This is a genomic window from Staphylococcus sp. EG-SA-14 (assembly GCF_017151935.1).
Classification (GTDB): Bacteria; Bacillota; Bacilli; order Staphylococcales; family Staphylococcaceae; genus Staphylococcus; species Staphylococcus aureus.
In genome coordinates this window covers 1-41,491 of the sequence record NZ_JACVZM010000023.1, presented here as the reverse complement: position 1 = coordinate 41,491, position 41,491 = coordinate 1, and the positions used below count along the sequence as shown (strand labels likewise).

The following is a 41,491-nucleotide window of genomic DNA, read 5'->3' as shown; positions in this document are numbered from 1 at the left end:
TTATCACTGTAGCCGTTGGCTACTATCTAAGATATACATTGAGTTATCGTGATATATCTGAAATATTAAGGGAACGTGGTGTAAACGTTCATCATTCAACGGTCTACCGTTGGGTTCAAGAATATGCCCCAATTTTGTATCAAATTTGGAAGAAAAAGCATAAAAAAGCTTATTACAAATGGCGTATTGATGAGACGTACATCAAAATAAAAGGAAAATGGAGCTATTTATATCGTGCCATTGATGCAGAGGGACATACATTAGATATTTGGTTGCGTAAGCAACGAGATAATCATTCAGCATATGCGTTTATCAAACGTCTCATTAAACAATTTGGTAAACCTCAAAAGGTAATTACAGATCAGGCACCTTCAACGAAGGTAGCAATGGCTAAAGTAATTAAAGCTTTTAAACTTAAACCTGACTGTCATTGTACATCGAAATATCTGAATAACCTCATTGAGCAAGATCACCGTCATATTAAAGTAAGAAAGACAAGGTATCAAAGTATCAATACAGCAAAGAATACTTTAAAAGGTATTGAATGTATTTACGCTCTATATAAAAAGAACCGCAGGTCTCTTCAGATCTACGGATTTTCGCCATGCCACGAAATTAGCATCATGCTAGCAAGTTAAGCGAACACTGACATGATAAATTAGTGGTTAGCTATATTTTTTTACTTTGCAACAGAACCAAATAATATATCTTTTAATCATATTGTAGATTAAAAGATATATATGAAATTCAATTATTTTCATGGATAGTGAATAAACATTTTAGTTGCTATACTTTTAATATCCATTTTTGACGTGCTTTCGAATTAAGGGGATGCATGATTTCATTGGTTTCTGGATTCATGAGTCGTTTTACTTTCTTTTTATGTGGTTTCAACATCTCTAATACTTCATTAACACGTGCTTCAACACCGGGCTTTTTAGCGTAAGCGCCCCAAGCTAATATCACTTCATCTGACTCTTTCACTGCCTTCATAATTTGAATATCTGTATGCTTATCATACGCATTTTCTAAATGTTTGAGATTGATAGGGGTTGTAATATTAGAGTATAGATTCACAAAATTGATTGAACCAAATGCATCCATTTCTGAAACTTTGTTCATGATGAGTTGGGTCGTTAGGTCAATATTGAGAATGCCATCATAATGCGGATACATTGTAATGATTGTGATTGATTGTTTTTCACTATTCCATGTTTTCTTAAGTAGATAGCGATGTTGTTTGTCATCACTGAATATGGCTTCTGTTTTTAATGTACTTTTGATTGTTTCCATATAATTTTCACTCCTCTAGTATTCTTCAGGTAATAACATGACATAATAAGAAAGGTCTACATCATCTTCTCGAATAATGTAGACCTTATTGATATTGATTGCTTTTGAATAATTAGCTTTATGGATTTTCGCATATTCAGGTCGTTCTTGTTTGTGTTTGATATATAATTGATTGCGATGCTTATTGAACTGGAATATATGAAAATAATCTACTGAAGTATTATCTTTGGTTTGTTCTTGTTCTCGCTCAGATACGAGTTGCCATAATTGGTGTTGTAAGATATTAGGTAAGTTGTTGGCGATACCCCGGGTGATATATCTATTCATAAGAGACTTCCTTTCGTTCTGACTCTTTCATCCAAATGATGATTTCACTTAGTATTGTAATGACTAATTGTGTAATTTTGATGTATTTATGCATTTTATTGTCCTCCTGTTAGTAAGTATCGTTGATCCAAAAGAGGCATGATAGTGTTGTGTAGGTATAAGAAATCCATATCGTGATTTTCGTCGATATAACCGATGGCTATGAGTTGTTTCTGATAGTAGAGAATGAAAGGATAGATATTACTTTCATGAAGTGTGTCAGAGTAGTAGGTATTAGTCTGAAGTGTTTTATTACTGAGTGGGCCAAGTCTTACATATTGATTGGGTAAGATATCATCAGCGATTTCCTCGATAGATTCGCAGTGCCACACTTCGTCCCTTGGCAGATTGAATAAGTTGGTTATATAGTGCTTGAGTTGTTGTTCTAGTGTCATGGTTATGACCTCCTAATGTATTTGATTGATGTATGCATGTGATACATCATTTTGATAATATATATTTGATTTTTATTTCATTTCGCTCACTTTTGTCACTAATAACTAAGTGGTAAAAGTGGTAATTTGGTCGATGAAATAATCATTTTGACCATATATTTCAAATTGGAATTTGGGCATAAAAAAAGACCCCCAATCTTTTTTCAAAGATTGAGGGATAAGACTTTCGTCAATTTTATACCTTACAAGTTTTACTTGTTTATCTGTCGTAATTTCAATTGAATCAATTAACATTTTCATAAGTTGATTTTTAGCTTCGGGTGTAGCCTTTCTTAAGTACACGCTGAATCGTGTTATCATCAAAATGAGTCGTCCTTTTAATTTATCAAAATTAGGTATTTCATCCTGTGATTGATTTGCTTGTTGCGCTTCTTTAATTTGTTGATCTAATACTTCTAACTGTTGATTCATTTGACTTTGTTTAGCTTTTAACATTTCGCTATCCATCTGATCATCTAAGAACAATTCTAACAATCGTTCTTGTTGTGTTTTAAGCTTAGCTTTTTGTTTTTCTAAACTATCAATGTCATATTTAATTTCTGTTTGGTTACTATGCTTTTGTTTCAGTTCTTCTATCACATTTGACGCAATCTGCTTGATAATATCTGGTTGAGACAGAATACGATTCAAATGAACATTAATTACACGCTCGACGACTTCAGCATTGATGGAATTACTGTGACATGCAGAACTCCCTGAACGATTGAATAAGGAACAAATGTAATAACGCTTGATTGTCCGTTCTTTGGACTTTTTCGTTTTATAATACGTCCGTCGACATACCATATTATTTCCGCATTCTGGGCATTTAATAAGGCCACGTAAGTAGAAATCTCCACCAATAGGTCTGCCCGGTTTAAAACTTTTAGAAGCTAATTTTTCATGAACTTTATCAAATACCTCTTCACTTATAATGGCTTCATGTTTACCTTTGACCAATATCACATCATTTTTATCACTTTTGCCACTTCTTCGCTGTACAGCCCAGTTTTGATGGTTATTGAATCTGACATAGCCTTTATAGACTGGATTATTCAAAATGTATTTAACACCATACACTGAAAATGGCTTTTGATTAATAGTACGATACCCCTTTTGATTAAGTACGGTTGTAATGGCTTTGAGGCCTTTATTATGATTCAAATATAAATCGAAAATTTCACGTACAATATTAGCTTCATTTTCATCGATAACCAAATCATTTTTCTGTGTAAGTGGATTAAGTGATAATTTGTAGCCTAAAACACGACCGGTGATTGCCTCTCCGCTCCTTGCCTTAGCATTCATAGAAAGTTTCACATTCGAAATCAAAGTCTGGCGTTCTATAGATCCTATTAACCCAAACATTGTAACGAGTACTTCTCCAGAAGCATTGGATGTATCAATATTCTCAGAAATCGATTTATACCCTACATCATGTTCTTTGAATTCATGAATAATATTAAACACGTCTCTCATTGATCGTGAGATACGATTCAATTTCCAACTTAACACCATTTCGATTTTATTATCCTTAACATCTTGTAATAGACGTTTCATTGCCGGACGACCTTCAATATTTTTACCTGAAATGCCTGAGTCAGTATATGTCTCATAGTCATAACCTGGGAAATTTTTCACAACTTCTTTGATGAGTACTTGTTCCTGCTCATGGATTGAGTACCCATGCTCCGACTGCTCTGACGTACTAACGCGTGAATAAAGTGCAATTTTACCCTTCATATCATACCGCTCCTTTTATTAGATTATTGCTACAGACTATCGGTCTTGTAACAACATATAGATAATATATATTTATAATTTCGTTTCATTTTTATCACTTTTACCACTTAATCATATGAGTACTACAGGCAACTGCCTGTAGTACGTAATTAGCCTTAATTACCTTTATTGATACGTTCTTCTATGATAGGTACAAGCACTTCTACAAATGCTTCAATTTGTTCATTATTCATCGTCAAAGTCCTCCCAACCTAAGTTCAAATCATCTTCGTATAAGAACTCATCATCTGTTACATTCTCATTTTCATCGAATGAAATCATGTCATCTTTTTTATCAGTTTCTTTCCATCCTAAATCGATCCAATACTTATAACCATTATTTAGTCTACTTTGTACATTAAAGTTAGCTTGAACCAAATCATTAATAACTTGAGAGCTTACTTTAATTTCATCTCTAATAACCTCATTTAGCCTAGACACTTTGATACGTGACCCTGGTTTAATTGCTGTAAGTTTTCGGAGTAAATTAATACATGCTTTCTGATTTGGAATACTTACGGACCTGCTAGAAACAAATTCATATCCAAAATTTAACCAATCGTGAGTAATTTCAGTGACACGGCTATTTTCAAGGTACTCGATATCTGCTTTTACAATCTGTTGATACACATACATCAAGTAAAGAAAGATTTCTTTCTTTTCATCCTGTAACTTTTCAATTAAGTCGGGATCAGCTTTTTCAACATAATATTCACATGGAATAACAGCAATTCTACGCTCTAATGCTTTTGCGTGCTCAGATGGAAAGTTTAGTACAGCATTAGTATTAAAAATCAGTTTTAAATCTAATGTGACTTCTACTTGTGTCTGTCCCTTTCTATCAACATGGATAGGTTCAACTGAAAGTAACTTCTTAAAGTCATTTACTACCTTCTCATTGATTCTTGCCTCACCAATTTCATCACTTGCCATTAATCGTTTCCCAATTAAGCTTTCTTTATCAAAACGTCCACCAAGTTCGTTTAGCGTTTTTGATATAACGTCATTTTGATGAAAGAATGATTTCAACAACTTTATATATACTGATTTTCCATTATTAGCAGCGCCATGCAGAATCAAACCTCTTCGTAGTTTGGTATTAGCAGTAAGCAGTATTGCTGTATGCTGTATCAGAAAGTGCTTTAAATCGGTATCAAAGTTAGCAAGCTCTAGCATGTATTTACTGAAGTGGTCAGGTATATTTTCATTTATAACATCACCTTTATCTATTTCTATATTCAAGCGTGTTTTAGGGAATATATCTATACAGTTTTTAACAACTTCAAATGTATTTAGATTAAACATGCTAGGACCGCAACCAATATACTGCTTATCCTCAATAAGCTCTTCTACATCTGTTGATTTTTGTAAGCCATTCACTATGTTTGTCAGAGTACTTAGTGAAGGTTTATAATCTATTAACAACACTTGTATCATTTTAGATATCAACCCTTGTAATTCATCTTCATTTACCTTTTGCCAACCTATATCTTTGAAAATAAACAACTCTGAATCAAAACGCTTGATATGAAAAATACTTATCATCATTTCCACTAATATTGTGTCATTTGGCTTTTTTTGAATGCCAAAATAACTGTATATGTTAGGTCTATAGTCGACATCTTTAGGAATGTTAAGCTGTAGCTTATCGATAAGCTCGTTATACACCGTTATAGCTTGTTCAGACTTGTCTATTTCATCATCATTTCCAACACTAATGGTTAGGATAGCAATCAGACCTTGACGGTCGATTGCCTCCTTAGCCACACTTAATAGCTTAGATAACATTTGTAATATATGATTCATTATAATAATCCTCCATCTTCATTTAATGATGCTACATCTTGTACATAGTAATTACCGTTAAAGCAACCTACATGGATTAAATGCTTTCTATCAATATAAGGGTCATAATTCTCATGAGTGGAGCTATAATTACTGTGACGTTTAAGCCAATCATTGATTGACAACTGCTTAGCTGTCTTTTGTGTTGAGATATTACGATTCACATATACGATCTGATTATTCACTTCAATTTCATATGTGAATTGATGTTTCACATCACCTGAGAAATTTGTTTCTCTCACAGAATATAACGTAGCTACATATATATAATTTTCTTTGAGTGGTGTACTACTTGGTATTTGTAAACTTTGTCCTCTATCATTATTCATGGCCCTCACCTCCCAGTTCTTCCACTGTCACATGTGCAAATTCATCATTGAACAACTGGTTAGCTGTACTTTTCATTAGCTGAGCAACATCACGTGCAGTTACTTCATCATCACATTCAATCATAATCGCATCGTGTATCGGCACTATAATCTTGAACGTTTTTTGTTCGCATTGTGCTTTGTACACTTCCAACAGAATATGCTTGAAAACATAACTCGCTACAGTTTGTACATAAAATGCCATAATACTGCTACCTTGAAATGCGCTCATATCATGTTCAATGCCATAAGGCATAGGAATGGTTTTATGCTCTTCGATTTGTTTCTTAAGTTCAATGACTTTTGTAAATTGGCTGACCGCATCCAACCATTGCACTTCACTTACATATTGTTTCAACTTGAATTTAGGGCTATCGAAGTTGCCACCAAATAGAAACGAACCAATAAATGCACGTTTAACAAATACTCGTAGCTCATATGATAAGCCTAATTCACTTAGCAATGCGTCATACAATCCGTCTTTCTGATTTAAAAAGTCAATCAGTTTTGAATCTTGAGTCATGTACGCAACAACCGAAGGTTCAAATGATTTAAAATCGACAGTATATACCTTCTTATATTTTGAAGGTAAAATCGTGCATTGGACTGCTTTAGGTAAGCCCTGAATATTAAAATTTTTAGTTGTGATTCGATGTGTTCGTGTACCAATCAACGATAATTGTGTATATAATCGATTCGTACCATTTAATGACTGATCTAATCTATCAAATAACTGTTCGATTTTATCAGAATGTTCATTGTTCTTAGCCTTTTCAAGCATTATCGCTTTGATATCGGGTAATTTATCAATATTAAGTGTAATAGGTTCTGCTTCAATTTCTTCCTTTAATGCTTCCAATTCATGATGGACTTCCACATATTGATCTAATTTAGCTTGTTCATCAGCTAAAAGTGCATTATATTGTTGGTCAAGCTGCTGACTGAATTGTTGCTGCAATTGTTGAACATCAGTTTGGTTAGATGATTTGTCCATTAACCATTGTTGGGTTTTGTCACTTTGAGTCAATGACATCAGTTTGTCTCTTGTCTCCATATAAATCTGCTCCTTTATGGCAGAAAGTTGCGCGCTAACTTTTGCTTTAATTTTTTATTTGTCTTGGCCTCGACAATGTATAATTTAGCAATATTATACTAAGGTGTAATTGAGTTATTAAAAAATCACCAAAAAAAATAAACCCAACAAACGTTGATATAACAAGGTTTGTTGGGTTTGTTTTTTTATTTAAATTTATTCTTATGTTTAACTCTAAAAAACAATCTTAATCTGTTTTAGAACCAAATCTACGATTTTTAATTGCTTTTTTAAAGTCTTCTACGAAAGGTCCTACCATGAAATTATCAAAGCTGTAGCCAGACTCTTCTACCTTTGACAGTGTATTCAATGCCTGGTTTACAAAGTAGCTTCCTTGTTCTGTTATTTCGTTTCTCACTACCATTTGGGCATTTGAATAGTTTAACTTCACTTTATCGTTACTTATATATCTGTCAATTTTAATAATTGCATTATGTACATCTTCAATAGCATATCTTACGTAATCACTATTTATCTTATTAAAATATTTCGGATTAATGCTATATTTCATTAATTCACTTTCTAACCTCTCTAAGTCAAACTTAGCTTGTAAAAAGAAATCTAAATAGCTCGGCTGTTTATTTGCACTCTCTATATTAGCCTCGATAATTTTTATTTTTTTAATAATATTACTTTGGTTCATTGTATGTAACCTATTTTTTTTGTAATATAAAATCCCAAAATTTTGAGAGCTACGTCTTAATGTACTATTGTTCCAAAATTGTTGATTTTTATAAAATTCTGCTACGTCCCACTTTCTATTATTTTTAACCAATTCATGATCAATCAACTTAGATATACTTTTAATAGATTCTTTATGAATATTTTTTCTCAATTTGTTTTTCTTATCTAAACTTTCGATAAAATTACTATCAGCTCTTTGTGAACGTTTTAGCATATCTGCAATTAACCAATCAAGCTCCATATACTCTGTTTCATCATAGTCCCATACATCTTTAATTAAGCTATCTAATGGCATTTCATTTTTCTCGTATAATAGGTGGTTTAATTCGTAATCCTTTTTGGGATACTTACCTTCTTTTATTGCATTTGTGTATTCTTCTAATTCATTATTTTCTTTTATTTGGGTGTTTCTACGTTCTTTTGCCATAAATTGAAAAATCGTTTCATCTATAGATTTTAATACTTCATTTTGTAGCTCAATTCTTTTATGTATGGGCAAAGGTGTCATATATTGGTATAATTCTTGTTCCTTTTTATTAATTGATTCACCAATACTTAACCATGCTTTAGTATTTTGATATACGTCTTTCGTATGTATGTCTGCAATTAATCTTTTGTATTTAATTTCATTGATAGATTTCATTAACTGATAAGTATATTCCATGTAACTAGATGCTTTTATATTTTCAATCATCTCTTTTTTAGATTTTCCGTTTTGTTTAAAAGCTTTGGAATTTATATCCACTGGGTAATAGTCAATACTTTTTAGTAGCACCTTTATTAATTCTTTTGCGACGCCATTAAATGTGTATTGATTATTTTTATCTTGGCCTTTGTAATTGTGAAAAATTTTCATATCAATTTTAAAAAGCTTAGTAATGGTTTCCATTCTTTTTTTAAACTTATGTGGAGTGAGCTCTAATTCTATGCGAATATCTTCCTTTGAATATAATTTTTTTACTATCTCATTCGATGACATCATACTCTGCCTCCTAGTTTATGTCTAATTCTTTTTTGTTTTTCACTTATACATTCAGATATGAAATCTTCAAAATCTAATTCAGGTTATTTTGGATTTCTAACATTTTCTTCGTGTCCAATAACACTTACTAACTTTCCTAGACTACTTCTTTTCTCACTCTCATAATACTTATTATTCACGCCACATTCAGTAAAATAATTTATAATATTTTGAATATCCTTAATACTAGCTTCAATATTTAATATCTTCTTACATCCACTTATTATTCAAAATTATTTTGTATCTCGTGTTTTTTAATTACATCAGTGAGTAATGAAAAATCAAATTTTCTAATTTCCTGATTTCCATTAATTTCAGATATTTTCTCAACTAATTTCTTATCAAACAAATTACCGATAATAGTATTTACTGCTTTAATTTTACGATCATATGGTTTACTATAATAATATTTATCGGTTTCGTGTTTTATTGTTGAAAGTGGTTCTTTAATATTACCCTCATAACAAAATATGATTAAATTTATAGCATTTGAAAGCTGTAAAGCTACTTCATTATACTGTTTTCTTTGCCTATTAATATCTAAATTACCTTTATTCGCTACTTCCTGCAATTGATTACCTTCATTAATTACTTTAAACGGGTTAAATAAAGGTAATTTGTCTTGATTTGATAATTTTAGTAAGTCTTCAGCAATATGATAACCACAATTAAACGTACCTAAAACTTTTTTAGAATTACCTTTTAAGCTGTATGAAAAACAGTAATAGCTATCTGTCAGTATGCCACCTTCACCGTCTTTCTTTTGATCTTCTAATAATTTTAAATGTGATATAGGTGTCACATCATATTTCTCAAGAAATTTAAGCCTATTTTCATGACCTCTTAAATTCATACTTAAAGACCCCTTTGTTTAAATTTGATACATTATTATTAATTACTCTGATTTACACTCTTCATCTACTTACCAATTTTTTAGTTTTATTTGTGATAAGCTTCAGCGTATCGATTAAGAGTGAGGTACAAAATATAACAACCCTGATCATTAGTTCTAAAGATCAGGGCTGTTTGAATCTATTTTATTTTAACAATAAATTCGTAAAGATTATTTATATCATCTAGGTTCTGATTACATTTAAAACTGTCATAACAAATGTAATCTCCTTTTTTAGTATATGTTCCACTACTCTTATTATGTTTAGTTTTATTGAGAAAGAGTGATGTATCGGATTCCTGATTACAAATTTTACAGAATCCTTTTACTTTATTTGGTGAAATTTCGCCATATATACCTTCGAATTTATCATCTAAATTTTTATAAACGATATATTTTCGGTTAGAAGAATTATCATTCCATCCTAAATATGAAATTTCTTTTGTATCAATTAAATTTATATCTGGTCTCTTTAATTTTTTTACTTTACGAAAAATTTTCTCCAGTTGACTTGATGAAGGTATTTCAAAATCTTGGATGTACACTTTTAATTCATTTAAAAGATGTTCTGCTTTTTTCTTAGTTAATTTTACATCGTCAATCGATGTAATAAAGTCCGAGATATCAATATCTTTTTCTTTAAAGATATCATTAATTTCATTTAGTAAAAAATCTTTTTGTGTTTTATGGGAATTCATATCGTTTGTACGATATAACTTAATCAATTGATATACTAACTGCTTTACTTTAACAAACTTATACACTTCTATTTTATTCATTTCATATTCCTCCATTTTTGTTGAAGTACTTTGTGAAATGAATGCTATTCATAACTAAGTACTTCTTATCTTTGAGTTAGAGTACTATAGCGTATGATGTATGACATATTTATATGTCGCATTATAATCAGCTCCTATAAAAATCTTCCACACTATCTTAGCAGATGATTTTATAAAAGTGAATAAATACCCCTTAAAATATCTAGTGGCATATTTATACTTATATTATATTCAGTAACTGCTCTTTTACTTATTTCAGCATCCGAATCAAGATTTATCACTTCAAACTCTAGTATCTAACTGGATATAAATGGAATTCAACAGTTACTCCCGCTTCTGTTAATGCTCATTGTCTTATCTCGAAACCGATCAAGTGATCCGACTGTCGTATGTGTAGATGGTAAATCACTAAAGTCTGTTTCAAGAATTGGTACTGCATACTTCGGTGTATCTCCTTCAACACCTTTAAGATACATAGACCATGCAAACTAATTCAATTCTTTACTCCATACTCCCTTATCATTAATTTCATTACTTGATTATGTTATACATACATTATTGCATTATAGCTTCATTCACTATTTATCATTCCCAATCTTTATTACATAATTCTTTAGCGATTTGTTCGGTGGTTAAGCAATCCCTATTCAAAATTTCATTCACATTAAAATACTTAACTCCCATCGATCCACCTTTAGATGTTTTCTTGTAGTCTGTCTCTATAAAATCTTCAATTAAGTAATAATAATGGGGTTCGTTCAATAGATTAGTCCACTTTTCTTTCCCAAGCACCATTATTTTATTTTTAACTATTTCATACTCATCAATCGATAACTCAGTACCTACAGGATAAACTGTCTTCAAGGATAATGAGCTCTCATTTATTTCCGTCACTATTACTTTGTCTACTTTTCCGATAGCTTTTATTGCTTTGTCTTTATATAGCCCAATGTATTCTATCGGCTTGAAACTGTAACCTCTTTTTTCAGCAGGATGAAAGTAAATATTATGTTTAAGGTTATCATCAAATGAGCTACCTAAAAGACACATTCTCATCCTTCCCTCAATATCATCTTGAATCGTCTACACTTAATTGGACATATTATAAGAGAATCAACTAGAAAATATTGGATAACTATTACTACTTACTTTAAATGTTATTAAGGAAATCTTTGACTTCATCTTTATGAATCATATTTTTAATTGGTAATGCATCTAATACTGCTTCTTTATGCTTATAAATGGGTTTATTCATTCTTGAATCTAATAACACTAATAAACCTTTATCCTGCTTTGTTCTTACTAATCTTCCTACACCTTGTTTCAGTTTAATTATCATTTCAGGAACTATAACTGCTTCATTACTATCATTTAATTTAGTAATCTTATATTTTGTAATTGGATCAATCGTAGGAAAAGGTAATCTGACAATAACTAATAATGTTAATAATTCATTTTTTAAGTCTATTCCTTCCCAAAATACTCCCGTACCCAATATTACACCTTTAGTTTTTTTAAATGATTCAATAATTTCATTTTGACTTTTACTACCATCATCTACATAGATAGTTTTATTAAATTTCCTTTTTGATAAATCATTATATACACCGTCAATGTCATCTTTAGCAGTAAACAATATCAAAGTGCCTCCCTTATTTTGGCTTGCCAATTCAAAAATATGTTTACCTATTTCTTCATAATATTTAACATCACGTTTATCAAATTTTGGTAAGTTTGGAGGTATGTAGAGCCTGCTTTCCTTGTACGGAAAATCATTATACTTAATATCTTCCTCATAGCCTTTAAAACCAATTATTTCTTTAATGTACTCATAGCTATTTTCATTATTAGTTTTATTAGTAATTGTTGCAGAAAGACATACAACTGGGTAACTTGTACTAAAAACTGTTTTTCTAAGTGTTTCAGCAATATTATTGGGACAAAATGAAATATCAATTTGGTCTTGCTTAGTTATTTCAGTCCAAAATATATATTTGTCGCTGTTATTTTGAAGATTTTTAAATAATGTTAACAGATTATTAGCTATTTCTAATTGTTCATTACTAACTAACGAAGATTGTTTAAATACAACAATATTATTAACATCGAATTCTTCAACTATTTCCTTTGTCATACTAATTAATTTGGCCATTTGATGATGACTAACAGGTTTTATATCAACTCGTCCAGTAGATAAACAATTACCATTTTTGTATATCTCACTTTTGGCACTATCCTTTTGAAGATTAAACCAATCTTCAATCATTTTTATATTTTTTAAATACCGAGATCTACTACCAACTCGGTTTGCGCCTTCTTTTATTTTATTTATCACAGTTTTAGAGTTAATAGTTTTAGTCATGTTAGCACGTTGTTTCTCTTCTAAGTTGTGAACTTCATCTACGATTAGCATACAAGGATCATCATAGATTAAACTCTCTTTTCCAAAGGTTAACTTTTTAAAATTCATCATTAACATATCTTGATTAACGATTATGACTTTCGGCTTATATTCATTGAGTCTAATATATCTATTTCCCTCTTTTAACTTATTTCTCATTTTAAAATAAGCGCATTCATTTTTATAGTGACATTTACTCATAATACAATTATTGGTAGATATTTGATTCCATTTTAAATTAGTCTCACGTACAGTTTGTTTTGTTAAACCATTATTTGCTATATCTAAAGCCTCCATTAAATTTAATTTACTTAAATTTTTACGATGAATTTCTTTAAAACAAGGATAGTTAGTTACACCTTTACCTACTATACAATCAACAGATATATGTAAAATTTCTTCAACTTGCTGTATATCATTGACTAGTTGCTCAGTTAATTGAATTGAGGAAGTCGTTACAATTAAAGGTTTTTTAGTACTTTTTGAAATCAATATACCAGGAATTAAATATCCAAATGATTTTCCTATACCTACTTGCGCTTCTACTATTAAATTTTCTCTTGAATCATAAGCATCAAATACATCATACATTAAAGTTTCTTGCCCATACCTTGTTTCCCAGCCTTTATTTTTCATATTTTCAATAGCCTTTGTTATATGATCGAATATAATTTGATTACTCTCATTCATTACATCACCCCATAATCAATTTAAACTAATTATACACTAATTAAGAACACATGTTCTTTTTACAAGTTTTTACTTGTAGATAATGTGTTTAAGTTAGTTATTGTATCCAATAAGATTAAGAGGTTCTGTTGCAAAGTTGAATTTATAGTATAATTTTAACAAAAAGGAGTCTTCTGTATGAACTATTTCAGATATAAACAATTTAACAAGGATGTTATCACTGTAGCCGTTGGCTACTATCTAAGATATGCATTGAGTTATCGTGATATATCTGAAATATTAAGGGAACGTGGTGTAAACGTTCATCATTCAACGGTCTACCGTTGGGTTCAAGAATATGCCCCAATTTTATATCAAATTTGGAAGAAAAAGCATAAAAAAGCTAATTACAAATGGCGTATTGATGAGACGTACATCAAAATAAAAGGAAAATGGAGCTATTTATATCGTGCCATTGATGCAGAGGGACATACATTAGATATTTGGTTGCGTAAGCAACGAGATAATCATTCAGCATATGCGTTTATCAAACGTCTCATTAAACAATTTGGTAAACCTCAAAAGGTAATTACAGATCAGGCACCTTCAACGAAGGTAGCAATGGCTAAAGTAATTAAAGCTTTTAAACTTAAACCTGACTGTCATTGTACATCGAAATATCTGAATAACCTCATTGAGCAAGATCACCGTCATATTAAAGTAAGAAAGACAAGGTATCAAAGTATCAATACAGAAAAGAATACTTTAAAAGGTATTGAATGTATTTACGCTCTATATAAAAAGAACCGCAGATCTCTTCAGATCTACGGATTTTCGCCATGCCACGAAATTAGCATCATGCTAGCAAGTTAAGCAAACATTGACATGATAAATTAGTGGTTAGCTATATTTTTTTACTTTGCAACAGAACCCTTTTTTTAATATGTCATTTTAGACTATTACAGAGTTTTAAAATGATGAACAAACTTTACTAAAACTCCCTTCTATTAAGAACGTTGGACTACTCAATGTGAGTTATTGTAATGCACTATTTTTAATTTTCACTTTCTCACCATTTTTAATTTCATCGTATTGCTTTTTCGGGACAACAACTAAACGTTTGCCTTTATTAGTTTGAACGGTAATGGTATATAATTTCTCATGCGCTTTCATTTGTTGTTTCAACATGTTTTTTTGGTATTCAACATGATTGGTTTTATTTTTATACATACCGGATGTAATAAAATAAAAATATAACCAATTATTATAATATGAAGTAGCCATAAATTGTGACGCATATGAGGCCCCTGGTCTATATCGATGTCTTGTAGAAACCATTGATCGTGCTTGTTGAGATTGAATTTTACCAGTGTCTTGTTTAAATTTTGATGCCTTATTATTATATGTAATACTGTTTGTTCGACTAGCTTGTTGAGCTGCACGCTGACTTGATTGTTTTGCAACTCGTGAAGCATTCATCGTACTTGAACGACTCATTGACGAACTTGAAGACGTTGAACTTCTAACCGCAGAAGATGACGAACTACTACTCGAACTTGAGCTACTAGTGCTTGAGGTTACAGCTTCTAAGTTTGTAGACAATATACAAAGCGAGGTCACATTAAAGATTATCATTATACTTATCATTTTTAATACTTTATGCTTCACCAACTCACCTCTTACTCTTTAGACACTTCATCTTTAGCAGTAACTTGTCCTTCAATATCGTCATCGCCATAAATCATATATGGTGGACGATAGACATGAATCTTTTTGCCATCTTTAATTATATAAGGCTTTTTATTTCCATCATTTAAAATATGTTCATAAACGTGTTCTAAATCCGTCTTTTGTAAATGTGATTTACCATTTTTATCTTTATATTTTATTTCCACATTGGGTGTATCTTCTGAACCATTATTTAGCACTTCATAATACTCATATGTATATTTCTCTGACTTTTGACTATCTTTAGAAGGTTCTTTCTGTTCTCCCGATGTTCCACAAGCTACTAACATAAAAGACAAACCCAATAGACTAGCTAATAATATTATCTTTTTCATAAACACTCTCCTCTACTCATTTGCATTATAACATTCTTAGTCAATTCATTTCCAAGTGAGTGATATATAACTTACTTTATCTTTAAACCTTTTATACAAATTTTAATATATCAATTGTGAGTTATTTCATTTTAAATTATTTTTGTTAAACTGTATTTAAAATCATCTAGCACTTTTAATCATATGTTTAGATTTTAAATAAAAAACATGGTGAGTAAGGAGAGAGATGTATGTCAATATGGTTTGTTTTGTTGCCTTCACTATCTTTTTTAGCAGTTATGATAATAGGGTATATTTGTACTAAAATCTTTATTCGTTAATGGTTAAATCAATTATTATTTTGATTCATTTATACTACACCTATACTTCATTTATTGTGTTTGCTTGTTTATCATGCATTGTAAGTAAATGGCTATTAATATTTCTTTCTCTACTCTAGTACTGTGAATGTGTATATTGTGTTTTTCCCCACGTTTTTTAGTCAGTTTACTTTTTGAAATATCTAAAAAACTACGCTTTGCGGTTAATAATACTTCATTCTCAAATGTAATTTTGGTTTCATTACTAAAAAACGGATTGCTTACATCAAATAACTCAGATTTGTAATTAAACGTATAAGGAATTTGTTGCTTTCCCCCACTTTTGAAGAACTGTTTCATCTCAAGTATGCCTACTTCTTCATCATTCAAATACATCGTATATTGATGTTTATTCGCTACCACATGTTTACGAATTACTTTTACATTGTTCTCACTAGAATTCATATATACACTATATTTTGTTTGAACACCAAAGAGACTCAATAATTTATGAAATATATTAACAAAAACAGGTTTATACGTTATTGTCTCGTTACCGTATATAACATTGCTTTGATTCTCAATGATGTATAAAGGGATTTGTACAAAGAACTCACCGTCTTTAAACTTTTTATCGGAATTTATATTAGTTAGAGAATACGTTTTTTGTAGATATTTTCTAAAGAATAAAATACCTAGTATAATGATCGTAATAATTCCCCATAATAGCCAAGTACTCCATAGTGGAACTTTAAATAATTGTGTTTTCCCTATAATCACTAAGAACGTGTTTATTAAATTAAATACTAGGAGTACTAGCCATATTAATGCCTCACGAAACATGGTCATTAACAATTTCTCCTTTATCTAATGAATTATTTCATAATATGTACTACGCAACCTATTTTTTAGTTTTATTTATGGTACGCTTCTCCACGCATAATCTTAAACGCTCTATACACTTGCTCAATTAACACAACCCGCATCATTTGATGTGGAAATGTCATTTTGCTGAATGATAGTGCGTAGTTACTGCGTTGTAAGACGTCTTTGTGTAGGCCGTTTGATCCGCCAATGACGAATACAAAGTCGCTTTGGCCTTGGGTCATGCGTTGATTCAACTCTTGGGCCAATCCTTCGGAAGATAGCATCTTTCCTTGTATTTCTAATGTAATGACTGTTGATTGTGGTTTAATTTTGGCTAGTATTCGTTGGCCTTCTTTTTCTTTTACTTGCTCGATTTCTTTGTCGCTCATATTTTCTGGTGCTTTTTCGTCTGGAACTTCTATGATGTCTATCTTGGTGTATGGGCCTAAACGTTTTTCATATTCTGCTATGGCTTGCTTCCAGTATTTCTCTTTTAGTTTCCCTACAGCTAAAATGGTGATTTTCATGTCGTTTGGTCCTCCAAATTGTTATCAACTTTCCAGTTATCCACAAGTTATTAACTTGTTCACACTGTTCCCTCTTATTATACCAAGTTTTTTTGCAGTTTTTGATATTTTTCTGATATTCATGCCCAATTTTCAGTGTATAACTTGTGTATTTGTGGATAACTCTGTGGGCATTGTGGGTATTTCTCTTTAAATTGTACACAATTCTGGATAACTATCCCCATTTCTGTGGATAAATACCTTGATGTCTTATTACTTATTCCCATTTTTATATCCCATATTTATCAATGGTTATAGCTTTTTTCCATAAAAAAACACTACCGTACCTCTTATTTAAGAAATACAGTAGTATTGTTTTCAATATATTTTAGCTAGCTTTTCTATGTTGTACAGTCGCGATTAAACCTATACTTGCTACTAATACAAACATCGCTGCTGGGCTTGAACTTTGATTAGTTCCAGTTTTTGGTAACTGTTTCTCATGCGCGCTACCTTTAGGCACTGACATGCTAGCCAATTGTTTCCCACTCTTACTTGATACAGCAGTTCCTTCTAATGTGCGATCAGAACCTTCTCTACCACTACTAACAGTTCCTCTATGCGTTGGTAACAACACAACTTTACTTGGCGCTGGTTGTTTCGCTGGATTCATCACTTTGTCTTTACCAATTGGTTGTGTATCTTTACCAGACTCACTACCTTTGCTACCTTGTTGTCCTTTAGCTGGTTGTTCACTTACTGCTGGTTTACCTAATAACATACGTTGTGGTTCTGTCGTATCATACTTAGCTAAGTTAGTTGTTTTTAAATAACTTGCTAGTACTTGATCTAATGAAATACCTTCTTCTCTAGGTCCGCCGAACATACTATATCCGTCTCCACCTGATGCTGTGAAGTCATTCATCGTTACGTGATATACACGTTTTAAATCAATATTTTCAAACTTACCTGTCTCTTTATTTAAAATTTGAATAGCATTAATTCGTTTGCCAGACGGTTTATTCATATCATAGTAAACACGAATTGAATCAGAGATATGTAATAAACCGCCATTCGCTGTTAACACTGTCTTACCGTCTTTTTGTGTTGTTGGTGCACCTAAACTATGTTCGAAAGCCGTCCAGACGTCTGAACCTTTTACATCAATTTGCGCAATCGTATTTCCAAATGGTAATACTGAGATTAAATCATAGCGTGTCACCTTACCTTTTGCGATAGAGGCACGAATACCTCCACCATTTGTCACGGCAAAGTCAGTCTTTTTAGAGAAATTCTTAACGCCATATGCTTCCATAGCATCTGCAATCGCGTTTCCTAAATTTGTTTCACGCGTTCTAACGTCATCTCTTTCTCCTTTGAAATCAATCGTATTATTTGGAATAATAACCTCTGCTGTTTGTGCTCTAAATGTTTGATCAGCTTGATTAATTTGTTCAGCTAATGCTTTGTTCGGTGTTACATTTTCAACGTCTTTAACATTAATCAATGATGGCTTAATATTCGATACCTCTCCATTGCGGTAATTAAATGTAATCTTACCGATATTCGCAAGTGCTGTACCTGTTTGTGCTAATGCATCATTGTTATAAATTTGACCATTTTGAAGTACGGTATGTGAATGACCATCAATGACTGTAATACGTTTCTTCAATTGTTGATTTTGACTTAATTGTTTCACTAAGTAATCACCACGCCATGTTTCTTGTGTTGATGGATCAATCCCTAAATGTGATATAACAACAAATGTATCTACGTCTTTATAAATACGCATCATTTCTGCTGTCACACTTTGTAATGGATCTCTAAATTCAACACCTTTAATGCCTTCAGGTCTTGTTTTCGTCTTTGTTTCTGGTGTCGTTACGCCAATAATTCCATAACGAATACCATTTTTCTTTACAATCGTTGAAGGCTTAAATGCGCGTTTTCCATCTTTATAAACGTTAGTACTTAGCATCGGGAAGTCTAACATACCCTCTAACTTTTTCAACTGGTCGTATCCAAAGTCAAATTCGTGGTTACCGACTGCCATAGCATCATAACCTACTGCATTCATCGCTTTAGCCATTTCTTCACCTTTAGACTGGTTTGAAAGTGGTAAACCTTGGAAGGCGTCTCCTGCGTCTAACATTAAATCAGGCTTTTCTTGTTCTTTTACTGTTTTTAATTTAGCCATACCGATGACACGCCCTTTTTCTTCGGCTAGTCGGCCATGGATATCATTTGTATGTAATATTTTATGTGTTGTTGTTTGTGGTGCATTGGCAGCAAACATTCGTGGTGAAAGTGATGCTGTTTCAGCATTTGATAATTTGAATGTTGCTGTGTGAGTTGGATTTTGTGTTGAGGCTTGTTGTGTATCTACGTCGCGTGTTTCGTTTACTTTTGTTGAAACTGCTGTAGATGGTTTGTTAGATGGTGCGTTGGATGTTACTTTGTTGTTTGTATCATCAGCTGTTCCCTGCGCTGATGCTGATACGTGGGTTGCCGCTTCTTCACCATAATGATGAGCCGCTTCCTTTGTTGGCGGTACTTGTTGCTTATCTGTTGTTGCTTTGTCTATCGTTGTTACTGCATGTGCTTTCATTGGTGTATGCTGCTCAGCCGCGTTCGAGACATGCCATAATCCCATTACACTAAAAAGCAAAACGAGCCATACACTTGTTTTAAGTAATAAAGCTTTCATTTCGTTCCCTCCATTAACTGTCATACACCAATATATTATCATAATCCTTATATTAAAATGTTTGATTTTATGTAAATTATTTATAAATTACATTTAATATCGAATTATTTTACACATTTCAACTAGAACCTTAATTTCAACAACAGCCATTTCCCACCAACAACATAAAAAAGCACCCGATAAAGTCGTCTCACAGCAATGCGGAACTTTATAGGGTGACTCTCATTTATATTGTATATATTGGCGTTGGAATAGCTTTATCCGTATCACATAGCAATACTTCTTTTTCCGTATCAATATCGTGTTCGTTCAATACTTGACCAACACTCATACGCGCCAAATCTTTCATGTTATTATCTTGTGATAAATGCGATAAGTAAATACGTTTCGTGTTACCTGTAATCACGTCTGTCATCGCATGACCCGCATCCTCATTAGATACATGTCCCATATCACCTAAAATACGTTGTTTCGTCTTCCATGGATAACGACACATTCTCAACATATCGACGTCATGATTACTCTCAAAAATAAACGCATCGCTGCCACGTATCATACCTTTCATACGATCAGACACGTAACCCGTATCCGTTAAAATCGTAAACTTCTTATAGTTATTATGGAAAATATAAAATTGCGGATCTATTGCATCATGTGACACGTTAAACGATTCAACATCGAAACCTGCAATAGATTTTGTTTCATAAGGATTAAAAATGAATTTCTGATCCATAGGGATGCGACTATCTTTCTTTTCAATTGCCTGCCAAGTCTTTTCATTCGCATAAATTGGCAATTGATATTTACGCGCCAAAACACCTAATCCTTTAATATGATCAATATGTTCATGGGTTACTAAAATACCATTTAAATCTTGAATATTACGGTCAATTTGACTAAACAATTCTTCCATTTTCTTGCCAGTCAAACCAACATCAACTAATAGACTACCTTTTTCATTTTCTACAAAAGTGGCGTTACCTGTACTACCACTTGCTAATACACTCATGCGTATCAAGCGGCTCATCCTTTCTCTTTAAACAGTCAATCTCTCTATATGACTGCAATATACATCAGTGCAAATATACGATTTTCCCTACAGAAACTATCAGTATATTAGCTGTTTTGTATACCTTTCCTATTATGTAACTTTAGTTCATCGACCGGTTTCTTATATTTAAATTTTGATAATCACGTGCAATGAATTTCTTAATTATTATAACAATGATTAGACAAATACTAAAGTTTTTAAAATAGCAGTTACGTTAATTTTAAAATGCGGTTCTACTTAAAATATGAATAAATGCGCACATTAGAGACGCAGAAATGTCGCCTGTCAGCCATAATAAACCGTACCAGCAAAAAGCTAGCACTGCTTCTCACATATGATGAGCTTGCAATGCTAGCTTATTACGATTCATATTAATGATTAATAATTTTAGGGTTATTATTTGTCGCTTCGACATAGTAAGTATTCGTTTTGTCCTTACCGTCATGCTTCACTTTAATTTCCCAGTTTGGTTGTAACAATTGAACATTCGTTTCATTCACGACTGAATAGTAACCAAGTCTAGCATTAATGACTTCATCACCTTTTTTCAAGTAACGATTATAATATAATGCCTCGATTGCTTTTCTCACACTAATAACTTGATGCTTCTTATCTGCACCATCAGTGGGCTTAATGTCATCCATCATTGATTGTTTATAACTAGCCGCTTTGTTATCTTCTATATTAAAGTTCAACATCGCTTTACTATTGTTCAAAATCGGGAAATTATCATACGTTTGTTCGTATTTTACAGAACCCGAACTAATTTCACTTAATTGATATTCTGAACCTTTGAACACACGTTTGTTAACATAATCTTTCAAATCTTTTAAGTTATTGTCACTGACCTTTACCGATTGACTAATGTTCGCATTCAATAATTTTCCACCATCTGATGTGGTCAAATCCGAATCGCCCTTAGCTTTAGAACTAAAGTCTTTTGATCGCCCTGTAATTTGCTCTAATTTTATACCTTTAACTGATTTATTCAATATACTAGCCGGTACTTTAATTTCTTCTTGCTGAAAATTAACTTCATTGTTACTCTCGACTTCATTAATGTGTGAGCGATTGACTTTATTAACATAAATCGATACTAACACGATGTTGACAAGAATAAACACGAAAATGAAAAGTGTCTTTGTCAGTTTCCAGTTCATTTATTCAAGCCTCCCATCGTTATAAACATACCATTCGCCATCATATTCTACATACCAACGCGGTACGAGTTCACTGTTAATCTGCACTTCAATGTGATTATGATCTGAGTTATCCTGCATTTCGTAACCGATAGCGATGTTTGTTACTTTTTCAAAATTAATATCACTATTGTTCGCTAAGCTTGAACGTACAGACTCTAATTTCGGCAACGTTTTATTATCCTCACTATTTAACACAACGTCGGTGCGCAATAACGAACGACGATAATCAAAGACGCCTTTTTCACCCCAAGTGACTTGAATTTGATTAGATCCTTCTTTATTAAACGTTGGATAACCGTTAAGGAAACGTTGATATGTTAACTCGCCTGACTGATTATTCGTACTAAACAATCTGAAGTCTTCGTTTAAGAAACCACCATGACCATTAATAAAATCAAAGGTTCCTGGAATCGTTTCTTCCATTTTGCTGGAACTTGCTTCATCTTCGGACAGGTTTTTATAATGATATTTTTCATTTTTATCGTTATAGTTTGCGACACCTGTATTATTGTTGTAGGTTGTAACACCACTCTTTGAACTACGAACGATGGTTGAATCGTCAAATAGTATAGCATTCATTTTCTCAACACTAATCGTGTTAAATACCATGCGATATGTTTTTAACTTTTCAGGTTTACTTGGTGCAAAAACATGCGTCGTACGATCAATCGTATCTTTGTTTGTGATGATATCTGTGTATGGTTGCATATCTTTTTTCACTGCTGCTAATGCATCTAAAAAATGATCATTTTTCGTTGTAGTTGTTAATTTTACGTAATCGTGGCGATCTTTGCTTATAGCATAAAGCACGATATTATCATCAGCATCATGATCTATGACCAAACGATTGAAATTGAAATGATTTGGTACTTTCGCATTCATGTTCAGTACTTGACCAAGATATGTTGATAACGGTAAATCATACGTAAAATCGAATAATGTAAAATCACTGCTCAAATCAGGAATCATCAAGTTATGATCACGACGAACATGTTCCACGGACTTCACTTCTTTATTTTTTAAAGGTTTCGTCAGCTTATTCACATTAGAAACCGTCGCGATCGTACCTTCTGGATGATCATTTTTCGAATGAATAATCTGAAATGGCGTAATAGTTGTATCCATTTTGGCTGTCATAGGTGTCGTTAAAGGTTTCGTTTCACTCTTCTTACTATCTGTATTGTCGACATTTGCAATATCAGGAGAAAAGTTCCATACCATATATGTCAATACGACACTCATCAAGACAAGTAGCGCTAAAATGACAGATTTAATATGCTCCTTATTATTCATCCCAATCACCGTCTTCAATGACTTCACATGGAAGTGTGATAAAGATAGATGTACCTTGACCTTCTACACTGTTTGCCCAAATACGACCATTGTGCGCTTCCACAATCTCTTTCGAAATGGCTAGTCCTAATCCAGTACCACCCATTTTACGCGTACGCGCCTTATCTACACGATAGAATCGGTCGAATATCTTATCGACTTTATTGATAGGAATACCGATGCCATTATCTTTAATACGAATCGTCATTCGATTATAAAGTGGATTTTGTTTCACGTGGAACTCGACACGTTTATCGCCTCTAGAATATTTCATCGCATTTGTAATGACATTATCAAATACTTGCGTCATTTTATCAGGATCAAATTCTGTGAAAATCGTCTTTTTCGGAATATCTCGAATAAATGTTGTATCTTTCGCAGACATTTCATGTCGATTAATAATTTTATTAATGAACATGTTAAAGTCGATAATTTCTTTGTTGATTTGATCAGACTCATTATCCATTTTAGATAACTGTAGCAAGTCATTGACCAGTCGAATCATTCGTTCTGTTTCTTCACGGGTAACAGATAAAAATTGTGGCGCAAGTTCCTCATCTTTCCATGCACCTTCTTCAAGTGCTTCAATGTAACTATTCATAGAAGTTAAAGGTGTACGTAACTCATGTGATACATTGGCAACAAATTCACGACGTTCACGTTCAACTTGTTGTTGTTCAGTAACGTCATGTAACACAGCGATATAACCAGTTACAAATCCTGTTTCCTGCACAATCGTACTAAAGTTAACACGTGCGATTAGACCTTCTTCTTCATTTAAATCTAATAAGAAACTATCATTATTCTCTTGAATTTCTTCAAGTTTAAATTCATCTTCAAGACTTAATACACTTAACATGTAATATCCAATGATGTCTTCTTTCGCCATACCAAGCATCTTAAGTGCCATATCATTGACGATACGAATACGTCCACGGCGGTCTGTTGCAATAATACCATCACTCATATGGGTGATAACTGAGTCCAGTCTACGTTTCTCACTTTCAGTATTAGCCTGCGCTTCTTGTACACGTTTAGACAAGTTATTAAATGCTAAAGCTAATTCGCCAATTTCATCATTACCATAAATCTTCACACGTTGCGTATAGTTACCTCTGGACATTTCAACCGTCTGGTTACGCATATCGGTGATTGGTTTGGTAATCGTTCGCGCTATAAAGAATCCTAGGATGACTGTGATTAATAATGAAATAGCTGTACCAACAATGAATATTTGATTTATATTATTTAATTGGTTATAAACGTCATTAATTTTTGATTCGATATAAATATTACCAATTACCTTTTTATCGACTTTAACTGGGATATTATATACCCAGACACGGTCCTTACCACCGCCATAATCTTTTAAAATTAAATGATCGTTTGATTGTCCTAGTGATAGTGCTTTTTGGACAGAACTATCATTCGCTTTTTGATTGATTAGACTCCGGTTAGACTGCTTCGTCGTCGCAATAATAATTTGGTCTTTATCTATAAAACGAATTTCTCCAATTTCTTGACGGTTGGCATACTCACTTAATAAATTTTGAATATCTTTTTGTGCATTTACGGAGCCCTTTTCGTCATATACTTTTTCAATACTAATTTCTAATTGTTTCGCGTACTGCGTAATATTCTTCTTAAAATTATCAAGCAGCTCTTTTTCAAGGTTATTTGTAAAATACAGCCCGATAATTTGCATACCAATGATAATCAGTAATACATAAACAATTACAAGTTTAGTATGAAGGGATTGTAGTTGTTTTAGCCACTTCATTCGTTTCGACCTCTACTCATGTTGTTGGAGGAAATATCCAACGCCTCTACGCGTCACAATATATTCAGGGTGTGACGGATCATCTTCAATCTTTTCACGTAAACGACGAATCGTTACATCGACCGTACGTACATCGCCAAAGTAATCATAGCCCCATACTGTTTGTAATAAATGTTCACGTGTCATTACTTGTCCCATATGTTTTGATAAATAATGGAACAATTCAAATTCACGATGTGTTAATTCAATATCTTCGCCACGTTTTTTAATAGAATATGCGTCTGGATAAATCACAATATCTTTAATTGTGATTTCATTCGTTACATTTCCAGTGTCTTGTGCTGGTTGTGAGTAATGACGACGTAAGTTCGCTTTCACACGTGCGATTAATTCACGCGTACTAAACGGTTTCGTTACATAGTCATCTGCACCTAGTTCTAAACCAAGCACTTTATCAATTTCTGAATCTTTAGCAGTAAGCATTATAATTGGCATTTCGTATTTTTTGCGCACTTCACGACATACTTCCATACCATCACGACCAGGTAACATGATATCTAATAATACGATGTCTGGTTCTTCTTCATAAATTAAGTCGACTGCATCATTACCATCGTATGCACAGTACACATCGTATCCTTCTTTTTTTAAGTTAAATTCTAAAATATCAGCAATCGGTTTTTCATCATCAACTACAACAACTTTTCTAGCCATTTGCATAAACCTCTTTTCTTAAATCATTAATATTATTTTATCATTTTTTGTTCTTTATCGTTTATGTTTGTGTAAAAAATCACAGGATGTCGCTTACTATTTTTGTTATTGTGCGCATTTTCCGTCTTATAACGTATAGTAACCTATTATATAATTTACCATTTATAAGCTATTAATTCTATTTTCCAATATAAACTTATATATTAATATTTTTTATTAGTTTCTCACGGCGGATTGTGACAATGATATTTAACACAATGATGAGGTCTCTATTCCAATAATAAAATTAGGGTAATGGCAACTTCTAGTTGCACGTCATTGCTCAGAAAATAAATATCATTATTCGTTACTTTAACAATTGATGTTATGGAGGATTGGTGGCATATCACAACGAAGAAATATGTTGACAGTAGCATATGTTTGTACGTCTAATAAAGATTTTATTGTCTACGTTTATCTTTCATATCCAACCACTAAGTTACTTGAGGTTCATACATTATAAAGAAAATGGACGAACAGATAAATCAATATGATTATCATTCGTCCATATATCTTTTATTAATATAATATTAAACGCAAAAAAATGCCTATCCTCTTGGATAGGCATTTGTACGGTCTCGACGGGAATCGAACCCGCGATCTCCTGCGTGACAGGCAGGCGTGTTAACCGCTACACTACGAGACCTAAAAAATGGTGACTCCTACGGGACTCGAACCCGTGTTACCGCCGTGAAAGGGCGGTGTCTTAACCGCTTGACCAAGGAGCCGTTCTTAAGCACAAGATAGATTATAGCACAGCCAATCTTGCCATGACAAGATATTTTTTACATAATTTTGCTATTATTTTTTGAAGAATGTTATAAGTGAAAAATTGCATTTTATTGGCAGTCTATTTATTATAATAATTACGCTATTTTTGAAATTTTTCTATTTTAGGTACTTTCATTTACACTTACGTCTACTCTATTTTAATAGCTATTTTCGACATCAGACTTATTACATTCAAGTATTTCTTCTTAATTTCGTTAAATATCATCTAATCTTTTAAATTATGACTAGCAAATATCACCTTTACGTTAGTAATTTTTATCTAAATAATCGAATCGATACAGAAGCAAACAAAGCAAAAGCCTCCTACCAATAAAGATAGAAGGCTCATGTATTTATAATCATTGCGTATGACTTATATAAAGTTCTACCACAATTCTTTTAATAGGTTTGTTTGTTCTCTATCTGGACCAACTGAGAAGATAGAAATTTGTACATTACATAATTCTGAAATACGCTCTAAATATTTACGTGCATTTTCAGGTAATTCTTCTAAAGTACGCACACTTGTTACGTCTTCTGTCCAACCTGGTAACTCTTCAAAGATTGGTTTACAACGTTTTAATTGATCTAAGTTTGCTGGGTACTCAGTAATTTCTTTACCGTCTAATTCATAAGCTGTACAGATTTTCACTGTGTCTAGGCCTGTTAAAACATCGATTGAGTTAATAGATAAATCTGTAATACCACTTACACGACGAGAGTGACGTAATACAACTGAATCAAACCAACCTACACGACGTGGACGTCCTGTTGTTGTACCGTATTCACGACCAACCTCTCTAATATGATGTCCATCTTCATCGAATAATTCAGTAGGGAATGGACCATCACCAACACGTGATGTATAAGCTTTACATACACCAATTACCTTTGAAACGAATGTAGGACCTACACCTGTACCAACAGTAACGTTACCTGCAATTGGATTACTTGATGTAACGAATGGGTATGTACCATGGTCGATATCTAACATTACACCTTGCGCACCTTCGAAAAGTACCTTTTCATCTGCTACAAATGCATCGTCTAAGATTTTTGATGTGTCTGTTACAAATTCTTTTAAACGTTGACCTGCAGCATAGTATTCTTCAAAGATATCATCAAATGATGGACATGTTTCGTTAAACATACCTTTGAAATATGCTTGTTTATATTCAATGTTTGATTTTAATAATCTTTCGAATGTTTCTTTTTCAAGTAAATCTGCCATACGAATACCGATACGTTGAACTTTGTCTACATATGCTGGACCGATACCTTTTTTAGTTGTACCAATCTTATTGTCACCGCGTAAACGTTCTTCATATTCATCTTGTGCTAAGTGATATGGTAAAATCACTTGTGCACGATTAGATATACGTAAATTACTTGTAGGAATGCCACGTTCATTTAATCCGTCTAATTCTTTCAATAGTGCAACTGGATCAACAACGACACCGTTACCGATTACCGCTAATTTGTCTTTGTAAAAGATACCAGATGGTACTAAATGTAATTTATATGTTTCTCCGCCAAATTGAATGGTATGGCCTGCATTATTACCACCTGAAAAACGCGCGATAACATCTGACTGTTCTGCCAAGAAATCCGTTATTTTTCCTTTTCCTTCGTCTCCCCATTGTGTCCCAACTACTACGATTGATGACATGTGAGCACCTCCAAGTTTTTCTCATTTAACCATTTGATATTCTACCAATATCGAGACCATAATGCAAATAAAAATCGAACATTGATTTTCGACCTTTTTAAAAGAAAAATCATTTTAACAAATCGTCTTCAACGTCCTAAAAACCCTTTAACAGAGGCGTTGACAGTACTAATTTATCACTTTCAATACACAAACTTAACATATATCAACCCGTTCAGAATAAAATAAAAACCGTACAATTTTATCATCATAATGATTATTGTACGGAAAAACTTTTTTACATCATATCTGCATGTGCATAATCGATATCGGTAAATTTATTATATTGTTTCATAAAGTGTAACTTAACTGTGCCTGTTGGACCGTTACGTTGCTTAGCAATGATAATTTCAATTTCACCGTTTTCATCATTCGTTTGTGGCTCGAAACCACCATCATCGTCATCATCTTCATCGCCACCACGGTTATAGTAATCATCACGGTATAAGAACGCAACGATATCAGCATCTTGCTCAATCGAACCAGATTCACGAATATCACTCATCATTGGACGTTTATCTTGTCGTTGTTCAACACCACGAGATAACTGACTTAATGCGATAACTGGACATTCTAATTCACGGGCTAATGCTTTTAATGTACGAGAGATTTCAGAAACTTCCTGTTGTCTGTTATCGGACGCACGTGAACCACTACCTTGAATCAACTGTAAGTAGTCAATCACAATCATGTCTAAGCCATGTTCTTGCTTTAATCGACGACATTTAGAACGTAAATCATTAATTCGAATACCCGGTGTATCATCAATAAAAATCTTCGTACGTGATAATTTACCTACCGCTATAGTAAAACGACTCCAATCTTCCTCAGTCATAGTACCCGTTCTTAAGCGGTTTGAGTCAACATTACCAGAACTACAAATCATACGTGTGGCTAACTGATCAGCACCCATCTCTAGTGAGAAAATACCAACTGTATACATATCTTCATGCGTTGCAACTTTTTGTGCAATATTAAGTGCGAACGCAGTCTTACCTACAGATGGACGCGCTGCAAGGATAATTAAATCATTTCGGTTGAACCCTGCTGTCATTTGGTCTAAATCTCGATACCCTGTAGGTATACCTGGTGTTTGACCACTATTTTGATCAAGCTCTTCAGCTGTTTCATACACTTGTCCTAAGACGTCTCGAATGTCTTTAAAGCCATCGCTTTCACGAGAAGATGACAGCTCTAAAATTCGACGTTCTGCATCACTTAAAATCGCATCTAGTTCAAGTTCATCATTATATCCATCATTGGCAATACTATCTGCAGTTTGAATCAATCTACGTTTTAATGCATGCTTAGAAACGATATCAGTATAATACTGAACATTTCGCGTCGTTGGTACATTTGTAGATAACTCTGCAAGATATTGCGGGCCACCCGCTTCATTCAACGTACCTTCACTTGATAACTGATCCATCAATGTTACAACATCAATTTCTTTATTATCTTCATTTAAGTGCATCATTGCACGGAAAATATGTTGATGGGCACCCCTATAAAACGACTCAGGAAGCAAAACTTCCTGAGTAGTATTAATCAATTCTGGATCTATAATAATTGAACCTAAGACAGACTGTTCAGCTTCATTGTTATGTGGCATTTGATTTTGCTCATACATTCTATCCATGAATGGTTACACCTCTTATTTCAATCCAACTTTATTGTTCAACTGTGTGTACGCGAATTGTACCTTCAACTTCTTTATCTAATTTAACAGGTACATTCGTATATCCTAGGGAATGAATTCCATTTGGTAAATCCATTTTACGTTTATCAATTTTAATATCATGTTGTGCTTTTAGTGCTTCGGCAATTTGTTTTGTACTTACTGATCCAAACAATTTACCACCTTCACCAGTTTTTGCTGATACTTCAACTTCAATGTTTGATAACGTTTCTTTTAATGCTTTAGCATCTTCAATTTCTTGTTGGCGTTCTTGTTTTGCACGTTTTTTCTGTAACTCTAATTGTTTAAGGTTACCTGGTGTTGCTTCTACAGCATAATTCTTTTTCAATAAGAAGTTATTTGCATAACCTACTGGTACTTCTTTAACTTCACCTTTTTTACCTTTACCTTTAACATCTTGTGTAAAAATTACTTTCATGCATCTTCACTCCTACTTAATTGTTCTGTAATTGCTTGTTGTAATTGTGCTATCGCCTCTTCGACTGTCACACCTTTAAGTTGTGTTGCCGCATTGGTTAAATGTCCACCGCCACCAAGTGCTTCCATTGTTAACTGGACATTTACTGAACCGAGTGAACGCGCAGATATACCAATCAGATTATCTTCACGTCTAGCAACAACATATGATGCTTCAATACCTTCTAAACTTAACAGTTCATCTGCTGCTTGTGCAACTGTTACTGGATGATAAATTTTATCGTCTGAACCATGCGCAATGGCTATGCCATTATCTTCAACTTTTACAGTTCGAATTAATTCAGATCGATTAATGTAAGTATCCACATCATCTTTTAAGAAATGTTGCGTTAAAATCGTATCTGCACCATGTGCACGTAAATAACTCGCTGCATCGAATGTTCTTGATCCTGTTCGTAATGTAAAGTTTCTTGTATCTACAATAATACCTGCATACATCACTGTTGATTCAAGACGTGTTAAACGTTGTTCTGTTGGTTGATATTCCAGTAACTCTGTTACCAATTCAGCTGTCGAACTTGCGTATGGTTCCATATATATCAACAATGGATTAGAGATGAAGCTTTCACCACGTCTATGATGATCGATAACAACTTTACGGTTTGCTTTATTTAAGACATTTTCATCTAAAACCAGTTCCGGTTTATGCGTATCAACAATCACTACGGTTGTCTTAGATGTCATCATATCCCAAGCATCATCTGATGTAATAAATCGCTCTCTTAGCTCTGGCTTTTTATCTATTTCGTTCATCACGCGTCGTAATGTTGGATCAATGTCAGTCTCATTTAATACGATGTATGCTTCTAAATTATTCATCATTGCAAATCTAGACACACCGATTGCTGCACCAATTGCATCTAAGTCAGGACGTTTATGTCCCATGATAATGACTTTGTCACCCTCTGCAAGGATATCTTTTAACGCATGTGAGATCACACGTGCTCTTACACGAGTACGTTTCTCCATCGGGTCAGTCTTACCGCCATAGAAGCGCACATTACCATTAATACTTTTAATTGCAACTTGGTCGCCACCGCGTCCTAATGCTAAGTCTAGGCCTGATTGTGATAATTCACCTAAGTCGATTAAATTTTCAGTGCCTTCACCAACACCGATACTTAATGTTAATTGGGCACGATAACCAACACTTTTTTCACGTAATTGACTCAAGATATCAAATTTAGATTCTTCTAAGTCAGCTAATATTTTTTGATTTAAATAGGCTACGAATTGATCAGAACTATACCTTTTAAAGAATATATTATACTCAGTTGCCCATCGACTAATAACACGCGTTACCATTGAATTGATTTCCGAACGCTGCGTATCATTCATATTTTGAGTAATCTCATCGTAGTTATCTAAAAATAATGTCGCAATGATTGGTTTAGAATTTTCATATAGTTCATTTGTTTGTACTTGTTCAGTTATATCAAAGAAATAGAGGCAGTGATCATTCTCAGAATAACGTACTTGGAAATGATACTGATTATATTCTATTTCAACGGATTTCACTCTATCTAATTGCTTTAAAATGTTTGGAAATACTTCATTTACAGATTCAGAAATGACATTTGCTTCCATATGATCTGTCATAAATTGGTTAACCCATTCGATGTGATCATTTTCATCTAAAACAATGATACCAATTGGTAAATGTTTGATTGCTTTATTATTTGTTGTTGAAATTTGAGCACTCAAACCATCTACATAACTATCCATTTTCATTAAAGCTTGTCTGAATAAAATGATGCTAACAATAATCATCACGACAAGAACGATAGATGCAATTAGTGCTATAAGACTATTAAAGATAAACCATACACCCATTAAAACAATTGCTGTGATGATCATGATGACAAATGGTATTAGTAAAGCTTTCTTAGTGGACTGCCGATTCATTATTCCACCTCTATTCACTTTTTAGAATTATTTTTCATGATTCGCTTCAAATTCAAACTTAAATCGATAACACCAAGTAGTCCTACAATATGTGTCGTAGGTGTCAGTATTGTACCGATAACCAATAGTAAAATCGTTACTGCATTCGGCAAACCTTTCGCTTTACCAAAGAAATGAATAACACTTAAACCTTGAATATACATTACTAATGATAACACAAGTTGGAAGTTTAAAAGAATGCTCTGGAACACACTCGGTTGACCTGTAAATAATAAACATATGATAACAATAATGTATATCCATAATAAAATACCGCTCATTTGCCACGCGAAAAGTGGCTTAAATACAGGTGTAGCGATTTTAAATTTTCGTAAAATCGGAAATGTAACGATTAAGTTAATTAAGACGATTAAAAATGTAATGATAATGATGAAACCTGGTAATTGAACGGTCGCTTGTCTAAACCCTTCTTCTAATATTTGGGTCATATTCGCATCGGCACCGCTCATCGTAATCGCTTCATGTAATGTTTGCTTGAAAGGTTTTACTATGCTCGCTGATGGTGGAATCCTTCCGAATGTTTGTAGTAACATAAAAGCGATTAATGAAATTAAGCTCATCGCTACTGTTGTTACGTATAATATTCTTTCTTTAGACGTTCTTTCTTTGAGCAATTGACCAATAATTAAACTTGCAATTAAGACTAATATGATGGCACTTAAAACGAAAGTATTACCTAAAACAGTTGTTATAATTACTGTAATAAGTGCACTAATCCCGAAAGATTGTATTGATTTATTCCATAAAACGATACCTGGTATGGTTGCAAATAATGCAAATATTAGTCCTAAACCAGGCACTAGATATAAAGCTAAAGCGACAAATACCAACGCAATCGTTGCAATTATTGTTGCTTTAGGTTGTATTTTTGAAAACACATAAGCCACTCCCATATTTTTAACTATAGCTATTATTTTAACCTCTTTAATGGAATTTAACAATTTATAGATTGTATGCTTCTATTTCATTTAATTGAATAATAACTTTCATGTTTTATAAGTAATTAACATACTCATTTGAATCGCTTTTGTGTGCTTTCATTTTCAACATGATTATTTAATCCCACTACATAGCAATCAAGCTTGATTTAGATTTACAATTCATTTCCACTCTCATGTACTCTAGATGTCTTTGAATATGATAACTGTGATTTAGTGGCTTCATTTTTTGAAAATATATACATATTATTACTTACGCTTAAAATGCTTTAAATTTAAGAAATGATATAAGTTAGGTGCCCAGGTACTAAAGTTTAGTAGGAATCCATCATGCCCAACATTATCAGGCACGAAGAAATGACGATGATATTTAAAACGTTCACCTAATGCACGAACTTGATCATCCGGATATAGCAAATCATCTATGAACCCCATCGTTAACACTTTTGTTTCTAAATTTTTAAAAACATGCGTTACGTCTGTGCGACCTCGGTCAATGTTGTGACTATCCAATACATCTAGCAGTGTCAGATAACAATTCAAATCAAAATGTTCTTTAAATTTATTACCTTGATGTTGTTGGTATGCGACTACTTCATCCGGCGTGAAACGTTCATCATAACTTTTTGATGATCGATATGTCAAAAAACCTAATTGGCGTGCAATACTTAGACCTTCCTTACCACCAAGATGAATGGCTTGCCTTGCAATTTCATTGAAAGCTCTACTATAAGATGATGTTCGACTTGTTGCAGCAAGGATAATGGCTTTATCTACTTCAAACTGTTGATTGTAAAGTAGTTCCATTGCTTGCATACCTCCAAGACTTCCCCCTATTAAAATATTAATCTTATCATAACCAAGGGCTTGTATACCTCGTTCATTCGCTCTGACTATATCTCTTAATGTTAATTTTTTAGGAAAATGAGGGTCGTTTAAAGGTGAACTTGAACCGAAAGGACTACCAATAACATCAAATGTTAAAAATTGATAATCGTGAATGGGTATATATCCCCCATCAATAATTTCTCGCCACCAACCCGGATAATCATCTGTTCCATATGTTAAATGATTGCCAGTTAATGCATGACAAACTACAACTAATGGTTGTCCATGATAACCGACATGCTCATATCTCAAACGCAAGTTATCTATGACTTCCCCAGATTCTGTAATAAATTTCCCTAAATTTAAAGTATCTACTGTGTAATTTGTCATTGTTCTTTCCTCCTTAAACAAAAAAACTTCTCACCCTATTGAAAAGTAAGAAGTCTTTATACTTATCATTCGAGTAACTCGTTGGTTTTAGCACCGTGCTATAAAGTCGGTTGCTGAAGTATCACAGGGCCAAGTCCCTCAACTTCTCACAATAAGAAATATGAAATTGTTATGTGTTAGTTGAGATTCAGTGATGAATTACTTTATCATTTAAAATGTTGTTATCATTGTCATGCGTTAGCCAAATCGCTTACGTATACACGATTCCCAATCTTAACATAGACGATTTGTATATCAGAATTTTCTGATTACTAACAGTTTACCTAAGTTTAAATATCTGTTCAATGATTTTCAGTTATTTTTAAAAGAAAAATCGTAATGCTGCCATGATAACAATCCCACTAATAATTGTAATAGTTAAACTACGCGTGATTATAGATAAAATAACCGTCGGAATGAGCGCGATAATGTAAGGGATGTTTAATGTATACCCCTCACCATGAGGCGTCTGTTGAATAATGCTGTCTATGACAAGTGCCGTAAATAGTGTGATTGGGATAAATGATAGCCATCGAACCACGACATCAGGCAATTGCACTTTTGAAATCATGATAAAAGGTATAATTCGAATTAATAGCGTTACGATACCACACAATAAAATAAGTATTAACATGTTCATATGAGTTATCATCGTTCCATCATCACTCCTAACGCTGCTGAAATTGTGGCTGCAATTAATATTGATAGATATGAAGGCATAAACATACTTAGCGATAACATCATTACTATGACGGCAATAATGAGTACTATGTAAATTCTTAATCGCGATTTAGTAATTGATTCAAATTGCGCAATGGCCAAAAAGATAAACATAGCCGTGATAGCAAAATCTAACCCTAGCGTTTGCGGATTTGAGATATATTCGCCAAATAAAGCCCCAGCTACACATGAAATTGCCCAAAATAAATATGCTGTAATGTTAAGACCATGCATCCAACGATCATTGATAGCTTCTCCTTTTAAATAAGGTGTAATGGCGACGCCAAACGTTTCGTCAGTTACTAATGAACCTAATCCAACACGGTTCCAAAACCCATATGTCTTGAAGTTTGGTGCAAGCGACATACTTAAAAGGAACATTCTTGAATTTACGATAAATACAGTTAGTACAATCGCTGATATCGGTGTACCTGCTATAAACAACGCGCACATAATAAATTGCGCAGCACCGGCATATATAACAAGACATAACAAGACAATTTCTAAAATACTAAAGTTTTGAGACGAAGCCACAATACCAAATGAAATACCAACACCGGCATAACCCAATAATGTTGGGACACACTCTCGCACGCCTTGTCTAAAACTTAAATGTGTTGTCATCTCAACTACCTCCTTTGCCACTTTATATTTATATAATTACGAAAAAAATAATATACCTAGTCTAATACAGTTCTATATCACAAGCAATAACATTAGACACCGGTTTGTCTGAAGTTAGACATACCGGAGTCTTTAATCAGCTTCATATTAACTTTTTATTTTTTAGAATTTTCAATTTTTTATTTAAGACTACCTCCATATTTTCTATGGATTGTAGTTGTTTTTAAATACTAATTTTATAAATTTTTATATCTAATGATGAGTCTGGGATATTGATTCATGTTCCACTCCCTTATAATCATCATCCCCTCCCCCTACCCTACTCCATCGATATTACTCATACTACATCAACGAAATCAGTATTTTATCGCTTAATTTCCTATAATAGTGATGCTCAAAATTGTTACGTTTTAGATTGTTTTAGTTCATCATAATTATCCCGTATTGTTGCTATAATGAAATGCGTTCACCCCATTAAACCACAAACTTAATTTATTGTTGTTATGTGCATTGGCTCACTATTATACTTTTACAGCACAAAAAAAGTGGCGACAGCTTCGTCACCACTTTTTAAAATATTATTTAAAGTATCTTGCCCTTGCTTTAAGTATACGTAGATATATACTTTTTAAAGCTTGTAGCTAAAGCCTTTATTTAACTGGTTTTGAAATTTGTGTTTTACCACCCATAAATGGTACTAATGCTTCTGGAATTGTTACTGTTCCATCTTCATTTTGGTAATTTTCAACAATAGCAGCAAATGTACGTCCAACTGCTAAACCACTACCATTTAATGTATGTGCTAATTCTGGTTTAGCTGCTTTGTCACGCTTGAAGCGGATGTTAGCACGACGCGCTTGGAAATCCGTACAGTTTGAGCATGAACTAATTTCTTTATAATCATTGTAGCTTGGTAACCAAACTTCTAAATCATATGTTTTGCTTGCACTAAATCCAATATCACCTGTACATAAAATAACACGACGGTATGGTAAACCTAACTCTTCTAGAATTGCTTCTGCGTTTGTTGTCATTTCTTCTAAAGCATTCCATGAATCTTCAGGTTGTTCAAAACGTACCATTTCCACTTTATCGAATTGATGTAAACGAATTAATCCTCTTGTATCTCTACCTGCTGATCCTGCTTCACTACGGAAACATGCAGATTGACCAGTGAATTTTTCAGGAAGTACACCTGGTTGAATAATTTCATTACGGTAGAAATTCGTTAATGGTACTTCAGCAGTTGGAATTGTATATAATCCTTCTTTTTCTACTTTAAATAAATCTTCTTCAAATTTAGGTAATTGACCTGTACCATACATTGTATCTGCGTTCACAAGCTGTGGTACCATCATTTCTGTATAACCATGTTGTGTTGTATGTTTTGTAATCATATAGTTCATTAAAGCACGCTCTAATTGCGCACCTTCATTTGTTAAATATACAAAACGCGCACCTGAAACTTTTGCTGCACGATCAAAATCAGCCATTTTCAATTCTTCTACAATATCCCAATGTGCTTTTGGTTCAAATGAAAACTCACGTGGTGTACCCCACTTTTTAACTTCAACGTTATCTTCATCAGATTCACCTTGAGGTACATCATCACTTATTAAATTTGGAATACGACAAAGGATACCTGTCATTTTATTATCAATTTCATTTAATTGACTATCTTTTTCTTTAATATCGTCACCTAATGTGCGCATTTCAGCAATCACATCATCAGCATTTTCTTTATTACGTTTTTTTAATGCGATTTCTTCGCTTACTTTATTACGACGTGCTTTCATTTCTTCTGTTGCACTAATTAATTTACGTCGTTGCTCATCCAATTCTAAAATTTCATCTACAACTTTTGGATCATCTCCACGTAATTCAATTTTGCTCTTAACTGTGTCAGGCTCATTTCTGAATAATCTAATGTCTAACATTAACCTTCATCCTTTCCCAAATAATTATCATTTATTATGGAATGACGTACGTCTTTATTTTTTAGAAAATAAAAAAAGACCACATCCCTACAAGGGACGTGGTCTACGCGTTGCCACCCTATTTAACAATTTAAGTTATAAAGATACACTAAACCTAAATTGCACTTCACTAAAATAACGGTTATCACCGATTGTTCTTTTAAATTAAGTAGGTAGATTCATATATATGTTGATTCTTGTTCACACTAACCACAAGCTCTCTGATATCGAACACTATATATTACTTGTCCTACGAACAATGTCTTATTAAGTTAATTTTAATATAGCAAACTATATTTGCTTTTTCAAGTAACGATTTCAAACATCACTCATGTCGATTTAGTGACATGCAGTCGTTTGATAAATTGATTGCTTTAAATACTGTGCAACCGCTTCAATATCTTTATGAAATTGACGGTCATGTGTAATGGATGGCACGATACTTCGAAACTCCTCATATTTACGACGTGTTTTTGGTGATAAACCTTCAACACCTTTTAACTCTGCTGCTTGTAATGCAATAACACATTCGATTGCCAGCACACGTCTTGCATTTTCAATAATTTGATAACCATGTCTAGCAGCTGTAGTTCCCATAGATACGTGATCTTCTTGGTTCGCAGATGAAGTGATAGAATCAACACTCGCTGGATGCGCTAAAGTTTTATTTTCAGAAACGAGACTTGCAGCAGCATATTGCATAATCATCGCGCCACTTTGCAATCCTGGCTCTGGACTAAGAAATGCTGGTAAATCACCATTTAATTGAGGATTTACTAGTCGCTCTAGACGACGTTCCGATACGTTTGCTAATTCACTTACACCTAATTTAAGATGATCTAATGCAAAAGCAATAGGTTGTCCATGGAAGTTACCACCTGAAATAACAAACGTTTCATTTGCTTCCTCAAATATAAGTGGATTATCATTAGCCGCATTCATTTCAAATTCTAATTGCTGTTTAACATAATTGAATACTTGAAAACTCGCGCCATGGATTTGTGGTATACAACGCAACGTATATGCATCTTGTACACGTATTTCTGCTTGTCGCGTCGTTAATGTTGATCCTTCTAACCAATCACGCATACGCGCTGCCACATTAATCTGTTCTTGAAAATTACGAACTGCGTGCACATCATGTCGATATGCATCTATAATGCCATTAAGAGACTGATGCGTTAATGCAGCAATCCATTCAGATTGGTAACCTAAATCTTCTGCTTCTATATAACTAATGACACCTTGAGCTGTCATAGCTTGCGTACCATTAATCAATGCTAAACCTTCTTTAGCCTGAAGGTTCAAAGGTTGTCTATTTAATTCTCTTAATACATCGTCACTATCCTTTTCTTCCCCTCTGTACAATACTTTCCCTTCACCAATTAATGCTAATGCTAAGTGTGATAATGGCGCTAAATCTCCTGATGCACCGAGAGAGCCTTGCTGTGGGATTATCGGTATAATACGTTCATTTATAAAAAATTGTAATTGTCTCACTAATTCTAAAGTGGCACCTGAATGACCTTTTAATAATGTATTCAATCGTAAAATCATCATGACTAATGCTACTTCTTTTGAGAATGGCTCACCTAGCCCACAGGCATGTGAGCGTATCAGATTCACTTGTAATTCATTATATTGCGTCGGGTCTATACGTACATCACTAAATAACCCAAAACCTGTAGTAATACCGTAAACCGTTTCCTCATTTTCAATAATACGTTCAACTACCGCTCTACTTTTTTTGACACGTTCTAACGCATCATCAATAATTTCAATCTTTGATTGTTGTTGTAAAAATGATTTAATATCCTCAATTGTTAGTGTTTCACCATCTAAATATAAAGTCATATATGTTACCCCCTTGTTTATATTAAGTAACCCATCCTTCTTGAAGTATACGTTTTCATTTTTATTGAAACAATGGTTTTACGTACATTTATAACCTATTATCAGAGCACTATTGTAGTGCGTTAAAGGATATTAAGATTGTTGTAAGCATATTTACTAATTTATCTATTGACGAATTGCATATACAGGTATAGTATTTTCTATTGTATTTAACGACAAATAATAATGAATTCAGAAATTTATAATACATTTTGTTAAAAGTTACTATATATTTTTAAAATTGAATAAATTCGGAAAAGGCTTTTACATGGGAGGTTATATCACTATGGAAACGTTAAATTCTATTAACATTCCTAAGCGTAAAGAAGATTCACATAAAGGTGATTATGGCAAAATTTTATTAATTGGTGGATCTGCTAACTTAGGTGGTGCCATTATGTTAGCGGCTCGTGCATGTGTATTTAGCGGTAGTGGTTTAATCACTGTAGCTACACATCCAACAAATCATTCAGCATTACATTCTCGTTGCCCAGAAGCGATGGTTATTGATATTAATGATACGAAAATGTTGACGAAAATGATTGAAATGACTGACAGTATACTAATTGGTCCAGGTCTTGGCGTTGATTTCAAAGGAAATAATGCCATTACATTCCTACTACAAAATATACAACCGCATCAAAATTTAATCGTAGACGGCGATGCGATTACAATCTTTAGTAAACTGAAACCGCAATTACCTACATGTCGTGTGATCTTTACACCACACCTCAAAGAATGGGAACGATTAAGTGGTATTCCTATTGAGGAACAGACATATGAGCGTAATCGTGAAGCAGTTGATCGTTTAGGCGCAACTGTTGTACTTAAAAAACATGGTACTGAAATTTTCTTTAAAGATGAAGACTTTAAATTGACAATCGGTAGCCCAGCAATGGCGACTGGTGGTATGGGCGATACACTTGCTGGTATGATTACAAGTTTTGTTGGTCAATTTGATAACTTAAAAGAAGCGGTTATGAGTGCCACATATACACATAGTTTTATTGGCGAAAATCTTGCAAAAGATATGTATGTGGTGCCACCATCAAGACTTATCAATGAAATACCTTACGCAATGAAACAATTAGAAAGTTAGTCATTACTAATCATTGAATATAGTAAAGCATTACTTTCTAGCACAAAAATAAGGGCTTGGGACATTAAGTTCTTAGGCAATGTAAAAAAGCTGATTTCTATTAATTATTTGATAGAAATCAGCTTTTTTGATATGTATTTTATAATGTACAGCTCGTTGAGCTGCTATTTTCCTTAT

The 41,491-nt window shown here is 33.1% G+C and carries 36 protein-coding genes, 2 tRNA genes, 1 riboswitch and 1 other annotated feature; of the genes, 3 read left to right on the top strand and 35 right to left on the bottom strand.

What is annotated here, in order from left to right; all coding sequences use genetic code 11:
* Positions 1-2: 2 nt before the first annotated feature.
* Complete coding sequence (locus IDG63_RS12140) at positions 3-638, top strand: IS6 family transposase (protein ID WP_048522621.1); 636 nt, start codon at positions 3-5, stop codon at positions 636-638.
* 148 nt (positions 639-786) lie between these two features.
* Here the strand turns inward: IDG63_RS12140 and IDG63_RS12135 are convergent, their stop codons facing one another.
* The 13 genes from IDG63_RS12135 to IDG63_RS12075 form a co-directional block, all read right to left on the bottom strand.
* Positions 787-1,293, bottom strand: coding sequence for a DUF1643 domain-containing protein (locus tag IDG63_RS12135; protein WP_000447786.1), 507 nt, complete (start codon positions 1,291-1,293; stop codon positions 787-789).
* A gap of 15 nt (positions 1,294-1,308) precedes the next feature.
* On the bottom strand, positions 1,309-1,620 hold the full coding sequence (locus IDG63_RS12130) for a DUF960 family protein (protein WP_001083109.1): 312 nt from the start codon (positions 1,618-1,620) through the stop codon (positions 1,309-1,311).
* A gap of 95 nt (positions 1,621-1,715) precedes the next feature.
* Complete coding sequence (locus IDG63_RS12125) at positions 1,716-2,054, bottom strand: SAUGI family uracil-DNA glycosylase inhibitor (protein WP_000171559.1); 339 nt, start codon at positions 2,052-2,054, stop codon at positions 1,716-1,718.
* A gap of 105 nt (positions 2,055-2,159) precedes the next feature.
* Positions 2,160-3,836: a cassette chromosome recombinase CcrC gene (gene ccrC, locus IDG63_RS12120; RefSeq protein ID WP_000676596.1), complete on the bottom strand. Its 1,677-nt coding sequence runs from the start codon at positions 3,834-3,836 to the stop codon at positions 2,160-2,162.
* A gap of 225 nt (positions 3,837-4,061) precedes the next feature.
* The gene (locus IDG63_RS12115) at positions 4,062-5,681 is read right to left on the bottom strand and encodes a DUF5906 domain-containing protein (RefSeq protein ID WP_031864396.1); all 1,620 of its coding nucleotides are present in this window, start codon (positions 5,679-5,681) and stop codon (positions 4,062-4,064) included.
* Entirely contained in the window at positions 5,681-6,049 is a 369-nt protein-coding gene (locus tag IDG63_RS12110; RefSeq protein ID WP_031864395.1) for a hypothetical protein, read from the bottom strand. The genes IDG63_RS12115 and IDG63_RS12110 overlap by 1 nt, the downstream gene beginning before the upstream one ends.
* The gene (locus IDG63_RS12105) at positions 6,042-7,142 is read right to left on the bottom strand and encodes a DNA polymerase (RefSeq protein ID WP_031864394.1); all 1,101 of its coding nucleotides are present in this window, start codon (positions 7,140-7,142) and stop codon (positions 6,042-6,044) included. Before IDG63_RS12105 ends, IDG63_RS12110 begins: the two co-directional genes overlap by 8 nt.
* Positions 7,143-7,368: 226 nt before the next feature.
* Positions 7,369-8,844 carry a DUF6038 family protein gene (locus IDG63_RS12100; RefSeq protein WP_031864393.1) on the bottom strand — a complete coding sequence of 492 codons (1,476 nt, stop codon included), beginning with the start codon at positions 8,842-8,844 and terminating at the stop codon, positions 7,369-7,371.
* A gap of 265 nt (positions 8,845-9,109) precedes the next feature.
* The gene (locus tag IDG63_RS12095) at positions 9,110-9,739 is read right to left on the bottom strand and encodes a hypothetical protein (RefSeq protein WP_031864392.1); all 630 of its coding nucleotides are present in this window, start codon (positions 9,737-9,739) and stop codon (positions 9,110-9,112) included.
* 179 nt (positions 9,740-9,918) lie between these two features.
* Positions 9,919-10,557, bottom strand: a complete 639-nt coding sequence (locus IDG63_RS12090; protein WP_001033157.1) for a fusidic acid resistance EF-G-binding protein FusC — start codon at positions 10,555-10,557, stop codon at positions 9,919-9,921.
* Between the two features lie 317 nt (positions 10,558-10,874).
* Positions 10,875-11,033: a hypothetical protein gene (locus IDG63_RS12085; protein ID WP_023604766.1), complete on the bottom strand. Its 159-nt coding sequence runs from the start codon at positions 11,031-11,033 to the stop codon at positions 10,875-10,877.
* A 109-nt stretch (positions 11,034-11,142) separates the two neighbouring features.
* Positions 11,143-11,607, bottom strand: a complete 465-nt coding sequence (locus IDG63_RS12080; RefSeq protein ID WP_223289624.1) for a hypothetical protein — start codon at positions 11,605-11,607, stop codon at positions 11,143-11,145.
* A 100-nt stretch (positions 11,608-11,707) separates the two neighbouring features.
* Positions 11,708-13,648 carry an ATP-dependent DNA helicase gene (locus IDG63_RS12075; protein WP_031864390.1) on the bottom strand — a complete coding sequence of 647 codons (1,941 nt, stop codon included), beginning with the start codon at positions 13,646-13,648 and terminating at the stop codon, positions 11,708-11,710.
* Positions 13,649-13,825: 177 nt separating this feature from the next.
* Here IDG63_RS12075 and IDG63_RS12070 point away from each other — a divergent pair, with 177 nt between their 5' ends.
* Positions 13,826-14,500 carry an IS6-like element IS257 family transposase gene (locus IDG63_RS12070; protein WP_053019966.1) on the top strand — a complete coding sequence of 225 codons (675 nt, stop codon included), beginning with the start codon at positions 13,826-13,828 and terminating at the stop codon, positions 14,498-14,500.
* Between the two features lie 162 nt (positions 14,501-14,662).
* On the opposite strand, the gene IDG63_RS12065 is transcribed toward IDG63_RS12070, so the two are convergent.
* The 22 genes from IDG63_RS12065 to hutH all read right to left on the bottom strand — a co-directional run bounded on the left by IDG63_RS12065 (position 14,663) and on the right by hutH (position 40,176).
* Positions 14,663-15,295 (bottom strand): hypothetical protein, encoded by a 633-nt coding sequence (locus IDG63_RS12065; RefSeq protein WP_031864345.1) that lies wholly within the window; start codon positions 15,293-15,295, stop codon positions 14,663-14,665.
* Between the two features lie 11 nt (positions 15,296-15,306).
* On the bottom strand, positions 15,307-15,690 hold the full coding sequence (locus tag IDG63_RS12060) for a hypothetical protein (protein ID WP_031864346.1): 384 nt from the start codon (positions 15,688-15,690) through the stop codon (positions 15,307-15,309).
* Between the two features lie 371 nt (positions 15,691-16,061).
* On the bottom strand, positions 16,062-16,838 hold the full coding sequence (locus IDG63_RS12055; RefSeq protein ID WP_031864347.1) for a hypothetical protein: 777 nt from the start codon (positions 16,836-16,838) through the stop codon (positions 16,062-16,064).
* A gap of 65 nt (positions 16,839-16,903) precedes the next feature.
* Positions 16,904-17,383, bottom strand: a complete 480-nt coding sequence (rlmH, locus tag IDG63_RS12050) for a 23S rRNA (pseudouridine(1915)-N(3))-methyltransferase RlmH (RefSeq protein ID WP_000704775.1) — start codon at positions 17,381-17,383, stop codon at positions 16,904-16,906.
* 367 nt (positions 17,384-17,750) lie between these two features.
* Positions 17,751-20,069: an LPXTG-anchored adenosine synthase AdsA gene (gene adsA / locus IDG63_RS12045; RefSeq protein WP_086095897.1), complete on the bottom strand. Its 2,319-nt coding sequence runs from the start codon at positions 20,067-20,069 to the stop codon at positions 17,751-17,753.
* 226 nt (positions 20,070-20,295) lie between these two features.
* The gene (locus IDG63_RS12040; RefSeq protein ID WP_000088649.1) at positions 20,296-21,096 is read right to left on the bottom strand and encodes an MBL fold metallo-hydrolase; all 801 of its coding nucleotides are present in this window, start codon (positions 21,094-21,096) and stop codon (positions 20,296-20,298) included.
* A gap of 395 nt (positions 21,097-21,491) precedes the next feature.
* The gene (locus tag IDG63_RS12035; RefSeq protein ID WP_001104166.1) at positions 21,492-22,280 is read right to left on the bottom strand and encodes a two-component system regulatory protein YycI; all 789 of its coding nucleotides are present in this window, start codon (positions 22,278-22,280) and stop codon (positions 21,492-21,494) included.
* On the bottom strand, positions 22,281-23,615 hold the full coding sequence (yycH, locus tag IDG63_RS12030) for a two-component system activity regulator YycH (protein WP_001060140.1): 1,335 nt from the start codon (positions 23,613-23,615) through the stop codon (positions 22,281-22,283).
* Positions 23,608-25,434 carry a cell wall metabolism sensor histidine kinase WalK gene (gene walK / locus IDG63_RS12025; protein WP_000871607.1) on the bottom strand — a complete coding sequence of 609 codons (1,827 nt, stop codon included), beginning with the start codon at positions 25,432-25,434 and terminating at the stop codon, positions 23,608-23,610. Before walK ends, yycH begins: the two co-directional genes overlap by 8 nt.
* Positions 25,435-25,446: 12 nt before the next feature.
* Positions 25,447-26,148, bottom strand: coding sequence for a response regulator YycF (gene yycF / locus IDG63_RS12020; protein WP_000101976.1), 702 nt, complete (start codon positions 26,146-26,148; stop codon positions 25,447-25,449).
* A 612-nt stretch (positions 26,149-26,760) separates the two neighbouring features.
* Positions 26,761-26,833, bottom strand: a tRNA-Asp gene (locus IDG63_RS12015).
* Between the two features lie 7 nt (positions 26,834-26,840).
* A tRNA-Glu gene (locus tag IDG63_RS12010) sits at positions 26,841-26,915 on the bottom strand.
* 428 nt (positions 26,916-27,343) lie between these two features.
* Positions 27,344-28,627, bottom strand: a complete 1,284-nt coding sequence (locus IDG63_RS12005) for an adenylosuccinate synthase (RefSeq protein WP_000095328.1) — start codon at positions 28,625-28,627, stop codon at positions 27,344-27,346.
* A 277-nt stretch (positions 28,628-28,904) separates the two neighbouring features.
* Positions 28,905-30,305, bottom strand: coding sequence for a replicative DNA helicase (gene dnaB, locus IDG63_RS12000; protein WP_000375644.1), 1,401 nt, complete (start codon positions 30,303-30,305; stop codon positions 28,905-28,907).
* Between the two features lie 31 nt (positions 30,306-30,336).
* Positions 30,337-30,783, bottom strand: a complete 447-nt coding sequence (gene rplI, locus IDG63_RS11995) for a 50S ribosomal protein L9 (protein ID WP_000864305.1) — start codon at positions 30,781-30,783, stop codon at positions 30,337-30,339.
* Positions 30,780-32,747 carry a cyclic-di-AMP phosphodiesterase GdpP gene (gene gdpP / locus IDG63_RS11990; RefSeq protein WP_001081634.1) on the bottom strand — a complete coding sequence of 656 codons (1,968 nt, stop codon included), beginning with the start codon at positions 32,745-32,747 and terminating at the stop codon, positions 30,780-30,782. The genes rplI and gdpP overlap by 4 nt, the downstream gene beginning before the upstream one ends.
* Positions 32,748-32,761: 14 nt before the next feature.
* The gene (locus IDG63_RS11985) at positions 32,762-33,700 is read right to left on the bottom strand and encodes a YybS family protein (protein WP_001791710.1); all 939 of its coding nucleotides are present in this window, start codon (positions 33,698-33,700) and stop codon (positions 32,762-32,764) included.
* A gap of 294 nt (positions 33,701-33,994) precedes the next feature.
* A complete protein-coding gene (gene metX / locus IDG63_RS11980) occupies positions 33,995-34,963 on the bottom strand; it encodes a homoserine O-acetyltransferase MetX (protein WP_000186492.1) in 969 nt (322 codons plus the stop codon).
* A 59-nt stretch (positions 34,964-35,022) separates the two neighbouring features.
* Positions 35,023-35,121: riboswitch (SAM riboswitch) on the bottom strand.
* Between the two features lie 203 nt (positions 35,122-35,324).
* Complete coding sequence (locus IDG63_RS11975) at positions 35,325-35,654, bottom strand: AzlD domain-containing protein (protein WP_000628050.1); 330 nt, start codon at positions 35,652-35,654, stop codon at positions 35,325-35,327.
* Entirely contained in the window at positions 35,651-36,346 is a 696-nt protein-coding gene (locus tag IDG63_RS11970; protein WP_000207112.1) for an AzlC family ABC transporter permease, read from the bottom strand. The genes IDG63_RS11975 and IDG63_RS11970 overlap by 4 nt, the downstream gene beginning before the upstream one ends.
* Positions 36,347-36,996: 650 nt before the next feature.
* Complete coding sequence (gene serS, locus IDG63_RS11965) at positions 36,997-38,283, bottom strand: serine--tRNA ligase (RefSeq protein ID WP_000884334.1); 1,287 nt, start codon at positions 38,281-38,283, stop codon at positions 36,997-36,999.
* A gap of 89 nt (positions 38,284-38,372) precedes the next feature.
* Positions 38,373-38,582 (bottom strand) — a binding site (T-box leader).
* Between the two features lie 79 nt (positions 38,583-38,661).
* Complete coding sequence (gene hutH / locus IDG63_RS11960; protein ID WP_000177462.1) at positions 38,662-40,176, bottom strand: histidine ammonia-lyase; 1,515 nt, start codon at positions 40,174-40,176, stop codon at positions 38,662-38,664.
* A gap of 325 nt (positions 40,177-40,501) precedes the next feature.
* Between hutH and IDG63_RS11955 the strand changes: the two genes are divergently transcribed.
* Complete coding sequence (locus IDG63_RS11955) at positions 40,502-41,314, top strand: NAD(P)H-hydrate dehydratase (RefSeq protein ID WP_000449218.1); 813 nt, start codon at positions 40,502-40,504, stop codon at positions 41,312-41,314.
* The last annotated feature ends 177 nt before the right edge of the window (positions 41,315-41,491 follow it).

Bases quoted from the DNA above. Each gene is read 5' to 3' on its own strand.
- IDG63_RS12085 (WP_023604766.1), bottom strand. From the start codon at position 11,033: ATGTATCTTAAAGGTGTTGAAGGAGATACACCGAAGTATGCAGTACCA.
- IDG63_RS11955 (WP_000449218.1), top strand. From the start codon at position 40,502: ATGGAAACGTTAAATTCTATTAACATTCCTAAGCGTAAAGAAGATTCA.
- IDG63_RS12105 (WP_031864394.1), bottom strand. From the start codon at position 7,142: ATGGAGACAAGAGACAAACTGATGTCATTGACTCAAAGTGACAAAACC.
- rlmH (WP_000704775.1), bottom strand. From the start codon at position 17,383: ATGAAAATCACCATTTTAGCTGTAGGGAAACTAAAAGAGAAATACTGG.
- IDG63_RS12080 (WP_223289624.1), bottom strand. From the start codon at position 11,607: ATGTGTCTTTTAGGTAGCTCATTTGATGATAACCTTAAACATAATATT.
- yycF (WP_000101976.1), bottom strand. From the start codon at position 26,148: ATGGCTAGAAAAGTTGTTGTAGTTGATGATGAAAAACCGATTGCTGAT.
- IDG63_RS12035 (WP_001104166.1), bottom strand. From the start codon at position 22,280: ATGAACTGGAAACTGACAAAGACACTTTTCATTTTCGTGTTTATTCTT.
- IDG63_RS12130 (WP_001083109.1), bottom strand. From the start codon at position 1,620: ATGAATAGATATATCACCCGGGGTATCGCCAACAACTTACCTAATATC.
- IDG63_RS12125 (WP_000171559.1), bottom strand. From the start codon at position 2,054: ATGACACTAGAACAACAACTCAAGCACTATATAACCAACTTATTCAAT.
- IDG63_RS11970 (WP_000207112.1), bottom strand. From the start codon at position 36,346: ATGACAACACATTTAAGTTTTAGACAAGGCGTGCGAGAGTGTGTCCCA.
- IDG63_RS12060 (WP_031864346.1), bottom strand. From the start codon at position 15,690: ATGAAAAAGATAATATTATTAGCTAGTCTATTGGGTTTGTCTTTTATG.
- ccrC (WP_000676596.1), bottom strand. From the start codon at position 3,836: ATGAAGGGTAAAATTGCACTTTATTCACGCGTTAGTACGTCAGAGCAG.
- serS (WP_000884334.1), bottom strand. From the start codon at position 38,283: ATGTTAGACATTAGATTATTCAGAAATGAGCCTGACACAGTTAAGAGC.
- metX (WP_000186492.1), bottom strand. From the start codon at position 34,963: ATGACAAATTACACAGTAGATACTTTAAATTTAGGGAAATTTATTACA.
- IDG63_RS12090 (WP_001033157.1), bottom strand. From the start codon at position 10,557: ATGAATAAAATAGAAGTGTATAAGTTTGTTAAAGTAAAGCAGTTAGTA.
- IDG63_RS12135 (WP_000447786.1), bottom strand. From the start codon at position 1,293: ATGGAAACAATCAAAAGTACATTAAAAACAGAAGCCATATTCAGTGAT.
- hutH (WP_000177462.1), bottom strand. From the start codon at position 40,176: ATGACTTTATATTTAGATGGTGAAACACTAACAATTGAGGATATTAAA.
- IDG63_RS11975 (WP_000628050.1), bottom strand. From the start codon at position 35,654: ATGATAACTCATATGAACATGTTAATACTTATTTTATTGTGTGGTATC.
- gdpP (WP_001081634.1), bottom strand. From the start codon at position 32,747: ATGAATCGGCAGTCCACTAAGAAAGCTTTACTAATACCATTTGTCATC.
- IDG63_RS12100 (WP_031864393.1), bottom strand. From the start codon at position 8,844: ATGTCATCGAATGAGATAGTAAAAAAATTATATTCAAAGGAAGATATT.
- IDG63_RS12005 (WP_000095328.1), bottom strand. From the start codon at position 28,627: ATGTCATCAATCGTAGTAGTTGGGACACAATGGGGAGACGAAGGAAAA.
- IDG63_RS12055 (WP_031864347.1), bottom strand. From the start codon at position 16,838: ATGACCATGTTTCGTGAGGCATTAATATGGCTAGTACTCCTAGTATTT.
- IDG63_RS12095 (WP_031864392.1), bottom strand. From the start codon at position 9,739: ATGAATTTAAGAGGTCATGAAAATAGGCTTAAATTTCTTGAGAAATAT.
- dnaB (WP_000375644.1), bottom strand. From the start codon at position 30,305: ATGGATAGAATGTATGAGCAAAATCAAATGCCACATAACAATGAAGCT.
- IDG63_RS12040 (WP_000088649.1), bottom strand. From the start codon at position 21,096: ATGAGCCGCTTGATACGCATGAGTGTATTAGCAAGTGGTAGTACAGGT.
- walK (WP_000871607.1), bottom strand. From the start codon at position 25,434: ATGAAGTGGCTAAAACAACTACAATCCCTTCATACTAAACTTGTAATT.
- IDG63_RS12075 (WP_031864390.1), bottom strand. From the start codon at position 13,648: ATGAATGAGAGTAATCAAATTATATTCGATCATATAACAAAGGCTATT.
- yycH (WP_001060140.1), bottom strand. From the start codon at position 23,615: ATGAATAATAAGGAGCATATTAAATCTGTCATTTTAGCGCTACTTGTC.
- adsA (WP_086095897.1), bottom strand. From the start codon at position 20,069: ATGAAAGCTTTATTACTTAAAACAAGTGTATGGCTCGTTTTGCTTTTT.
- IDG63_RS12115 (WP_031864396.1), bottom strand. From the start codon at position 5,681: ATGAATCATATATTACAAATGTTATCTAAGCTATTAAGTGTGGCTAAG.
- rplI (WP_000864305.1), bottom strand. From the start codon at position 30,783: ATGAAAGTAATTTTTACACAAGATGTTAAAGGTAAAGGTAAAAAAGGT.
- IDG63_RS12070 (WP_053019966.1), top strand. From the start codon at position 13,826: ATGAACTATTTCAGATATAAACAATTTAACAAGGATGTTATCACTGTA.
- IDG63_RS12110 (WP_031864395.1), bottom strand. From the start codon at position 6,049: ATGAATAATGATAGAGGACAAAGTTTACAAATACCAAGTAGTACACCA.
- IDG63_RS11985 (WP_001791710.1), bottom strand. From the start codon at position 33,700: ATGGGAGTGGCTTATGTGTTTTCAAAAATACAACCTAAAGCAACAATA.